The following is a 57671-nucleotide window of genomic DNA, read 5'->3' as shown; positions in this document are numbered from 1 at the left end:
CAGGCTGCGCTGGGCCAGCAGGCTGCTGGCCAGCAGGCCCGTCGCCAGGGTTCCCCAAAGGCCGCCCAGGCGCGCCAGCAGGGACTGCAGCAAGACCCCCACGGCCAGCGCCGCGCCCACCAGCACCAGTTCGGCCGCGATGCCGGCGGCCTTGCGTCCCGCCACCGGCCGCCCCGCCTGGTTCCAGGCGCGGTCCAGCCGGCCGATCAGGGCGCCGATCCACACCACCGGATGGCGGATGCGGGCATACAGGGCGTCGGGATAGCCCGCCAGGGCCTCCAGCGCCAGCGCGGCCAGGGCCAGCCAGGGCAGGGTGGGGTAAAGGGTGGGGAAGATGCTCATGATGTCTGGGGTTTAGCATGATGACGCCCGAAATCCAGATCCGTCCGAACCAAATTTGGCATGGCGGCGACCTGACCCAGGCGGCGGCCCTGTTTCCCGACGCGCCCGGCCCCTGGGTCGATCTCAGCACCGGCATCAACCCCCGGCCCTATCCCTTGCCCGCCATCCCGTCCGCCGCCTGGACGGCCCTACCCACACGCGGTGGCCTGGGGGCGCTGCTGGCGGCGGCGGCCATGGCTTATGGCGCGCCGGGGCCGGACAGCCTGGTTGCGGCGGCGGGATCGGAGCTGCTGATCCAGATCCTGCCGCGCCTGCGCGCCACCGGGGACGTGGCCATCGTCGGCCCCACCTATGGCGACCACGCCCGCGCCTGGGCCGCCGCCGGCCATGCCGTGCGTCCGGTGGCGGCACCGGGTGACGCGGTCGGGACCGCCGACGTGGTGGTGCTGTGCAGTCCCAACAATCCCGACGGCCGCACCTGGGACAGGGATGAGCTGTTGGATTGGGCGGCGCGGCTGGCGGCGCGCGGGGGCTGGCTGGTGGTGGACGAGGCCTATGCCGACCTGGATCCCGCCCGCAGCCTGTGCCCCCATGCTGGCGCGCCGGGGCTGGTCGTCCTGCGATCCTTCGGCAAGTTCTTCGGCCTGGGTGGTGTTCGCCTGGGTTTCGTCCTGGCGCCGCCGGCGCTGCTGGACGCGGCGCGCCTGGCGCTGGGGTCCTGGGCCGTCAGCGGCCCCGCCCTGGCGGTGGGCGCGGCGGCACTGGCCGACTTGGACTGGCAGGCCGCCACGCGGCGCCGGCTGGCGGCGGCGGCGGATGCGCTGGACGGTGTGCTGCGGGCCGGTGGCCTGCGCGTCATCGGCGGCACGGCGCTGTATCGGCTGGTGGATGCCGGTGACGCCGCCGCCCTTTGGCGGCATCTGGCCTATGCCGGCCTGTGGACGCGGCCCTTTCCGGAACATGCCGGCTGCCAGGGCTGGCTGCGCCTGGGCCTTACGGCCGACGTGGGCGCGCTGGACCGTCTCGCCGGGGCGTTGGCATCCTTTGCCCAGCCGTGAGGGGACCAAATGCCCGGCCTGTCAGGGCGGTTGTGTCAGGGCGGTTGGCCTACAAGCCAGTAGTTGCTGGGCAGGGCCGCCGTCTCCGGTGACTGTAGCGGGTTGGGAATGGCGATGCGCCGCCGCCCCTCCAACTCCGCGGTGGCCAGCAATTGGCGGATATAAGGGGCGTTTTTGAAGTAAGTCAGGAAGGAACCGTCCTGATAGGCCAGCGTCAGTCCCCGCTCCACGACGCGCGCCAGGGCCGTGTCTTCCTTCCGGGTGAAGAAATACATGTCAAAGGGGTACACCAGGACCAGGGACTTCTCCACCGCCAGCTCGGGGAACGCGGCCTGGCGTGAGGCCAGTTCACCATAGATTTCATAGGCGCTGCGCGGCAGGTAATCCACCCGGCCGTGTTGCAGCACCGAATAGAGCAGTTCGTACCTCAAGGCCTCCACCGGCAAGCCGGCGGCGCGCATGATGTCCACGTCCGGCCAGCCCATCCCCTGGACGGCGGTCAATTGGCGCAAATCCTCCAGCGTGCGGACGGCCGAGAACCGGTCCTGGTCCACCTTGCGGATGATGAACAGCCGATGCCCCAGAAGGCCCTGGGTCAGCGGCATGCGGATGGGGTTCAACTCCCCCTCCATCTCCGCCGTGGTGCCCGCCCAGATCAGGTTGACTTCCGCGCCGGCACGCAGCGCCGCGATGGCGCGGGAATGGCCCATCACCTTCTCGCTGGGCCGCAGCTCATAACGCACGCCCATCTTGTCCAGGGCCAGGCGCAGCAGTCCCAGGGGATAGAGGCTGCGCGTGTCCTCCCCCTCATCGCTATAGCGGGGGTAGACGATGCGCAGGGGCGCTTCCCCGTCGGGCGCGACATCGGCGGCCTGGGCGCGCCCCGGGACGACCAGGGCGGCCAGAACCACGACACAAATCATCCCGACCGCACGCAGCACCGGGGCGAGGCGGCTGGTTCCGCGCATGGTTCCTCCCTCCGACGACGGTCACCAGCGCCGTCCGGATGGGCTCATGTTCGATCCAGCCGTCCCCTTTGACAATGGGACATGGAAAGTTCATGCGGGTGGGTTTACTTGGCGGCCCGAATGACTATGGCCGACTGTGGATGGGTCCGTCGGCCCCGCCTTACCGCACGATGATGTCGGCCCACCGCGCATCGGCGGCCTTGACCAGATCGGCCGGGGCGAGCGCCAGTTGCAGGCCCCGGCGGCCGCCGTTCACAATGATTTCAGCCAATGCTTCCGCCGACCGGTCCAGGAAGGTGGGCAGGGTACGCCGCTGGCCCAGGGGACTGATGCCGCCCACGACATAGCCGCTGCTGCGCTCCGCCACCGCCTGGGGCGCCAGGTCCGACTTCTTGGCCTTGGCCGCCGCCGCCAGCGCCTTCAGATCCAGGCGCGCGCCGGCCGGGATGATGGCGCAGGCCAGACCCCCCGGCCCCCCCTCCAACTGGCAGACCAGGGTTTTGTAGACCAGGGCGGGATCCAGGCCCAGCGCCTCCGCCGCGGCCAGGCCGATGGCGGCGGCGTTGGGGTCGTAATCATATTCCAACAGGCGATAGGCCACGCCTGCCGCCTCCACCGCGCGCACCGCCGGTGTTCCCTTGGTCGCCATGGTTTCTCATCCCCCTTCAGTTGGGGGGCAGCGTATCAAATCCCCGCACCGTCGATGAAATTGTAAATGTCGAAGGATGCCAGGCCCTTGGCGATGTCGGCCACCGCCCTTTGCGCCTGGGGCAGCCGGCCGCCCAGGGTGATGAAGCCGTGCACCATGTCGGGATAGACGGTGTGCAGCACGGGCACGCCGCTGCCGGCCAGGCGGGCGGCATACTCCCGCCCCTCATCCTGCAACACGTCCAGGCCGGCGGTCAGAATGACGGCGGGCGGCAAGCCCGCTAGGCTGTCGGCCAGAAGGGGCGACAGGCGCCAATCATCGCGGTCGGCGCCGTTCACATAGTTATCCACGTACCACAGATATTGCTCCCGGCTCATGAGATAGCCGTTGGCGCGGCGGTGGTGGGACGGGCGGTCGGCGTTGAGATCCGTGCAGGGGTAGATCAGCACCTGGGTCTTCAGGTGCGGCCCGCCCTCGTCCCGCGCCTTCAGCGCCAGCACGGCGGCCAGGTTGCCACCGGCGCTGTCGCCAGCCACGCCGATGGCCAGCGGGTCGATGGCCAGGCGCTCCGCGCTGGCGGCCAGCCAGGTCAGGGCGGCCCAGGCGTCGTCCAGGGCGGCGGGGTAGGGATGTTCCGGCGCCAGGCGGTAGTCCACCGCCACCACGGTGTGTCCGGAGGCCGCCGCCACCTGGCGGCACAGGGTGTCATGGCTTTCCAGATTGCCGATGGTCCAGCCGCCGCCGTGCAGGAACAGCAGCGCCGGAACCGGCCGCCAGCCGAAATTGGCGCGATAGAGGCGCACCCGCAGGGGCCCGGCCGGTCCGCCGATGATCTGATCCATGACCGAGGCCAGGGCCGGCGGCTCCGGCGCCAGGGGGCGGCGGCTTTCCACATAGCCGGAACGCAAGGCGTCCAGCGGGATGTCGCGGTACCGGGGCGGCCCGATCTCCCCCAGCAGGTCGGCCAGGGCCGGGGGCACGTCGTCCGGCACGAAGAAACCGCTATCAGGCGGGGGGTGGGCGGGGCTGGCGGCCATGACATCCTCACGAGAATTACCGCGTGAAGCGCAGTATGACCGTTTATATATACTCCAGTCAACGTGTTATATCTGATATACAACACAACAGAATTGTTCTATTGGATGCGCCGGGTCGCCAGGCCCAGGGCATTCAGGATCAGCAGCCCCAGCAGCCCGCCCACGAACAGGGTGATCCCGATCCATTCCCAGCCGTGCCAGAAAAAACCGCCGCCCGTCCCGGCGAGGGTGGAGCCCATATAATAAGCGAACAGGTAAAGGGCGGAGGCCTGGCCCCGGTATTGGCGGGCGCGCAGGCCAATCCAGCCGGATGCCACCGAATGCACGCCGAAGAAGGCGAAGGTGAACAGGCCCAGACCCAGCGCCAGCGTGTCCAGCCGCGCGATGTCCATGATGCCCAGGCCCGCCAGCATCAGCACGGCCGACGCCACCAGCACCCGCCCGGGGCCGAAGCGGCTGGACAGCCCGCCGAACAGGGGCGAACTGATGATGCCGAAGACATAAACCAGGAACAGCACGGCCACCGTGGCGGGAGGAGCGCTCAAGGGCGGTGCCTGCAGGCGGAAGCCGACATAGTTGAACACGGTGACGAAGGCGCCCATGGCCAGGAAGCCGGTGGCGAACAGGGCGACCAGTCCGCTGTCCGACAGGTGCAGGCGCCAGGCGGCGGCCAGGCCGCTCCACAGGTCCCCCTCTCGCTGGCGGAAATGGCGTGACGGTGGCAGGGCCATGGCCACGGTGAGGGCGGCCAGGATGCCCACCGCGCCCACCAGGCCCACCGCCACCCGCCAGTTGGAAATGTCGGTGATCAGCACGGTCAGGATGCGGCCGGCCATGCCGCCCATGGCGGTGCCGCCGATGTACAGGCCCATGGTGAGGCCGGCGGATTTCGGGTTCACCTCTTCCGCCACATAGGCCATGGCGACGGCGGGCAGTCCGCCCAGCGCCAGACCGGCCAGGGCCCGCAGCATCAGGAACAGGGGCCAACTGGGCGCCAGCGCGCTGGCCAGGCCCAGGCCGCCGGAGAGCGCCAACGATGCCACCATGATGCCCTTGCGCCCCGAGCGGTCAGAGATGGCGCCGGCCACCAGCAGGGCCACGGCCAGCGCCGCCGTGGTGACGGACAGCGACAGGCTGGCGCCCGGCGGGCTGATGCCGTAGGCGCGCACGAAATCCGGCAGCAGCGGCTGCACGCAATAGAGCGTGGCGAAGGTGGAAAATCCCGCCACGAACAGGATGGCCGTCATCCGGCGGTAGGCGGGGGTACCGACCTCAAGATAGGGCAGGTCTTTACCAATTGGGGACGCCGTTGACGGGGTTGAGGGCAAATCGCTGGGCATGCCGTGTCCTTCGCGGACGGAGTGGCGGGGGGGGCCTGCTGCACGGCAATACCCCTGCCAAGGCCTTGCCGCGTCCCGCCTTTCTGCCAAGAACCGGATATAGCTGGAAGGGTTGATGCTGCATAGCGCCATCCCGATGGTTGCGCTACCAATGATACCGGCCGCATAAGGCAGTCAATTAATATATAAAATTTTGTACTTCAATTAATGGAAGTTGATTTAATAACGGAAAGGTTAATATCGATTAATAAACGCTCGACATTGTCGGCATAAATTCATCACATATCCAAAAGAATATATTGCCAATACCTCTATGTGAACCAGTTTATCCGAATAAATCCGTTTTGGTCCAAAAGCCCGAGTTGGGGATGAAATGAAGAACTTAACGAACTTCAAAAATGAGTTGGCTCGCACACCGTCACGGTTTGTGCTGGCCTTTCTGGGAACCCTCGTTGGCTTGACCGCTACTACCGGCGCACGGGCCCAATCGATGAACTACGGGTCGCTGGAAGATTTGTTCGGCGAGGCGGTGACGACGTCTGCGACTGGCAAGCCGCAGCGCGCCAGCGAGGCGCCGGCGCCCATGACCATCATCAGCGCGGACGAGATCGCCCGCTCGGGTGCCCGCACCATCCCCGACATCCTGAACCGGGTGGCTGGTGTGGATGTGGAGACGTGGGGTGTCAGTGGCGCCGATGTCGGCGTGGATGGCTACAATCAGGGCCACAATCCGCGCCTGCTGGTGCTGGTCAACGGCCGCCAGGTCTACCTGGACCACTATGGCGTCACCGTTTGGTCCGCCATCCCGGTGCAACTGGCGGAAATCCGCCAGATCGAGGTGGTGAAGGGCCCGCAGGCCGCGCTGTTCGGCTTCAACGCCGTCTCCGGCGTCGTCAACATCATCACCTACAACCCCCTGTACGACAGTGTCGGGTCTGCCCAGGTGACGGTGGGCACGCAAGGCCAGAAGGAGGTCAGCGTCGTCAAAAGCGTGAAGCTGGGCGACAAGGTCGGTGTGCGCCTGTCCGCCGGTGGCTGGAACATGGACGAATACGGGACATCCTCAGACACGCAGGTCCGCCATCTGCGGGACAACCAGTCCCTGCGCCGCACAGCGTCTTTGGACAGCCTGGCCCAGATCACACCCAACGTTCAAGCCGGCTTCGAGGGTACCTGGGCCCGTGCCGACCTGTTCGAGGTGGGGGCGTTGCAGGAACCGCACCAGGGCATTTACCAGACCCACTCCTACAAGGGCACGGTCAAGGCCGACACCGATTGGGGCCTGATCGAGGCCACGGCCTATAACAACCATCTGGATTTCACGCTGCACTATGTCACCGGCGGCGCGCCTGGCACCTACGCCACCACCACCAACACCACCGTGGTGCAGGTGCAGGATCTGGTGAAGCTGGCACCCACCCTGACCACGCGCGTGGCGATGGAGTACCGCGACAACAGCATCGATTCCACGCCGGTCAATAACGCCACCACGGGTTACCAGGATTTCGCCCTGTCCAACATGTACGATTGGCAGATCGACGACACCCTGTCGCTGACGGTTGCCGGACGGTGGGACCATACCGTGCTGAACCATGACGGGGTCACGCCCGTGCCGTTCACGCAGGCCGACTACGACCGCAGCTTCGACAGCTTCTCATACAATGTCGGCGTGGTCTGGCGGCCGACGGCGGACGATACCGTGACGCTGACCGCCGGTCGGGGCATCCAGTCCCCCACGCTGATCGAACTGGGCAACAACGCGTCCAGCCAGCCTGTTCCCGGTTCCTTGCAGATCACGGGCAATCCCCGGCTCAACCCGACCGTCGTGACCAATTACGAGGTGGGATACCAGCGGGCGGTGGCGGCCATCGGCGGCACGGCCAAGGTGTCGGTCCTGTATCAGAAGACCCAGGACTTCAAGGCCATCAACTTCCAGAACATCCACGTCATCAACGGCTATCCTACCATCCTCCTGGGTGACAATCTCGGGCGCAGTTCCGAGTGGGGCACCGAGGTCGAGCTGCGCGGCAAGATCGGCGCCGTGCGGTGGAGCGCATCGTGGGATTGGTTGAACCCCACCGATGACTTTACCTTCGCCCCCGGCACGGTTACGGCCAACTTCCAGAAGTCCACGCCCAAGAACACAGTAAGGGGTAACGTCGGCTATGACTTCGGCCGGTGGACCACCGATCTGTTCCTGATATGGCGGTCCGACTATCAGGCCTTCATCACCTACGCTGGGAATCAACTTTACAACGTCAGCCCCGGCCTGACGGCCCAGGCGGCCATTTCCTACAAGGTCAGCGACGATTTCTCCCTGACGCTGGCGGGCAGCAACCTGCTGCAGGACCAGACCCAGCTGTCCGTGGCGCCCAAGGCCGAACGGCGTGTCTGGGGTACGGCCACGTACAAGTTCTAAGGGGGGAAGTCCAATGAACAGCATGATCCTGAAGACCGCCTTGCTGGCCGCCGCCCTGTCGGCGTCCGGCCTGGCGGGTGCCGCGGAGATGGACGCCAAGCAGGTGACCATCGCGGCCAAGGCCCTGGGCTTCCTGACCACCAAGGCGCCCGCCGGCGCCAAGGTGGTGGTGACCGCCGGCGCCGCCCCCGTGGCGGCGGTGCAGGCTGCCCTGCCCGGGGCATTCGTCGCGGCCGGTGACGCCGCACCCGGCGCCTACGCCGTGTTCGTGTCCTCCGCCGCCGAGGGCAAGAAGGCGCTGGCCAAGGGCACCGTCACCGTGGGCAACGACGTCGCCTGCGTCGATGCCGGCGGCTGCGTCATCGCGGTCGAGACCACGCCCAAGGTCACCATCTACGTCAGCAAGGCGGCGGCAAGCGCCGCCGGCGTCGAGTTCGACCCGAACTTCAAGATGATGGTTACCGAGAAGTAGGGACCCGGGGCAGGTGCCCCGGGGAGGGCGGGGAGGGCGGTTGGGTTGGGCCGTCCATCCCGCCGTCGCCCTGGGTAGCCGCGCCGGCGGGAATTCAAGAACGATGGGCGCAAGCCCGGCCCAGGGACTGGTGGCCAAGATTGGTGGAAGGACAATGGTGATGCGGTTCGATGATCTTCCCATGGCGTTGAAGCTGTTCGCGGCCCCCGCCATCGGACTGGTGGCGCTGGTGGTGATGGCCGTCGCCTCGCACCAGGTGGTGGGCGGCATCACCGCCACCGCCAAGGATGTGGGCGAGGTCCGTTTTGAGGCCACCGCTGAGTTGCTGAGCGCCTCCGGCGAGCTGAACGGCGCCGCCAAGGATCTCTATTACGCCCTGGCGGCCGCCACCGCCGGCGGCGACGCCAAGGCCTCCGTCGCCCTGCTGGACGGCGTGGTCCAGCGCATGGGCAAGGCGAAGGAGGCGGTGGGACGCGCCAAGGACCGCCTGCCCGACGGCAAGACCAAGGCGGAGCTGGCCACCGTGGGCCAGGACATCGACAAGCTGGGCCAGCCGGTGGGCTTCGTGAAGGACATGCTGGGCATCGACGCCCAGTCGGCCGTGTCCTTCCTGGAACCGCTGCGCGCCAGCTTGCAGGGCGTGCAGGATCGCCTGAACGCCGCCGCCGCGCATGAGCGGACCACCGCCGCCACCGCCATCAAGGACATGGACGCCAACGCCGCCTCCACCCAGACCCTGGCGACCGTCATCGTGCTGGCGGTGGTGCTGGGCGTGGCCGCCATCACCTTCGTCATCGTTCGTATGCTGAAGGGGTCGATCGATCGCATCTCCGGCGCGACCGAGGCCCTGGCCGCCGGCGACATTGCCGTGAACATCGAGGCGCTGGCCCGCAAGGATGAGCTGGGCGCCATCGTCGGCGCGCTGGCCGTCTTCCGCGCCAACTTGGCCGACCGCGACCGCCTGGCCCGGGAACAGGCCGAGGCGGAGAAGCGGGCGGAGGCGGAGAAGCGCCAGGCGTCGCTGCGCATCGCCGACAGCCTGGAAAGCTCCGTCCACAGCCTGGTGGAACGCCTGAACGCCGCCGTGCAGCAACTGGCCGGCAACGCCCGCGGCCTCAGCGACCAGGCCCAGGTGGGGCAGGATCGCGCCAGCGTGGTCGACCGCGCCGTGACCGAGGCCAACAGCAACGTGCAGGCCGTGGCCAGCGCGGCGGAGGAACTGTCCGTCTCCTTCGGGGAGATCAGCGGCCAGGTCACCCGTGCGGCCACCATGGCCACCAACGCCCGCGTCCGGGTGGAGGAAAGCACCCAGCAGATGGAACGGCTGCAGAACCAGGGCGACCGCATCGGCTCCGTCGTGCGCCTGATCAGCGAGATCGCCAGCCAGACCAATCTCTTGGCCCTGAACGCCACCATCGAGGCGGCGCGGGCCGGCGAAGCCGGCAAGGGCTTCGCCGTCGTGGCCAGCGAGGTCAAGAGCCTGGCGACCCAGACCGCGAAAGCCACCGAGGAGATCGGCGGCCAGATCACCAGCATGCAGGGCGCCACGCGCGAGGCGGTCGCCGCCATCGCCGCCATCCAGCAGACGGTGAACGAGATCACCACCATCTCCTCCGCCATCGCCGCCGCCGTGGAACAGCAGGAGGCCGCGACCCGCGAGATCGCCCGCAACGTCCAGATGGCGTCCCAGGGCACCGCCGTGGTGGCGGAGAATGTGGCAGGATTGCAGGCCATCGCCGACAGCACCCACCGCTCCAGCGATGAGGTCCTGTCCTCCTCCCAGGTGTTGGGGTCGGAGACGTCGGCGCTGAACGCCAGCGTGTCGAAAGCCATCGCCTCCCTGCGCGCCGCGTAAGGGGCGTGCCGCCTAAAGGAAGACCCGCCCGGCGGCGCAATTCGCTGGCGGGCGACCGGTAACGCCCTGTATTCCTGGATATCCCCGTACACGGGGGATCCTGGAATCGCAGGGCGGAACCATGTGCGGCATCGCGGGGCTTTGGGTATTCGGGGGGGCGGACGGCACCCGGCTGGCACGCCAGGCCGGTGTCATGATCGACCGCTTGGCCCATCGCGGGCCCGACGACCGGGGCGTCTGGCAGGATGATGCCGCCGGCGTGGCCCTGGCCAACCGCCGCCTGGCCATCATCGACCTGTCGCCCCTGGGCCACCAGCCCATGACCTCGGTCGACGGCCGGGTCACCGTCGCCTTCAATGGCGAGATTTACAATTACCAGGATTTGCGCCAGCAGCTGGTGGGCGAGGGCGTGGTCTTCCGCGGCCAGTCCGATACCGAGGTGCTGGTGGAGGCCATATCCCGCTGGGGTGCCAACCGCGCGCTGGCCGCCTGCAACGGCATGTTCGGCCTGGCCATCTGGCTGGCGGAGGAGCGCCGGCTGTTGCTGGTGCGCGACCGGCTGGGGGAAAAGCCGCTGTACTGGTCACTGGCCAACGGCGTGCTGCTGTTCGCCTCCGAACTCAAGGCCATCAAGGCCGAGTTGGGCTATCGCGCCGTGCCGGATGAGGCGGCGCTGGCCGACTATTTCCGCCACGGCTTCATCCCGGCGCCGCGCACCGCCTTCACCGGCATCCGCCAGCTGCCGCCCGGCACCTGCATGACCGTGTCGGCCGACGGCGGGTCCGAGACGCGGGCCTACTGGTCCGTGGCCGATGCCGCCCGTCGCGCCCTGGCCGCCCCCCTGACGCTGGCGGATCCGGAGGTCTTGCGCCTGACGGGCGATCTGCTGACCGACGCCGTGCGCCGGCGCATGGTGTCGGACGTGCCGCTGGGCGTCTTCCTGTCCGGCGGCATCGACAGCGCCCTGGTGGCTGCCCTGATGCAGGGGCAGAGCGCGACACCCATCCGCAGCTTCACCATCGGGTTCGAGCAGGCGGAATTCGACGAGTCGGCCGCGGCCGAGGCCACGGCCCGGGCCCTGGGCACCGACCACACCACCCTGCGGGTGGGTGCGGCCGACGCGCTGGACCTGGTGCCCCACCTGGCCGGCATGTATGACGAGCCTTTCGCCGACATCTCCGCCATTCCCACGGCCCTGCTGTGCCGTCTGGCGCGCAAACAGGTGACGGTGGCCCTGTCCGGCGATGGCGGGGATGAGGCCTTCGGCGGCTATTCCCGCCACCTCTGGGCGGGGTCCATCGACCGCTGGCGGCAAAAGCCGGGCTGGCTGCGCCATGGCCTGGCCCGCCTGGACGCCGCCGTGCCCGACGCCTGGATCGATGGCGTGGCCCATCTGTTGCGGCCGCATCTGCGCCAGCCGTCGGACAAGGTGGGCAAGTTCCTGGGCGCCGTGGCGGCGGCGGATGAGGACCAGGCCTACATCGCCATGCTGGGCATGAAGGCCGACGCCATCCTGCGCCCCGGCCTGGCGCTGGAGGCGGCCGCCCCTACCGCCCTGCCGACGGGGGCGGACCCGACATTGCGCCTGCAACTGCGCGACCTCGCCCGCTACCTGTCCGACGGCGTGCTGGTCAAGGTGGACCGCGCCAGCATGGCCGCCGGCCTGGAGGCGCGGGCCCCCTTGCTGGACCCACGCGTGGTGGAATGGGGCCTGCGCCTGCCGCTGAACCAGCGTCTGCGTGACGGGCGGGGCAAATGGATGCTGCGCCGGCTGCTGGCCGATCGTCTTCCGCAGGGTGTCGTCACTGCGCCCAAGACCGGCTTCGGCGCCCCGTTGGGCGCCTGGCTGCGCGGTCCCTTGCGCGACTGGGGATCGGACCTGATGAACCAGGCCACTGGCGACGCCCTGATCCAGGCGCCGGTGGCGGCTGCCCTGTGGCGCCAGCACCTATCCGGCGGCCACGACCATGCCGGGCGCCTCTGGACCGTGCTATCCTACCTGTCCTGGAAGGCCACGGTGGCTCAGGCCGACTGAAGCTCCTTGGCCACCTCAACCATCAGCGTGCGCAGCCAACGGTGGGCCGGATCGTGGCGGTAGCGCACGTGCCAGGCCATGTCGATGGGAAAGGTGCCCAGGTCCACCGGCGCCGGCAGGATGCGCAGGCGCGGGTCCTGTGCCAGGCGGCGGCAGATCAGGCTGGGTAGCGTCGCGCAGTAATCCGTGACGGCGATCATCTCCGGCACTGCCAGGAAATGGGTCACCGACACGGCGACCTCGCGCCGCAATCCCCGCTGCTGCAAGGCCTGGAACAGGCCGGCCCGCATGCGGCCGGGCGGCAGCACGTTCACATGCTTCATGCGTTCATACTGGTCGCGGGTCAGGGTGTCGCCCACATCGGGATGACCCGCCCGCACCACGCAGGCCAGGCTTTCATCCATCAGGTGTTGCACGATCAAATTGTCCGGCGGGTCGACCAGCCGTCCCAGCGCCATGGCCGTGGTGCCGGAGATGACGCCCGTGTCGGCCAGGTCGTTGCCGTAGGGGACCAGGCGCAGCTTGATGCCCGGGGCCACGTCGCGTAGCCGGGCGACGACGGCGGGCATCAGCGCGAACTCGACATAGCTGTTGGGCGCGATGGTCAGCAGGCGGTCCGCCTGCGCCGGGTCGAATTCCTGCTGGCCCAGGATGGCGTCGTCGATCCGGGCCAGCGCCTCCGCGATTGCCGGGGCCAGGTCCAGGGCCACCGGCGTCGGCTGGATGCCATAGCGTTCGCGCACGAACAGCGGGTCGCGCATCACCAGGCGCAGCCGCGCCAGCGCGTTCGACAGCGCCGGTTGCGTGATGCCTAGGCGCGCCGCCGCGCGGGTCACGTTCCGCTCCTCCATCAGGGTGATGAAGACGGGCAGTAGGTTCAGGTCGTAGCGCATGAGTTATAATCTCATGTGAATATCTAAAATAACAGAAATAAAGTTCTGGAATATGTCGCCCCGGCGCATGGTTGGGTCATCGCGAATGACGCGAACCCAATCAAACAGCCAGTCAAATGGAGAGTGAAATGAGCAAAGGCACCGTGCTTGTCGTCGGCTCCAACGCCACGCGCATCGAAATCCAGGGCGGTGGCTGGGGCGCCACCGGCCAGTATCTGAATGAGACGGTCGTCCCGGCCCTGGCCTTGATCGAGGCGGGTTACGACGTGGTTCTGGCCACGCCCGACGGTACCAAGCCGACCATCGACCCGAACTCGGACAGCGCCAAGCACTTCGGCGGGGATGATGCCGCCTACCAGCGCGCCCGGACCTTCTATGCCAACGATCCCGCGATGAACCAGGTGCACACCCTGCGCGCGGTGGTGGAGGGTGGGCTGGACGCTTATGCCGGCGTGTTCGTGCCCGGCGGCCAGGCGCCCGGCGTCGATCTTATGCAGGATGCCGACCTGGGCGCCATTCTGCGCCACTTCCACCAGGCCGCCAAGCCCACGGCCCTGCTGTGCCATGGCCCCATCGCCGTGACCGCCGCCCTGCCGCATGCCCGTGAGTTTCGCGCCGCCCTGATCGCCGGTGATACGGCCACGGCCAAGAAATGGGCTGAAGGCTGGCAGTATGCCGGGTACAAGATGACCGTCTTCTCCAACACCGAGGAGAAGGTCGTCGAGGAGCATGTCCTGCACGCCAAGCTGTACTTCAACGTGGCCGACGCGCTGCAGACAGCGGGGGGCGAGGTCATCACCACCCCGGTGAATTTCCAGCCCCACGTGGTCGTCGATCGTGAACTCATCACCGGCCAGAACCCGGGCTCCGACCTGCCGCTCGCCACGGCCCTGGTCCAGGCACTCGACCGCGCCGTCGCGGCGTGAAACGCGTCAAACGGCGGGGCCCTCACGGTCCCGCCGCCTCTCTCCAAAAGGAAGCAAGCCTCATGACCGTCAAGATCACCGCCGTCCTTATCGCCCGGCCGGGCAAGCTGGAAGAACTGAAGGCCCTGCTGGCCGGCATGGTGGCGCCCTCGCGGGGCGAGCCGGGCAACCTGCGCTGGGACATCTGGCAGGACCAGGCCGACGCCAACCGTTTCGTGCTGGATGAGCTGTATGTGGATAACGACGCCATCGCGGCCCATCGCGCCACGGCCCACTTCCAGAACTACCTGTCGAGGATCAACGACGTGGCCGAGCGTACGGCCATGGTGCTGAACCCGGTCGAGGTCGCCTGACGGTTCAGTTCGCCTGATAGGCTTTGAACCACTCCACGAACCGCGCCACGCCCTCTTCCACCGGCGTGGCGGGGGCATAGGCGATGTCGCGGGCCAAATCGTCGATGTCCGCCCAGGTGGCGGGCACGTCGCCGGGCTGGATGGGCAGCAGGCGGATGTCCGCCGTCATGCCCAGCTTTTCCTCCAGCAGGCGGACATAGCGCATCAGCTCCACCGGGCGGTCGCTGCCGACGTTGTACAGGCGATAGGGGGCGACACCGCTGCTGGCGGGATCGGGCTGGGCGCCGGTCCAGGCGGCGTCGATGGCCGGCGGGCGGTCCAGCAAGGCCTGGATGGCCGACACCACGTCATCGATGTAGGTGAAGTCGCGTTGCATGCGCCCCTCGCCATAAACCTCGATGGGCCGGCCCTCGACGATGGCCTGCGCGAATTTGTACAGCGCCATGTCCGGGCGGCCCCAGGGGCCGTAGACGGTGAACAGCCGCAGGCCGGTCACGGGGATGCGGAACAGGTGGCTGTAGGAATGGGCCATCAGCTCATTGGCGCGCTTGGTGGCGGCATAGAGCGTCATGGGGTGGTCAGCCCCCCCGTGTGGGCTGAAGGGCATGGCGGTGCTGGCGCCATAGACCGAGCTGGTGGAGGCGTAGATCAGGTGGGCGCAGGCGATCGCCCGGCACCCTTCCAGCACATTGGCGAAACCCACCAGGTTGCTGTCCACATAGGCGGCCGGATGCTCCAGGCTGTACCGCACGCCGGCCTGGGCCGCCAGGTGCACCACCCGGCCGAAGCGGTGGGTGTGGAACAGATCCGCCACGGCGGCCCGATCCGCCAAGTCGACGCGCGCCTCGGTGAAGCCGGGGAAGGGTCGCAGGCGGGCCAGCCGCGCCTCCTTCAAGGCTACGTCGTAATAGGGGGTCAGGTTGTCCAGCCCCACCACCGCCACGCCCCGTTGCAACAGGGCCAGCGCCACGTGGTTGCCGATGAACCCGGCGCTGCCGGTGACCAGGACGGGGGACATCGTGGGTGATTTCCTGCGGCAAGATCTTGGAAGCGTTGGCGGACGGCCCTGCCTACCACGTCCGGGTGCATAGTGCGACAGTCGCTTGATGCCGCACCCCAAGGGTTAGGTCGGATTCGGCACGGACTTTGCGTTAATGGCATGTGTATGAAGTCATAGGTGCCACCATGGAAGACATCACCTACTACGATGCTGAGGAAATCCGCCGCAAACTGGAGCGCGCGGCCGATGAACTGGACGCCGCCGGCGATCCCATTTTGGCTCGCAGATTGCGAGAAATTGTCGATTTGGATCGCGCCGGCGATGGCGTGCCGGCCGTGCGTCTGCGCGACAACGGCCGTGCCCGGGGCTGGACGCCGGTCGTGTTGACCGGCGGCGCCTCCCCCAGGAAGTAAGGCGCCCTCAGCTGGCCAGCGGCGTGCGCTCCAGCACCGCGCGGCGGATGGCCACGGCCACCTCGTGCAGGGCCTGGTCCTGGTCGGGCCACAGCGTGACCGGCCGGCCGTCGCGCGGCACCGCCAGCAGGTGGCGCAGCGGCGTGGACAGCCAGTCGCAGGCCCGCAGGATGACGGGAATCACGCGCGCGCGCCCCGTCCGGTGGCGGTCCACCGCGTGCTGCATCTCCCCATCATGGCAGGCGGGGGATGCCAGGAAATCCGGGCTGACCAGCAGCAGCACCACGTCGGCCTCGGCCAGGGCCGTGCCGATGCCGTCCTCCAGCGCGTCGCCGGCCAGTAGGCGCCGGTCGTGCCAGAGGGCCACGCCCTGTCGCTTCAGGGGCGCCAGGTGCACCTCCAGCCGGTCGCGCAGGGCTTCGTCGATGTGGGAATAGGACATGAACACGCGCACCACGGCAGGCCTCCGCCGATACCAGAACCAAGGATTTTCAGGGCGCTGGCTCATGCGGTCCCACCGCGACGGGGCCGCCGGCCAGCGCGGCGCGCCGTTCCCCCACCCCTGATACTGTTCCGCTTTTGTTCTGGTGTCAACGCGGGCGGGCCGGTGCAAAAGGGGGCTCACCTTTGGCCAGGGCGCTGTGCCTTCAAAAGAAAACGGCCGGGGAACGCCCCCCGGCCGTTTCCATACTCAGCACCGCTGACGCGCTGTCAGGCGACCTCGGCGATCTCCCGCAGGCGGCGTGAACTGGCGGCCGCCTTGTGGTCCTTGGCCAGCAGGGTGTAGACCGCCGGCAGGACGAACAGGGTGAACAGCGTGCCGATGGACATGCCGGTCACCACCACCAGCCCGATGGAGAAGCGGCTGGCGGCGCCGGCGCCCGACGCGATCAGCAGCGGCAGCAGGCCCACCACCATGGCGGCGGTGGTCATCAGGATGGGGCGCAGGCGCACGCGGGCGGCGTGCAGGATGGCCTCCCGCCGGCCCAGCCCTTCCTTTACCTGCATCTCGTTGGCGAATTCCACCAGCAGGATGCCGTGCTTGGAGATCAGGCCGATCAGGGTCACCAGGCCCACCTGGGTGTAGATGTTGATCGAGGTGATGCCGATGAACAGCGGGATCAGCGCGCCGCAGATGGACATGGGCACGCTGACCATGATGACCAGCGGGTCGCGCAGGCTTTCGAACTGCGCCGCCAGCACCAGGAAGATGACGATCAGCGCGAAGCCGAAGGTCATGGCCAACTGGTTGCCTTCCTCGACGAACTGCCGGGTCTGGCTGAGATAGCTGTGGCTGTAGCCGGCCGGCAGCTGCTTCACCTGGTCTTCCAGGAAGGCCACCGCCTCGCCCATGGACACGCCCGGCATGGGCACGGCCTGGAAGGTGGCGGAGTTCATCTGGTTGTAGTGGGTCAGGGCGTTGGGATCCGTGCCCTCTTCCAGGCGCAGGAAGGTGGACAGCGGCACCTGGTCGCCGGTGACGGAGGTGACGTAGAAGCGCGTCAGCTTGTCCGGCGTCAGGCGGTCGATGCGCGGCACCTGGGGGATGACCTCGTACGACCGGCCCTGCAGGTTGAAGCGGTTGACGTAGTTCTCACCCACCATCAGCGCCAGGGTGTCGCCGATGCTGGCCATGGTGACGCCCATCTCGTTGGCCTTGGACCGGTCGATGTGGATGCGCACCACGGGGGTGTTGTAGTCAAGGTCGCTGTCCACCACCAGGAACTTGTGGCTGGCGACGGCGGCGGCCTTGATCTTGTCCATCGCCTCATAGAGGGCGGGGAAGCCCTGGGTGCCGTTCAGCACCATCTGCACCGGCAGGCCGCCGGTGGTGCCGGGCAGGGGCGGCAGGTTGAACACCAGGGCCTTTTCGCCAGGCACCTGGTTGAAGGCCGCCTGCAACGCCGCCAGCGATTGCTGGATGGGCCGGTCACGCTCCCCCCACGGCTTCAGCAGCACGCCGGCGATGCCCTGGCTGGTGCCGGAGGTGCCGCTGATGAGGAAGCGCTCCCGTCCTTCGGGCAGGGTGCCGCCGGCGGCGTCCAGCTGCTGGGCATAATGCTGGGTGTAGTCGATGTTGGCGTATTGCGGGCCCTTGAACATGCTGAACAGGATGCCCTGGTCCTCTTCCGGGGCCAGTTCCGACCGGCCATGCAGGTACAGATAGGGGATGCTGGCCAGCACGACCACGGCGAACAGCAGGATGACAGGACGATAATCCAGTGCCCGGGTCAGCCGCCGCTCATAGAAGTTGGCCAGGCCGTTGAAAGCGCGGTCGACGAAGCGCGAGAACGCGGTGTGGTCGCCACCCTTGGGCAACAGCACCGACGCCATCATGGGTGACAGGGTCAGCGCCACCACACCCGAAATGACCACCGCACCCGCCAGGGTGAAGGCGAATTCGCGGAACAGGGCGCCGGTGACGCCGCCCAGCAGGCCGATGGGGGCGTAGACCGCCGCCAGGGTGATGGTCATGGCAATGACGGGCCCGGCGATTTCGCGAGCACCCACCAGGGCCGCCTGCACCGGCGTCTTGCCCTCCTCCAGGTGGCGGTAGACGTTCTCCACAACCACAATGGCGTCGTCGACCACCAGGCCGATGGCCAGCACCATGGCCAGCAGGGTCAGCAGGTTGAGGCTGAACCCCGCCGCCAGCATCAGGGTGAAGGCGCCGATCAGCGACAGCGGGATGGTGACCACGGGGATCAGCACCGACCGCAGGGATCCGAGGAACAGGAAGATGATGACGATGACGATGGCGATGGCTTCGATCAGCGTGTGTTCCACCTCGCTGATCGAGGCGTTGATGAAGTTGGTGGCGTCATAGGCCACCTTCATCTCGATGGCGGGCGGCAGGTTGCGCTGAATCTCCGGCAGGATCTTCTCGCGCACGTTCTGCACCATCTGCAGCGGATTGCCCGTGGGCGTCACCTGCACACCGATGAACACGGCGTTCAGTCCGCTGAACATGACGGCGCTGTTGGTGTTCTGGGCGCCCAGCGAGATGGAGGCGACGTCCTCCAGCCGCACCACGGCCCCGCCCGACGCCTTCACCACCATGCGGCGGAAATCCTCCACGCTGGTCAGGTCGGTGTCGGCGGTGACGTTGGACACGGTGAACAGGCCCTTCACCTGGCCTGGGGCGGACTGCACGTTGTTGTTGCGCAGGGCGTTGGCCACGTCATCGGCGGAGACGCCGCGCGCCGCCATGCGGGCCGGATCCAGCCACAGGCGCATGGCGAAGGTCTGGCCGCCCAGGATGTCGGCCGAGGCGACGCCGTCGACCGTGGCGATCAGCGGCTGCACCACGCGGGTGAGGTAGTCGGAGATGGCCGAGCCCGGCAGCTCCTTGGACGCGAAGCTCAGGTACATCACCGCCGTGGTGTCGCCCGTGGACTTGGCGATGACCGGGTCGTTCGCCTCTTTCGGGATCAGGTACTTGACCTGCTGCACCTTGGCGATGACGTCGGTCATGGCCTGGCTGGGGTCATAGTTCAGCTTGACGTAGACCGTGACCGTGCTCTGCCCCTGGACAGAGTTGCTGGTCATGTAGTCGATGCCGTCGGCGCTGGCCACCGCCTGCTCGATGGGGGTGGTGATGAACCCCTGCATCAGGTCGGCGGTGGCGCCGGGATAAACGGTGGTGATGCTGATGGTGGTGGACGACAGCTTGGGATACTGCCGGATGGGCAGGGTCGACAGCGACCGCAGGCCCAGCAGCAGGATCAGCAGGCTGACCACCAGCGCCAGCACCGGCCGTTTGATGAAGAGATCGGTGAATTTCATGGTCGGGGGGTCCCCTGGGACCGGCCGCGCCCGGGAAGAGCGGCGGCCGGTCCCGATTTTCAGGTCGATATGGGGTATCAGGGACGCGGCGTCTGCGCCGGGGCGGGCGGCGGGCCCTGCTCCGACAGGCTCACGGGCGCGCCGTTCTGCAGCTTGTTCTGGCCCACGGCCACCACCCGGTCGCCCGGGGTGACGCCGCTCAGCACCACGACCTTGCCGTCGGCGCGGTCACCGGTCTTCACGAAAACGCGGTCCACGTGAAGGGCCGGCTTGCCATCCTCGCCATTCACGGGCTTGCCGTCCTTGTCCAGCGTGGGACGCACCACATAGACGCTATTACCGTAGAGCGAGTAGTCGACGGCCGTTTCTGGCAAGGTGACCTGGTTGGGCGTGGCGGGCAGCACGACGGTGACGTTGCCGAACATGCCGGGCTGCAGGGCGTGGTCCTTGTTGGGGATGGTGGCTTGCAGCTTCACGGTGCGGGTGTCGCTGCTGATCTGGGGGTCGATGGCGGTGACGGTGCCCTGGAACACGCGGCCAGGGTAGGCGTCCACGGCGACGCGCACGGTCTGGCCCACGGCCACGCGGCCGCGTTCGCCCTCCGCCAGGGTGAAGTTGGCGTACAGCTCATCCAGATCGGTCAAGGTCACGACGGCGTCGCCAGCCTTGACGTACTGGCCCACGTCCACCTGGCGCACGCCCAGCACGCCGTCGAACGGCGCCCGCACCAGCAACTGGGCGATCAGGGCGTTGGTCTTGGCAATGTTGGCGTTGGCCTGGTCCAGGGCGGCCGCCTGCTGGTCCACCGTCTGCTGCGAGGTCGCCTGCTTGGCCACCAGGGCGCGATAGCGGGCCAGGTCCAGTTCGGCCACCTTGGCCTGGGCCTTGTAGTTGGCCAGGTCGCCCTGCTGCGGCTTGTCGTTCAGCTGCAGCAGGGGCGTGCCCGCGGTGACCGTGGCGCCGGACTGGAACAGGATCTTGGTCACCGACCCGCCGACCTCGGGCGTCACGGTGACCTGGTGGACGGCCTGCAGCGTGCCCACGGCGGGCAGCAGTTGCGGCACGTCCTCCGTCTTGGCCACGGCGGTGGCGACCGGCGGCGGCGGCGGCGTCATCTTTTTCAGGATTTGGCCGATCATCGCGGGCTTCACGCTGCGGTCAAAGTACACGAACAGGCCGCCGATGATGGCCAGCGCGATGACGGTGATGACCATGAACAGGGCGATGCGCGGCGGCCGCTGGCGGCCGTCCTGTCCCCGGTAGTCGGTGCGCGACAGTCCCGTCGGCGGCGCACCCGGTTTCGGCACGGTGGTCACGGTCGATTGGGATTCCATGGTCTTGGTCTCGCTCGGCGCAAAATGCCCAGGTTCCGGCGGGACGATCCCGCCGGATGGGCGATGGTGTCGGTCTCGAAATCGCACACGCGCGGCAACGCGCCGCCACGGCATGAACCGGGCGATGGCTGTCCACCGGATGCGAAGGGCAATCCCTTCCACGCCGTCCCACCCCCAAGGAAATCCCGGGGGCTGGCGGCTACAGCCGGCAGCGGTGCGCTTTCCTAAACGATGGCCTGTCCCCGGCGATCCGATGCCCCCGCACCCGATCCGTCCGATCCCATGGGCCGTCATTATTGCAGCGGACTATGGGCAGGGCGCCACGCCACTGCCAGTGAGCGGTGTCACAACACGGCACTCGCTTTTCGCAAAATCTGGAAAAATGCGGCGATTGCTATACCTGGCTGAATTATCGGCGGCTCTGGGTATGCTTTATCCATTGGCGGCTTAATTATCCGCCTGGCGGGCTTTTCCGTCTCGCGGAATCAGGCGGTGCGCAGCCCGTCGTCGTCCTCGTTCCCCCACTGGCTCAGCGCCAGCAGGCAGTGGGCGGGCAGGACGGACAGCACATCGATGCGCCGCCGCAAATCCTGGAAGATGGCGTCCACCAGTACCTCAGGCGCGTCGGCATCCGGATACAGGGCGGGGTCCGGGTCGGGCAGGGCCCAGTGCGCCGTCACCGGCTGGCCCGGCCAGGCGCCGGCCATGCCCGTCGCCGCAAGCTCGCTGACGGTGATGACGATGTCCACCGGCGGGGCGCCCGGCGTCATGAAGCGCTCCAGCGGCTTGGGTGCCAGGCCGCCGGTGGCTACACCTTCCGCCCGCAGGCGGGCCAGGGCGTAGGGGTTGGGCCGATCCACAGGCGTCAGGCCCGCGCTATGGGCATCGAATCGGTGGCCCGCATGATGACGCAGCAGCGCCTCCGCCATCAAGCTGCGGCCGGCGTTGACCCGCCCGACGAACAGCACGCCCAGGCGCCGGTTCACCATGCCGTAGCGGGTGCCGTTCAGGGGCTGGGGCAAGATCATGTCCGGCGTCTGGCTGTCGGGCGGCATCATGGGACCTGTCCGGTGCGGTGCGGGAAGGCCGGGGAAGGGCCGGTTTCAGCCGGCCGCCGCCCAGCCCTCCTCACTGTGCATCGCCGTCAGCGCCTCGGCCGTCAGGCGGGCCAGCCTCTGCTCCGGCAGGGAACAGAAGATGCGCACCCGGCGCTCGATCATGCCGAACAGCAGGTTGAACAGGGCGCGCTGCTCCACCTCCGATCCCTTGAACCCCTGCGGGTCGGGGAAGCCCCAGTGGGCGATCATCGGGTGGCCGGGCCAGTGGGGCGCCTCCGCCTTGGCGCTCATGTCACAGGTGTGGAAGATGAAGTCCATGGGCGCCACGTCGGGGCCCGCGAATTCGTTCCACGACTTGGGGTGCAGGCCCTCGGTGGGAATGCGGGCCTTGGTCAGCAGGTCCAGGGCAATGGGGTTGCATTCCGGCAGCGGGTCGGACCCGGCGCTGAACACCTCGAACCGGCCGCCGGCCCAATGGCGCATCAGCGCCTCGGCCATGATGCTGCGGGCGGAGTTGAACTGGCATAGAAACAGAACGCGGTAGACCTTCGCCATGTCGCTTCATTCCCCCTGAGTGCCGCGCCCCATGGGTTTGGGGACCGCAGCCGCGTGCCGCCCGCCCCCCGGGCCGGCACGTTTAACCGCATGCTAATCCCAGCGTATGCCAGTCTTGTGACGCTGGTGTTGCAGCCCGGCGAAAAGGGATAGGTTTGGCCCTGACCTCAGGAACCTCAGGCGCGGTAGCAGACCCGCAGGCCGCCCCAGAGCCGCCCGCGCACCCAGATGGGGGCGGAGGCGTCCTTCATCAGGGCGAAGACGCCGCCGCCCATGTCGCGGCGGTAGGTCTGCAGCAGGAACGGCGCGGTGCCGCGGCTGACGGCGGTGGCCGTCTTGTCGGCGTAAACGCGGCGGTTGCGGCCATTGGCGGCGTTCCACACCGGGTCGGGTCCGTGGGCCTTGCGGAACTGCGGATTATGGCAGGGGATCAGGCGGTTGTGGTCGGTGGGCGCGCAGAAGACCATGCGCGGATCCATGGCCAGGACGGGGTCGTGCAGGGGGGTGACGGCCGCGTCCAGGAAGGGGATGTAGCGCGTCATGAACTGCGGCGGATTGCTGCCGGCGATGGGCTTCAGATTGGTGTCGAACAGGTCGTCCATGGTCAGCTCCCCCGCCGCCAGGGCCTGTTCCATGCGGGCGGCGATCTGCGCCGCCACCTCGCGCGCCCGGTCGATGAAGGGCGTATCCTCCGTCGCGTAGCCGGAGGTGGCGGTCAGCATCATGATCGCCTCCGCCCGTTCCAGCGTGCGGTCCAGGTGGGTGGTCGCGGTCTTCAGCGCCGTGCCGGACGATGCCGCGTCACGGTGCAGCGCGTCCACCGTCTCCTGGAAGCCGTCGCAGCGCCGGGCGATATCGCCGGTGGCGCCGGCGATGGCGGTGGCGTTCTCCTCCACTTGAGCCACGGCCGTGCCCACGGTTTCCACCGCCTGGCCGATGGTGGCGGTGCTGCGGCCCACGCGCTCGGCCTGTTCCGACCCTGCCGCCATGCGGGCCGTCAGGCGGCGCACCTGCTCGGTCAGGGCCTTCAGCGTGGCGTCGATCTCGGCGGTGGCCTCGGCCGTCTGGCGGGCCAGGGCCTTGACCTCGGTGGCGACGACGGCGAAGCCCTTGCCGGCCTCCCCGGCGCGTGCCGCCTCGATGGTGGCGTTCAGCGCCAGCAGGTTGGTCTGGGCCGCGATGCGGTTGATGTCGCTGGACACCCGGGCCACGCGGCCCATGGCGCCCTCCAGCCCGCCCAGCTCATTCGCGCTGGCGTTCACCGCCGCCACCAGGTCGCCGATGGCGGCCAGAGACTGGCGGATTTCCCCGGCCGAGGCGTCGATGTCCCGCCGCGCGCCGGCCGCCACGCCCTGCGTCGCCTGGGCCATGCCGGCGATGTCGCGGTTGCTGGCGACGATGTCGCGCGTCGCCGCCTGGATGCCGGCCAGCTGCTTGCCCTGGTTGTCGATGGCGCTGTCCACCTGATGGATGCTGCCGACCACGTCGGCGATGTCGACGCTCAGGTGCCCGACCTCGGTCGCGATATCGGCGATCAGCGTGCCGGCGTCGGCGCGCAGCGGTGTTGATTGGTGGGTGTCCACGGCCATGTCCTCTCCCCAGGATCGGGATGGGCATTCTGGGGCCCATCCCGTAAAGAAAGCGCAAACGACCCCTGTCCAAACAGGGTGGTCCTTTAGGATAGGGTCAACGCCGCGCTCCCGCCCTCATCCTTTGGTTGACCGCATTGTGAGGTGGGGAAGGGAATTTTTCCCCAAGATTGGCTTGTAATACTGGACTATTCGACCAGATATGCAGTCGCAGCGATCCAGGGCAGTGTATTTTCGCATTTGCGGAAGGGCGTGGAACCGCCATTCTCCCCGGCTTAAAGCGATGTTTTCCGGTGTGTCAGGAAAGAGGGTATAGCGAGGATGAGCGCGTTTCTGTCCGGCAAGGTCACCCATGTCCACCATTGGACTGACAACCTGTTCAGCTTCCGGCTGACCCGCGATCCGTCCTTCCGCTTCCGCAACGGCGAATTCACCATGGTGGGCCTGGAAGTCGACGGCCGCCCGCTGATGCGCGCCTATTCCATGGCCAGCACCAATTATGAAGAGCATCTGGAATTCTTCAGCATCAAGGTGCCGAACGGTCCGCTGACCTCCCGTCTGCAACACATCCAGGAAGGGGATGAGGTGCTGTACGGCCGCAAGGCCACCGGCACCCTGCTGCTGGACAACCTGCTGCCCGGCCGCACCCTGTACATGCTGGGCTCCGGCACCGGCCTCGCCCCGTTCATGAGCCTGATGAAGGACCCGGACGTCTACGAGCGCTTCGAGAAGGTGGTGGTCACCCACACCGTGCGCCGCGTGGCTGAACTGGCCTACTACGACGACATCACCAAGCACCTGCCGAATGACGAGTTCATCGGCGAGATGCTGCGCGACAAGCTGGTCTACTACCCGACCGTGACGCGTGAGCCCTTCCGCACCGAAGGCCGCCTGACCGACCTGATCAAAAACGGCAAGTTCTTCGCCGACATCGGCGAGAAGCCGTTCGATCCGGCCCAGGACCGCGTCATGATCTGCGGCGGACCCGGCGTGCTGAAGGATCTGCAGGATCTGTGCGAAGAGGCCGGCATGAGCGAAGGCAGCTCGAACGAGCCCGGCCACTACGTCATCGAGAAGGCTTTTGTAGAGCGCTGATCCAGCGATCCACTGTCGGTATGGTTCACGGCCGCGCCTCCCGCGATGGGGGCGCGGCTGTTTGCTTTTCAGGGCCTTCCGAAAGACCGTTTATGCTATAGCTGGATTCAAGCGCGACTAATGTGGTCACGCTTTTTTGGAACGTGCGTGCTTCGGATTTTCCGAATAAGCTCAGGGCAGGACCGCAATGATAACTTCGGTCGAGGTTCTTGGATATCGAGCGATAAGGTACTTAAAGACCAATGTTTCTTCGTTTCAGGTTCTGGTTGGCTCTAACGGAACCGGGAAGAGTACTTTTTTTGATGTATTTCAATTGGTACGTGACATTCTAAATGTTGGTCTCGATAGGTCTATTTTTGGTGATGCTCGCTTTCTAGTGGCTCAGCGAGCATCTGATCCCCAGGATCTGACTTGGCTTAGAAAGGGGGGGGCTCTTGAGATTGCAATTACACTCCAACTTCCTGAGTCTGTTAAGTCTAAATTGAAAGGCGAGTATGTCGCGGCTCGATATGAAGTCGCTATAAAAACTGATGGTTCGCTTTCGTTCGATGGAGAAACGCTCTTCCTACTTCGGCACGAAGAATCCAAAAGCGGGGACCGTCAACGGTCACTATTTCCATGCCCGGAACCTGCGCCTAGACATATTGCATTGCAAGCAAAGAAGCGGGCGCCCGCTGGATGGAGACGGGTCATCAGTAAGATTGCTGAGAGTGGGAATGATCATTTCAGATCCGAGACATCCGACTGGAATAACTTATTCCGCTTAGGGCCTACAAAGTCAGCTTTATCAAATCTACCAGAAGATGAAGATCGTTTTCCTGCTTCCACTTGGGTTAAGCGATTCCTGATGGAGTCGGTGCATCGACTTGCTTTAAATGCAGAAGCGATGCGAATGCCATCTCCAGCAGGTTCGCCTCGGGATTTTTTACCTGATGGTTCGAATTTGCCGTGGGTAGTGCATGAGCTTGAGCAAAAATACCCGGACCGCCTTGGTGATTGGGTTGAGCATTTAAAGACGGCAATAGATGATATTGAGACCATTCGAACAATTGAAAGACCTGAGGATCGCTCGCGATATCTTGAGGTTGGTTATGGAAGTGGTCTCAAAGCACCATCTTGGCTGTTGTCGGATGGCACGTTACGGATGATGGCTCTTACGCTTCTAGCGTACACTCCAACCAGGCCAAATTTGGTTCTAATTGAGGAGCCAGAAAATGGAATACATCCACGAGCAATTCAGTCGGTAATACAGTCTCTATCGTCGGTATATGATGCACAAGTGTTTTGCGCGACGCATTCTCCTCTGGCGCTCAGCCTTGTAGATGTTGATCAGTTGCTATGTTTTGCTAAAGGCCAAGATGGAGCTGTGGATGTCGTAAGAGGAGACGAACATCCACGACTTAAGGAATGGAAATCGGCTCTACACCTGGGTGATCTCTTCGCGACAGGGGTGCTCGGATGAGAGATTGTCTATTTTTTGTCGCTGACTCGAATATAGAATTTGCTATTCGAGGATTGTTCGAAAGGCGAGGCGTATTTAATATTATTGGGTGTTCGCCATTCTCTTTTGACCCTAAGCAGGATCTAGCGGTGGCAAGAGGCCAGAACGATCCTGGACTATATGCTCGTGCCAAGGACCTTATACAGCCGTTCCATGGCACACATGGGCGAATCATTATTATTATGGACGAAGATTGGGATGGCACACCTGGTCAAGTGAAAATTGAAGAACAATTAAATTCCCATATTGAAGCTGCTGGTTGGGGGGCCGAAAATGGAAAAGCAATTGTAGTCACTCCGGAAGCAGATAATTGGATTTGGTCTGACTCACCTCACACCGCTGCTGCTTTAGGTTGGGAATCATTTGAACAAATCCGTAATTGGCTTAACAGTCAAGGTATGTGGCCCGAAAATATGCCAAAACCTCCTCGGCCGAAAGAGGCTTTGGAAAGAGTTCTTCGGTTGAAATGTAAGCCGCGCTCATCGTCTCTTTATAGAAGTGTTGCGGGAAAATCTTCAGTGAAGCGTTGCCTCGACCCTAGTGTTGAGTTGATATTCTCTACTCTTCGAGAATGGTTCCCGTTGAAGAATTGAGGCTGCTTCTATCTAAACAGGCATGGGCCGCCAGTCGTCCTCACCGATGACGATGTAGCGGGTGACGGCCCGGCCATCCCAGTGATAGCGCAAGGTGCGGGCCTGCAGGATGGGCGGGGTGATCAGGTCGGGGTAGTAGAGGGCCGCGGCAAGACCCGTGGGCCAGCGCACACTGGGGTACAGCACGCCATCGCTGCCCTGGGCCTTCAGTCGCTTGCCCAGCGCCTGGCCCGCCGCCCAATCGTCCGGCGCCAGGCAGTCCCGGAAGGCCGCGCCGCGCACGTCGTGGAGGCTGCCGGCCACGCGGGCGGTCAGCTCGCGGAACTGGGCGTCGGCCGCCGGCTCATCCGTCATGCGCATGAAGCGGCCGAAGTGATGGACGGTCTCCATCAGCGCTACCTCGAACCGGTCGCCGCAGTACCACACGCCAAAGGCGCCATCGGAAAAGCGGCTGGGCCGGTCGGTGGAGGTGTGGGTGAAGGCGCCCATGGCCAGGCTGGCCCCGGGGCCCGACAGCCGGCGCCCCGCCGGCACCAGGGACAGGTCGCCCACCTCGTCCCGCACGCGGGGATTGGTCTTGGCCTCAGCGCTGGCGATCAGGTCCCAGTCGGCCGGGTCGGCGATGTCCTCGAACAGCCAGACGGGCGGGTAGATGGTGCGGACGATGCGATAGGCCGGCCGCCAATCCAGGGTCGTGACCGGCGGGTCCGCGGGCGGCGTCACCACCCGCCGCGCTCCGCATCCAGGTAGTTGCGCACGGCGGTCAGGTCGGACGGGGCACCGGCCAGCATGCGCTGCAGCGCCGACTTGCCGTGGAAGGCGGCGTTGGGCTTGGCCACCCAGGCATAGGCGCGCTCCGGCTCCATGAACAGATAGCGCAGGGCCTTGTGGATGCCCATCAGGTCGCCCAGGCGCCACAGCAGGTCCGACGGCAGGCTGCCGATGTCGCCCCGCTTCCAGCGGTAGAAGGTGGACGGGCTGGGCTGGCCCAACAGCACGCGGGCCTGGCCGTCATCCACCCCCCACAGGCGGAACAGGTTGAAGACGGCGCGCAGCATGGCCGCCCCCTCCGCCTGGGTGACGGCGCCGGGGACGGCCGTATCGGGCACGCTGGCGGGCAGGGCCTGGGCCATGGCGAACTCCCTCATGTCAACTGACAGTCAATATAGCGCTAACTGTCAGTTGACACAAGGTGGCGCAGGCCTTAGTCGCGGTAGCTCAGCCACACTTTGTCGGCCACCCGCTTGGCCAGGGCGCGGGCCTCGTCGGCGGTGGCACCCTCGGCCAGGGCCACGCCCATGCGGCGATAGGGCCGGGTGGTGGGCTTGTTGAAAATGCGCACCTCCACATCATGCTCGGCCGTGCCCAGGGCCAGGGCGTCGGCCAGGCCTTCCACGCCGAAATGGCTGGAATCCTGGCTGGCCAGGATGACCGCGGAGGCGGTGGGGCCACGCAGGGTGATGCGGGGAATGGGCAGGCCCAGGATGGCGCGGGCGTGCAGGTCGAATTCCGACAGGTTCTGCGACATCAGCGTCACCATGCCGGTGTCGTGCGGACGGGGCGACAGCTCGCTGAACACCACGTCGTCGCCGGCCACGAAGAACTCCACCCCGAACAGGCCATAGCCGCCCAGGTTGTCCACCACCTTCTCCGCCATGTCGCGGGCGTCGGCCAGGGCCTTCGCGTCCATGGGCACGGGCTGCCACGATTCCTGGTAGTCGCCGCGTTCCTGCCGGTGGCCGATGGGTTCGCAGAACACCACGCCGTCGCGTGTGCGCACGGTCAGCAGGGTGATCTCATAGTCGAAGGCGATGAACTCCTCGACAATCACCTTGCGCCGGTCGCCGCGCATGTTGGCGACCGCGTAATTCCAGGCGGCCTCCAGCTCATCCGCGCTGCGCACCGTGCTCTGCCCCTTGCCGGACGAGGACATGACCGGCTTGATCACGCAAGGCAGGCCGGTGTGCGCCGCGCCCGCCCGAACCTCATCCAGGCTTTCGGCGTAGCGGTAACGCGAGGTGCGCAGGCCCAGCTCGGTGGCCGCCACCTCGCGGATGCGGTCGCGGTTCATGGTCATGTAGGTGGCGCGGGCGCTGGGTACCACGGTGTGGCCCGCCGCCTCCATCTCCTGCAGCACCTCGGTGCGGATGGCCTCCACCTCCGGCACGATATAGTCCGGCTTGTGGCGCAGGATGGCGGCCTTCAAGGCTTCGCCGTCCAGCATGGAGAACACCTCGGACTCGTCGGCCACCTGCATGGCCGGCGCGCCGGCATAGGCGTCGCAGGCCACGACGTGGGCGCCGTAGCGCTTGGCGGAGATGACGAACTCCCGGCCCAGCTCGCCCGAGCCCAGCAGCAGGATTTTGGCGGTCGCGGTCATGATGGCGGCGGTCCCGGCTTAGAAGTATTGGGAAAGGTTGCGGCGGATGCGGGCCAGCACCCCGTCCGGGTCGCGGGCCGGCACATAGGTCTCGCCCGTGATCATCTCATAGGCCTGGATATAGATGGCCGCCGCCTGCAGCACCACGTCGCCCGGGATCTCCGGCACGTCGTCGGTGTAGGGGTCGCAGCGCGCCACCACCCAGCTGCGCACGAAGTCCTTGTCGAAGCTCTCCGGCCGCTCCCCCGCCTCGAACTTGGCGGGGTAGGTCTCGGCGAACCAATAGCGGCTGCTGTCCGGCGTGTGGATCTCGTCCGCCAGGATGATGTTGCCGTCCTGGTCCAGGCCGAACTCGTACTTCGTGTCCACCAGGATCAGGCCGCGCTTGGCCGCCAATTCCCGGCCCCGTGCGAACAGGGCCAGCGCCTTGGCCGACAGCTCTTCCCACTGGGCGGCGGTCAGCAGCGTGCGCTCCACGATCTCCGCCGGGGTCAGCGGCTCGTCATGGCCGCCGTCGAAGGCCTTGCTGGTGGGGGTGATGATGGTTGCGGGCAGCTTCTGGTTGGGGCGCAGTCCGTTCGGCAGGGTCACGCCGTACATCGTGCGCTCCCCCTTCTTGTACATGGACAGGATGGAGGTGCTGGTGGTGCCGGCCAGGTAGTCGCGCACCACCACCTCCACCGGCAGGATGTCCAGGCGCTTGGCCACCACCACGTTGGGGTCGGGATAGTCGATCACATGGTTGGGGCACAGGTCGCGCGTGGCCTCGAACCAATAGCGCGCGGTCTGGGTCAGCACGGCGCCCTTGTGCGGCACCGCCGTCAGGATGCGGTCGAAGGCGCTGAGGCGATCGGACGCGATGATGATGCGCCGGCCGTCCGCCAGGTCGTAGTTGTCGCGCACCTTTCCCCGGTAGTGCTTGGGCAGTTCCGGGATGGTCGCGTCATCGAGGACGTTGGCGGGGGCGAGATCGGAAGGGGTGAGGTCCACCGGGCACCTGACGGGTTGCGGCGCGCCCCTCTCGGCGTGGATGCCGGGGCGCGGGGTTGGAATCGCGCGCGATCCTAGTGCGGCCGCATCCGTTTGACCACTGCGCGGACGGCGGGGGCGCATCCCGCCGCAGGGTCATCTCGGGCCGGGCCGAACCCTGCCGGGGCGGCTGCGACCCGGCCGTCCGCCTGCGACCTTCTGTCTTTTGCTGCACCTGCGCTTTCCCGTTGACGCACCCGGGTAGGCGGGTTAGAACCGAGTTACGTTATACTATAACATAACGAAAACTGGCAGTTCGGGTCCTGTCTCCAGCCCACCAGCCGTCCTTGCCGGCCGCGCCCCTCTTGGGGTGCGGCAACGGGGGCGGTTGGCCTGGGCCCAAGGGGGCGGCATGAAGGGAACAGGGGTCGCCAAATCCGGCATGGTCTGGTTTGGGTGGCCTTCATGAAAGGTGGGAAGGTATGGCTTTCAAGGTGGGGCGCGCCGGCGTGATGGGCGCCATTCTGTTGGGTTCGGTCAGCACGGTGGCCTTGGCGGCGGACAATCCAGCGGGTGACGCGGCGGCCGAGCCGGCCGGCGCCGCCGGCCAGCTGGGCAACAGTTCCGCCAGCGGCCCGGTGCCGGAGATCGTCATCACCGCCAAGCGCCTGCTGGACGCGCGCAACAGCATCCAGCCCGACCTGGGCGCCTCCACCTACAAGCTGGACGAAAGCGCGCTGGAGGCGCAGCCCGGCGGCGTGAACAACGGCCTGAACCAGGTGATCCTGCAGGCGCCGGGCGTGGCGCAGGACAGCTTCGGCCAGCTGCACATCCGGGGTGAGCACGCCAACGTCCAGTACCGCATCAACGGCGTCATCCTGCCGGAAGGCATCAGCGGCTTTGGCCAGACGCTCAGCCCCCGCTTCGCCCACAGCGTCAGCCTGGTGACCGGCGCCCTGCCGGCGCAGTACGGCCTGCGCACCGCCGGCATCATCGACATCCAGACCAAGTCCGGCGCCTTCGACAACGGCGGCGACATCAGCGTCTACGGCGGCAGCTACGACACGCTGCAGACCAGCTTCGACATCTCCGGCTCCTCCGGAAACCTGAACTATTTCGCCTCCGGCGACTTCAAGACCAGCGGCGTGGGCATCGAATCCCCCGACGGCAGCGGCAAGCCCAACCATGACCGGACGGAAAACGGCCGCGGCTTCGTCTTCCTTCAGGACATCCTCGACCCCGACACCCAGGTCAGCCTGATGGCGGGGACGGAGCGCGGGCAGTTCCAGATCCCCACCCGCTCCGGCCAGTCGCCCGGCCTGGGCTACAATTTCAACGGCCAGACCGACTACCCCAGCGACAAGATCGACGAGAACCAGCGGGAAATCACCCACTACGCCGCCGCCACCTATCTGAAGGCGCTGGATACGGTGACCATCCAGTCCTCGGTCTACGGCCGCTATTCCAGCCTGTGGTTCAAGCCCGACCCGGTGCCCGACCTGCTGTACAACGGCATCTCACAGGAAGCCTACCGCCGCTCCATCGCCGGCGGCTGGCAGACGGACGGCAGTTGGGTGGTGAACGACCAGCACACCCTGCGCGCCGGCCTGCTGCTGCAGGTCGAACGCTCCTCCGGCATCACCAATTCGCAGGTGTTCGCGGTGGATGACGCCGGCAACCAGATCGGCGGCAGCCCGACCACGGTGCGCGACACCTTCGGCAAGACCGGCTACAGCGAGAGCGTTTACCTGCAGGACGAATGGAAGTTCGCGCCGGACTGGACGCTGAACTTCGGCGGCCGTTTCGATAGTTTCCAGCAGTTCGACAGCGAAAGCCAGTTCAGCCCGCGCGTGAACCTGGTGTGGCAGGCGACGCCGGGCACGACGGTGCACGCGGGCTATTCCCGCTACTTCACCCCGCCGCCGTTTGAGCTGGTGTCCAACACGGCGGTTGCCAAGTACGCGGGCACCAGCGCCGCCGCCGCCAGCGGCGTGAACGACGCGCCCAAGGCCGAGCGCGCCAACTATTTTGACATCGGTGTCGAGCAGAAGCTGACCGACGCGCTGACCGTGGGCCTGGACGGCTATTACAAGAAGTCCAAGAACATGCTGGATGAGGGGCAGTTCGGCGCCCCCATCATCCTGACGCCCTTCAACTATGACGAAGGCACGCAGAAGGGTGTCGAGCTGTCGCTGACCTACGCGGTTGACAACTTCCAGTCCTACGCCAACTTCGCGGTGTCGAAGGCGGAGGGCAGGAAGATCGTCTCCAGTCAGTTCAGCTTCAGCCAGGATGATCTGGACTACATCTCCAACCACTTCATCCCGGTGGACCACGACCAGCGCTTCACCGCCTCGGCCGGCGCCAGCTACCGCATCGACCGGACGCTGCTGACCACCGACCTGATCTACGGCTCAGGTTTGCGCGCAGACGGTGCCACGCCCAATGGCGCCGCCCTGCCGGGCTATGTCCAGGTCAACCTGGGCGTGGTGCAGACCCTGGACCTGCCCACGGTGGGCCTGATGGACCTGCGCTTCGACGTCATCAACCTGTTCGATGAAAAGTATGAGATCCGCGACGGAACAGGGGTCGGCGTGGGCGCCCCGCAATATGGCCCGCGCCGTGGCTTCTACTTCGGCGTGACCAAGACCTTCTGACGCCGCACGCGCCGTCGCTGGCGTTCCACCGTCGCGCCAGATGGCGGGCCTGGGAAGAACAGCCTTCCCGGGCCCGCTTTATTTTAAACATTATCAAATTATATGATGTGGCGATGCCAGTGGCGGGCATCCCGCGAACCTTGTATCAAGGCGCCTGGCGGTTGAACGCCCGCGGGAACCCGGTGACCGGCGGGCCGCAGGGCGGGCCCGCGCGGGAATAGGGCATCGGGCATGAGCATCAGCGTCTTCGAACTGTTCAAGGTGGGCGTCGGTCCCTCCAGCTCCCACACCATGGGGCCCATGACGGCGGCCTGCCGCTTCGTCCGGCGCGTGGCCGAGGGTGGGCGCCTGGCCGCCGTGGCGCGGGTCGAGGTCCAGCTCTACGGCTCCCTGGCGCTGACGGGCCGGGGCCATGCTACCGACACCGCCGCCATCATCGGCCTGACGGGCCAGATGCCGGCCGACGCCGACCCCGACGCCTGCGCCGCCCTGGTCGCCCGCGTGCTGACCAGCCGGCGCCTGCCGCTGAACGGCGTGGGTGGCCATGAGATCGACTTCGACGCCGATCGCGACATCCGCTGGGAAGGGGGCAGCCAGCTGCCCTTCCACCCCAACGCCGTCACCTTCGTGGCCTTCGACGCGGCGGGCGCGGAGCTGACGCGCGGCACCTATTATTCCGTCGGCGGCGGCTTCGTACTGGATGAGGATGAGGCGCGGGCCAACGCCCCCGCCAACCCCGGCCCGGCCGTGCCCTATGATTTCGCCAACGCCGACCAGCTGCTGGACAAGGCGGCCAAGGCCGGCCTGACCATCGCCGAGCTGATGCGCGAGAATGAGCGCGCCGGCCGCACGGATGCGGAGATCGACCAGGGACTGGACCGTATCCTGGCCACCATGGACGCCTGCATCGATCGCGGCATGCGCGAGACCGGCATCCTGCCCGGCGGCCTGGATGTGCCGCGCCGCGCCGCCAAGATCCACGCCCAGCTGTTGCAGCGGCAGGAACGCATGCTGCGCGACCCGCTGTCGGTCATGGATTGGGTGAACCTGTGGGCCCTGGCGGTGAATGAGGAGAACGCGGCCGGCGGCAAGGTCGTGACCTCCCCCACCAACGGGGCGGCCGGCATCATCCCGGCGGTGCTGCGCTATTACGAGCGCTTCCACGATCCCGACCGCCGCCGCCTGCACATCTTCCTGCTGACCGCCGCCGCCATCGGCGGCCTGTACAAGCGCAACGCCAGCATCTCCGCGGCCGAGGTCGGCTGCCAGGGCGAGGTGGGGGTGGCCTGCTCCATGGCTGCCGCCGGCCTGACCGCCGCCATGGGCGGCACCAACGCCCAGATCGAGAACGCGGCCGAGATCGGCATGGAGCACAACCTGGGCCTGACCTGCGACCCCATCAAGGGCCTGGTGCAGATCCCCTGCATCGAGCGCAACGCCATGGGCGCCATCAAGGCCATCGATGCCGCCCGCCTGGCCCTGATGGGCGACGGCACCCACAAGGTCAGCCTGGACCGGGTGATCGAAACCATGCGGCGCACCGGCGCCGACATGAAGGACCTGTACAAGGAAACGTCCCTGGGCGGCCTGGCGGTCAACCTGCCGGAGTGCTGAAAGGCCAAAAGCAGGCGGCAGTCTGGGGTGGCTGCCTATGAGGTTTCATTTATTGGCCTGTAACTTCACTCCATTTGACACGCCCGGCGTCCAGCATGTTCCCTTCGTGGAATTCTAGAACGAAATATTTGGTGCCGGCCGCTATCCGATTCAGCACAGATGCCAGATAGGCGCCGTCCCCCCACGGCTTCAGCCGGAATGCTTGCAGATGATCGAAATGCAGGTTCATGCCGGCCCGCCAAAACGACTCTCCGTACGAATTGCTGACGACAACAGTGGCGGGCAGGCCGTGCTGGTCAGTAGCCAAGTGCCAGTTGAAGTCGTAGGCCAGGGGGTAATCGGGGTTGAAATGGCTATCCACGTCCAACCATTCGAACGTACCCCGGGCCGGATCGCGCCAGGGTTCTTTGATGCCCACGGAATCTTCATACACATAGGTGAAAAGCGGAAGCTGCTGTGATTCACCACCAGCCCAGTGCAGCGGCTCCACAGTTAACGGCGCCGTCCACCGCAAGTTAGAATCGCCTTCAAGATTGGCCAACCGGTTGACGATGGCACGCGCCACTTCCCCCCCGGCCACATCCGTCCAATGGAAGTCGGTACGGTGGAAGGCTTGTACCCCCTTCGCACGCAGGCCCAGCAGGATCGGCTCCGCGTCGATATGATCGGAGCCCAACCGCACGGTCAATCCCGCGCGCAGGCGGGTGAAGGCGGAGGGCTGTGGGTAGTGGGGAGCGTCGCTGCCCAGGGATTCAGGGTAAATGACGTCCTTTTGCGGCACGGTGACCACCAGCAGCCGCATGCCACGCTTGGCCAAATAATCCCGCAGCGTCGCGAAACGATCGGCCGTCTCTGCGATCTGTGTGTCGGACATCTGGGCATTCCAGCTTTTCTGCGTGTCGATGACATCGCGGTAATTCAGCCAGCCATCGGGGCCCAAGTGCAGGCGCTCGGAATAGCCCAGGCGATAATTCTCTTCCGTCCTAAGGCGGATCAAGGTGTTGCGAAAGCCGAAATTGTCATTGAACCAGGCGGCGACGCCGCGCGTCAGCAGCAGCGGCGTCGCCAAGGCTTGTCTGCTCATCTCCGGGAGGCGGTTCAGGACGCGATTTTCTAGGACCGGAGGCTCCGAGACAATCGGATGAATCATCTGTGCCATGGGCACGAATAACAGAGCGACCCAGAGGATGACGAAGGTCCGTCGCATCGCGTCGTCTCCTCAGAACTGAAAGTAGATGAAGGGGCTGAACCCGCCGGCGGCAATGGCCGAGGCCGACAGGATAAGAAGCGCCAACGATGCGACGCCCCGCACCGCGGTGTCGTAGCCACCCTGAGGTTGGGTTGGCCAAAGTTTATTCAGCCGACGCAAGGAAAAGACCGCAGCTAGGGTGAAGGCGGCGATCTTGTCCCCAGTCAGATAGAAGGCCTCCGTTCGGAACGGGATGCCTTGGGGGGACAGCCCCCCCATCAGCGACAGGACATTCATGGCCTGGTCCAGCGTTTCCGCTCGGAAGAAAACCCATCCGACCACAACCAGCAGAAAGGTGACCAGGGTCCGTACGGCCACAACCGGTGCGGCGGTCGAGGGCTTGTTCCACCCTGTTACGCGTTCGATGGACAGCAGGGCGCCGTGATAAAGCCCCCAGATCAAGAACTGAAGGGCGGCGCCATGCCATAGTCCGCACAGCGCGAACACTGCCACCAAATTCAGCAAGGTGCGGAAGCGCCCCGCTCGGTTGCCGCCCAGGGGGATATAGATGTAGTCACGGAACCAGCGGGACAGGGTCATGTGCCAGCGGCGCCAGAATTCCGTAATGCTTTGGGAGGAATAGGGGCGGTCAAAGTTTTCGGGGAAATGGAAACCCGCGATGCGTGCGATGCCGATGGCCATGCTGGAATAACCAGCGAAGTCGAAATAAATTTGAAACGTGTAAGCCAGCATGGCAATCCAGGCCAGGCTGGTTGTGAGGTGCGTCTGATCGGTGGAGAGGATTTGAGTGGCCACTTCGGCCAGGGGATCGGCGATCAGGGTTTTCATCGCCAGGCCGGTTGAGAATCGGAAGATTCCTTCAAAGACATTGTCGATCGCGAACCGGCGAGCACCCAACTCGGCCTTGACCTCGACATAACGGACGATGGGGCCGGCGATCAGTTGCGGGAAGAAGGCCTTGAAGGTGGCGAATTCGATTAGGGAGCGTGAGGCCGGTACGACGCGACGATAAACATCGACCACGTAGGAGATGGCCTGAAATGAAAAGAAGGAAATGCCCAGAGGAATCATGCCCACGGCGACGCTGTGGGCGCGAGATTCAACATGGATTCCGAATAGAATGAGAAATGAGCCGAATATAAAATCAAGGTACTTATAATATAGGAGGCCAGAAACATCCGTGATAATGGCGAATATTGCATAGATCAGGGCGGATCGCCCTTTGGCGTGGGCGATGATTAGGCCCATGCCCCAATTGAATACAATATAGAAAACTAGAATGTCGAGACGCGCGCCTGGGCCAGTCGCATAAAATATCAAACTACAACTCAGGATCGCAAAATTCTTCCAGGCGATGGGCGCGATCGAATAGATGAGAAGGAACAGGGGTAGAAAAAGGAAAAGGAATGCCGGACTGCTAAAGACCATAATATCCGCAACTTTTTGCAATCACATAATTGCCAACCTTATGGTTGGGCGCTTGGGAAAAGTCAATTGAGGTCGCAGGTTTAGTGGCGTTCCTGCAACGAAGGATGATGCGGCGTGGGGGCGCCGGAGCCTTGGGGGGACGGAAGGGACCTGGATGTCAGGCCCCTTCCACATACCCCGGCGGATGGCTGCTGGCATAGCGCCGGGCCAGCACGGCGCAGACCATCAGCTGGATCTGGTGGAACAGCATCAGGGGCAGGACGATCATGCCCACGGCATGGCCGGCGAACAGCACGTTGGCCATGGGAATGCCGCTGACCAGGCTTTTCTTCGACCCGCAGAACACCACCGCGATCTCGTCGGCCCGCGACAGGTGCAGGCGGCGGCTGATGAATGTGGTCAGCACCAGGATCAGGGCCAGCAGGCCGCCATCGACCAGCACCACCTTCAACAGGCTGGCCACGTCCAGCTGGTGCCAGATGCCCTCGTTCACCGCGTGGCTGAAGGCGCCATAGACCACCAGCAGGATGCTGGCGCGGTCCACCGGGCCCAGCACCTTCTTGTTGCGCGCCACCCAGCCCCCGATGCGGGAACGCAGCAGTTGGCCCAGGACGAAGGGCAGCAGCAGCTGCACGAAGACCGAGGTCAGCGCGTTGGCTGAAAAGCCCGCGCCCGCCTTGGCCAGCAGCAGCCCCACCAGCAGGGGCGTGATCACCATGCCCATCAGGTTGCTGGCCGAGGCGCTGCAGATGGCCGCCGCCACGTTGCCGCCAGCGATGGAGGTGAAGGCGATGGACGACTGCACCGTGGACGGCAGGGTGCAGAGGAACAGCACGCCCAAGTATAGGTCGGGTGTCAGGATGTCCAGGTTCACCAGCGGCTTCAGCGCCAGCCCCACCAGGGGGAATAGGGCGAAGGTGCACAGCGTCACCAGCAGGTGCAGCCGCCACTGCGTCAGCCCGCCGATCACCGCCTCGCGCGACAGCCGGGCGCCATAGAGGAAGAACAGCAGGAAGACGGCGACGTCCGTGGCCCCATTGGCCACGCCGATCATGGCGCCCTTGGCGGGCAGGAACGAGGCCAGCACCACCGTCCCCACCAGCAGCAGGGTGAAGGTGTCGGGCTTCAGGCGCGCCAGCCACAGCAGGACCGTGGAAGGCTTCCGGGAAGACGGCATGGACGGGTCGGGGGCGGTTGCGGCGGGGACGGACATGGGCTGACAACCTTGTACGGGCGACGGGTCGGGGGCAAGGGGCGGAACAGGATGACGCACCATCATAAAGTGCTGGACGGCCCATCTTGAAGACTGCTTACAATTGTTATTGTGATCATGTTTATGAATGAGCGTATCGCCGCCGGGGATGGGCATGCTGGACACCACGTTGTTGCGCACCTTCATGGAGGTGGCGCGCGCCCAAGGGTTTACCGAGGCCGGCCGCCGGCTGGGCCTGCGCCAGTCCACCGTCAGCCAGCAGATCGGCCGGCTGGAGGAGGCGGTGGGCCGCCGCCTGTTCGTGCGCGACACCCACACCGTGCGCCTGACCGCGGATGGCGAGGCGCTGGTGGAATTCGCCCGCGGCATGCTGGAGCTGGAGGAACGGGCGCGGCAGCACTTCGCCGGCGCCGACCTGCGCGGCCGGGTGAGGCTGGGCGCGGGGGAGGACTTCGTCATCTCCCACCTGTCCGACGTGCTGGCCGCCTTCGTGCGCCGCCATCCCGCCGTGGACCTGGAACTGACCGTGGGCCTCAGTGGCTTCCTGTATCAGAAGCTGGACGCGGGTGAGCTGGACCTGGTGCTGGCCAAGCGCCGCCCGGGCGACACGCTGGGCCGGCCGCTGTGGCGCGACCGCTTCGTCTGGGCGGGGCGGGAGGGGGAGGTGCCGGATCCCGCCAAGCCGGTACCCCTGGTCCTCTACACCCCACCCAGCATCAGCCGCTCCGTCGCCCTGGAAAGCTTGGAACGCCACGGCCGCCCCTGGCGCATCGCCTGCGTCAGCGGCAGCCTCAGCGGCCTGCGCGCCGCCGCCTTGGCCGGCCTGGGCGTCACCGTCCAGCCCCGCGCCATGCTGCCCAGCGGCATGGCGGAGGTGCCGCACCTGCCGCCCCTGGTGGATGTCGAGTTCGTTCTGGCCGGCCCCGGCGCCACGGGGCGCGGCCCGGCGGCGGCCCTGGCCCAGGCCATCATGGACAGCGCGGTGAGGTTGCAGGGGGCGGCATGATCAGCTGGGCCCCAGCCACCCCCGGTAATGTACGATCAGTCCCGCCAGCGGATGGCTGAGGCGGACGTCGAAGTGGAAGCGGTCGCCGTTCGGCGTGGGCGCCACCGTCTCGGTGGCGTCGCTGCGCGGCGCCAGCCACAGGGGCAGCGGCAGGCCGAACAGGGTCCAGCGGCGCAGGACCAGGGTGACGCCGTCGGCATCGGCCACCAGGGCCATGGCGAAGGCGGCGGGGCCGAAGCTCTCCACCACCAGATGCTCGTCGCGGCCCCGGCCCAGGCTTTGCCGGCTGGCGAAGCGGCGGCCCGCGAAGTCGCGTGCCCACAGTTCGCCATCCTCTGCGGTGCGGCTCAGGGTGACGGTGACGGGCACGTCGGTGCCGCCGGGCGGGAAGCCGACCAGCCAGGCCGCCAGCCGGGCCAGCGGCCCCCGGCCCCGGGTGACGGCGGCGCGGCCGCGCCAGGTGGCGGGTGCGTCGGCGGGCAGGGTATGAAGGGCGCGCCAGGCGGCAGGCTGCCGGTCCCAGGCCTCAACCCCCATCACCTGGGCGAACAAGGGCGCCTCCGATCCGGGGATATCGCGCACACCGGTGCGGATGGCGCGGGGGGCGAACAGGGACTGGTAGTCCGCCAACTCCAGGTCGGTGACGGCGGCGCGTGCACCGGGCGGTGGCGGTGAGCCCGCCAGCCAGCGGCGCACCAGGGCGGCGGCCGGCATGGCGGGGATGTAGGGGCCGTCATCGCCCTCCGCCACCATGTGCCAGGATCGCGTCGCCGATTGGCCTCGCGCGTCCCGTCCCGTGACCTCGACGACCATGCCGCCGCGATGCTCCCCCCAGCGGAGGATGCCGGCGCCCCAGTGGAACAGGGGCGCCAGGGGCAGCAGGCTGGGCAGCATCCTCAGCCGCACCAGCCAGGCCAGGCCGGTCATGAGCCGGTGCACGCTTTCCGGCCGCGTGCCCGCCCCCACCCAGATGTCGCGCAAGCCCGGCCACAGGGGCGGCAGCACCCGCAGGTCCGGCACCTCCACCAGGGCGAAGCGGGTGTTGCGCAGGGGCAGGATGCCCGGCGGGGCGATGGTGTGGCGCCGCACCTCCGTCATGGCCTGGCCCCGGGTCCAGGCGCCGCCGCGCATCAGGGGCAGGGGCCGGCCGGCATAGCTGGCGATGGCGCGCAGCACGTTGGCGCCCACCACGGCGTAGGGGGAGGGGGCGACGCCCGCCACGATGCCCGTCACCGCCGTCCAGCCCGGCGTCAGGTGGCGTACCGCCACCGCCGTCAGCACGGGGAAGCTGCTGACCCCCGGCAGGACGGGGATGCCCCGGGCGTGCGCGGCCCCATCAAAGGCCTGGATGCCCATGACGAAGTCGGCGCCGTCCGCCAGGTCCAGATAGGGCAGGCCCAGGTCCAGGCAGGACTGGACCACGCGGTAGGGGGTGTCGCCATAGACCTGGAAGGGGCCGGTGGCATCGATTACCAGGTCGGGCGCCGCGGCCGCCAACTGGGCCGCCAGATCGCCGTCGCGGTCAAAGGCCAGGGGCGACAGCCGGGTGGCGCCGCGCGCCCGCGCCAGGGCCGCGCAAAAAGCGGCGGCCTTGCCCGCCGACCGGCCGGCGATGACCAGAATCAGGCCCGGCTCATCCGCCAACAGCGTGGCGATTCGGCCGCCGAAGGTGCCGTAGCCGCCGATGATCAGGACCCGCAGGCCGGGTTTGGACATCCGTGCACTTCCTTCGCAGTGGCTGCCGACGGCGCCCGTCATCAAGGCACAGTCTGGGGCGGATGACAAACGGCGGCGGGGCGGCGGGACGGTGTCCCGCGGCGGTGGCCATGCCGCGCTTCCCTTTTCCTAGGCTTTGCGCAATCGTGGGGGTGGCGACCCGGCGTCAGGGCGGGCGCCTCATGGGGAATGGGGACCGGATGACGATGATGGATCGCCGCGCCGTGCTGGCGGGGGCCATGGCGACCTTGGGCGGCGGCCTGGCCGCCGGCCCGGTACGGGCGCGCAGTCGCGCCGCCGACGCCGCCTCCAACACATCCTCTGGCAAGCCCGTCACGGAGCCGTCAATGCGTGCGCCCCTCATCAATTTCCTGGGCGGCTTCTCCAACCCCAACATCGAGGTGGACGCCACGCTGGACCCGCAGTCGGCGGCGGCCCGGCTGCCCGACACGCCGCAGGCCAAGGTGGACGCCCGCGCCCTGGCCGATGTGCGCCAATCGGGTCTCACCGCCGTGAACCTGACCCTTGGTTATGTCTCCGGCCCCCTGGACCCGTTCGAGTTCACGGTGCGCGACATCGGCCGCTGGGACCGGCTGATCCGTCAGCATCCCGGGGCGCTGCGCAAGGTGTACACCGCCGCCGACATCGTTGCGGCGCAGACCCAGGGCCAGCTGGGCGTCATCTACGGTTTCCAGAACGCGGTGCAGCTGGGCGACGACCTCGACCGGGTGGACCTGTTCGCCGACCTCGGCGTGCGCATCATCCAGCTGACCTACAACCCCGCCAACCCGCTGGGCGCCGGCTCGATGGCGCCCAACACCGGCCTGACCGATTTCGGCCGCCAGGCGGTGGAGCGGCTACAGGCCGCCCGGGTCATGGTCGACCTGTCGCATAGTGGGGAGAAGACCTGCCTGGACGCTCTGGCCGTGGCCAAAGGCCCCATCACCATCAGCCACACCGGTTGCCGCGCCGTGTGCGACCTGCCGCGCAACAAGACGGATGCGGAGCTGCGCGGCGTGGCCCAGGGCGGCGGCGTGGTCGGCATCTATTTCATGCCCTTCCTGACGCCGGACGGCCACGCCAAGGCCGACGACGTGGTGCGCCATATCGAGCACGCCCTGGCCGTCTGCGGCGAGGATCATGTGGCCATCGGCACCGATGGTGATGTCACCGGCATCGATGACCTGGACCGTTACCGCGCCGTGCTGCGCGAGGAGATCCAGCGGCGCCGCGCCGCCGGCATCAGCGCCACCGGCGAGGCGGAGGACACCTACCCCTTCGTGGTCGATCTGCGGGGCCCCGGCCAGTTCACCCACCTGGCCGACCTGTTGTCCAAACGCGGCCACACGCCCGCCCGCATCGACAAGATCCTGGGCGGCAACGTCCTGCGCTTCGCGCGCGACGTATGGGGGGCGTGAGGTGCCACACGTCGGCGCCGTCGCCCTTCCTCCCCACGGCACAGTGATTTTCACGCGATGGGGCTTGTGTTCTGTATCGAGTGCTCTAATTTAACTGGAGCGAGCGATACAGAACCGCCCCGCATGGGCGTTGGGCGGTTCTTTCCGGATTTGGGGAGAGACCGCCATGGCGCGGCCGCGTGAGTTTGATGAGGGGGTGGCCCTGCAGGCCGCCGTCGACGGGTTCTGGTCGCAGGGCTATGGCGCGGCCAGCACCCGGGATCTGGCGGCGCGCATGGGGCTGACCACGGCCAGCTTCTACAACGCCTTCGGCGACAAGCGCGGCCTGTTCATGAAGGCGCTGGACCAGTATCTGAGCGGAACGCTGAGCCAGCGCATCGCCCGGCTGGACCAGCTGCCGCCGCGCCAGGCGGTGGCCGGCTACCTGGCCGATGTCGTGGAACGCTCCCTGGGTGATCCGCAGCGGCGGGGGTGCATGCTGATCAACGCCGCTCTGGACGTCACGGCCCAGGACCCGGACATCCGCGCCGAGGTGGCTGGCGGCCTGGGTGAAATCCGCGCCTTTTTCCTGCGCCACCTGCAGGCGGGCCAGGCCGACGGCACCATATCCTCCGCCCAGCCGGCGGAAGACTTGTCCCACCTGTTCCTGAGCGTGGTGGTGGCCATGCGCGTCATGGCGCGCCTGCACGCCGACCGTGACCAGCTGGAGGGCATGGCCCGACCGGCCCTGGCCCTGCTGGGCCCCTGACATCCGCCCGACCCCGTGAGGTATCCGATGATCGAGCTGTACTACTGGCCCACCCCCAACGGCCACAAGATCACCCTGTTCCTGGAAGAGGCGGGGCTGGACTACACCATCCACCCGGTGGACATCAGCGCCGGCGACCAGTTCAAGCCGGACTTCCTGGCCTTCTCCCCCAACAACCGCATGCCGGCCATCATCGACACCGCGCCGGCTGATGGGGGTGAGCCCATCACCGTGTTCGAGAGCGGTGCCATCCTGCTGTACCTGGCGGAAAAGACCGGCCGCTTCATTCCCGCCGACGCGCGCGGCCGCAAGACGGTGACGGAATGGCTGTTCTGGCAGATGGGCGGCCTAGGCCCCATGGCGGGGCAGAACCATCACTTCGTGCAGTACGCGCCGGAACGCATCCCCTACGCCATGACCCGCTATGTCAACGAGACCAACCGCCTGTACGGCGTGCTGAACCGCCGCCTGGCGGGCCGCACCTTCGTGGCGGGCGATGACTATTCCATCGCCGACATGGCGATCTATCCCTGGATCGTGCCGTGGCAGCGGCAGCAGCAGAACCTGGACGACTTCCCCGACCTGAAGCGCTGGTTCGAGGCCGTGGCCGCCCGCCCCGCCACCGTCCGCGCCTACGCCAAGGGGGAGCCCCTGCGCAGCCGCCCCACGGTGACGGAGGAGGGGAAGAAGATCCTGTTCGGCCAGACATCGACGAACGCACCCACCATCAAATAAGGCCAGCACCGTAAAGCCGGCCGCAGCATAGGCAGTTCATCCCATGTCCACCTTCACCACCGGGGACGGCACCGTCCCCCGGCACGCCCCCGGCTTGTCCGCCGCCTCCTGGATGGCCGCCATCGCCGGCCTCAGCGGCAGCCTGGTCGCCGTCGGCCTGGCGCGCTTCGCCTACACGCCCCTGATCCCGCCGCTGATCGACGCCCGCTGGTTCGCGGCCGGTGACGTGGTGACCCTGGGGGCGGCCAACTTCGCCGGCTACCTGGCGGGTGCGCTGCTGGGCCGGCCCCTGGCCGCGGTCCTGACCAGCCGCTGGGTCCTGCGCCTGATGATGCTGGCCGTTACCGTGGCGTTCTTCGCCTGCGCCTTCCCGGTGTCGCTCGCCTGGTTCTTCGTCTGGCGCTTCCTGTCCGGCCTGGCCGGCGGCGCCATCATGGTGCTGGTGGCGACAAGCATCCTGCCGCATATCCTGCCGGCCAGGCGCGGCCTGGTCAGCGGCATCATCTTCGTCGGCCTGGGGCTGGGTATCGCCGCGTCGGGCACCGTGGTGCCGGCGCTGCTGCGCCTTGGCCTGGTGCAGACCTGGGTGGGTCTCGGCGGCCTGTCGCTGCTGTTGACGGCCCTCAGCTGGTTCGGCTGGCCGGCCAGGGACCTGCCGGCCCCCGTCGCGACAGCGGGTGAGGTGGCGGGTGGGCGCACCGGCGGGATCCTGCGCGTGCTCTACGCCGAATACGCCATGAACGCCCTGGGCTTGGTGCCGGTCATGGTGCTGCTGGTCGACTACGTCGCGCGCGGCCTGGGCCGGGGGGCGGATGTCGGCGCGTTCTACTGGGTGTTGTATGGCGTCGCCGCCATCGCCGGACCCCTGGTCAGCGGCCCCATGGCCGACCGCCTGGGCGCGGGGCTGGCCTATCGATTGTCCCTGGCCCTGCAGGCGGGGGCGGTGGCCCTGCTGGCGGTCAGCGGCCATCCCGCCGCCATCGCCGCTGCCACCGTCGTGCTGGGCATTTTCACCGCTGGCATCGTGCCCCTGGTGCTGGGCCGAATCCGCGAACTGCTGCCGCACAGCCACAAGCAGCAGCAGGCGGCGTGGAGCCGCGCCACCACCGCCTTCGCCCTGTTCCAGGCGCTGGCCGGCTATGGCTATTCCTACTTGTTCAACCATAGCGGCCAGGATTACGCCCTGATCTTCCTCTGCGGCGCGGTCGCCCTGGTGGTGGCGCTGGTGGCCGACACGGCGGCGGCGCTGGGTGGGCGAAAATGAAACCAGCGGCATAAGGTTATCCTTATGCCGTAGCCCGCGACTGCGGGCGCCGGACCTTTCCGGGGAGGACAAGCCCAGCCGCCGGATGGCGGCGCCCGGCGCTTGGGGGACGCCTCAAGCCTTCAGGCCCGGGGCAGGGTCACCTCGAACACCGCCCCGCCACTTTCCGGCGCGTCGCCCAGGCGGATGTCGCCGCCGTGTGAGCGCAGCAACGATTGCACGATGTGCAGGCCCATGCCGGTACCGCCGCTGTCCCGCCGGGTGGTGAAGAAGGCGTCGAACACCCGGTCGCGGTTGGCGGGGGAGATGCCGCGGCCGTTGTCGGCCACGGTGACCACCACCGCCCAGTCGCGGAAGGCCACGGTGATGTCCAGCGCGGTGGCGCCGTGGCGGCCGGCGTTGTCCGCCAGGTGGCCGAACAGGATCATCACGTTCTCCGCCGACATGGCGACGGCGGCATCCTCGCCGCCGGCGGTCAGCGCCAGGCCGGGGAACTGGGCCGCCAGCTCGGGCCAGGCGGCGGCCAGGCTGGTGCGGCCCCCGCGCACGGGGTTGTCCGCCTGGGCCAGGTCGCGCAGCCGCTGCACCAGGGCCGTCAGGCGGCGGGTGTCGGCCAGGATGTTGCCCAGGAAGCGCCGGCGCTGTTCAGTGTCCATGGGCCCGGCGTCCATCGCCTCCTCCCCCTCCAGGTCATCGCGCAGCAGCTCGGCCGCCCCCTGGATGCCGGTCAGGGGTGATTTCAGCTCGTGGCTGACATGGGCGGCGAAGGTGGTGATGTAGCGCGACCGGTCGGACAGGCGCTGGGCCATGTCGTGGAAGCTTTGCGACAGCAGGGCGATTTCCCGGGTGCCGTAGTGTGGCGCGTCGGCCGGCCCCTCGTCCAGGCCGCGGGTGCCCAGTTCCCGCGTCTGCCGCACCAGCTGGTGGATGGGCCGGGTGATGGTGCGGGAAAAGACGAAGGCGATGATCAGGATGACGGCCAGGATGCAGCCGCCGGCCAGGGCCACCTTGCGCCGTTCCCCATACAGGTGGCGGAAGATGTTGTTGGGTGTGCGCGAGGCGTAGATGACGCCGGCCACCCGGTCGCCGTCTTGGGCATGGGCGATGACGGGCAGGGCCACGAACACCCGCACGCCTGTCCCCCGGCTGATGGAATAGAGCGGCGGGGGCTCATGCTGCGACCGGCGGATTCGCAGGGCCGCGTGGTATTGGCCGGCCAGCGCGCCCGCCACCTCCGGCACGCCGGCCAGGGACAGGCCCACCTCCTCCGCCCCGGCCAGGATAGTGCCATTGAAATCCAGCACGCGCACGCCGGCCAGCATCTGGTCCTGCGCCCGCTGGGCGATGGCGTAGATTTGGGCGCCGATGGTCTGCAGGGCTGGGTCCACGGCGGCGGTGGCCGGCACGGCCGCCGGCCGGGCGCCCAGCACGTCGTCACTGGTCAGGTCCAGCGCCGGCTCGATGGGATGGAACCGTTCCTCCGGTGCCAGGGATGTGATGGCGGTGGGCGACAGGGCCGGCGGAGGGTCCAGCCGTTCCACCGCGTCGGCGTAGGCGGCGGCCAGCACGCTGGCCTGGGCGATCAGCTCCGCCTCCGTCTGGCGGACCAGCTGGTTCTCATAAAGGCGGAAGAAGAACAGGCCAGCCAGGGGCAGGGCCGCCACCGCCAGCAGCACCGCCACCACGATCATGCCCAGCGACGGGCGCCATTTGGCACGGACGCGCAGGGGTGTCACGGCGCCGTGCCCGTGGTGCAGGGGCCCGTGGTGCAGGGGCCCAGGCGGAAGCCCACGCCGTGCACCGTCTCCACCGCGTCCTCGCAGCCCGCCGCCTGGAACTTGGCGCGGATGTTGCGGACATGGCTGTCGATGGTGCGGTCGGAGACATGGATGTTGTCGGGATAGGCCGCGTCCATCAGCTGGTTGCGGCTGAACACCACCGCCGGCCGTCCGGCCAGGGTCTTCACGATCATGAATTCGCGGGCCGTCAGGCCCAGCTCACGGCCCGCCACCGTGGCCCGGTGGCCCGCGCTGTCCAGCACCAGGGCGCCCCGGGTTATGGGGGGAGGTGCCAGGGGTGGGGCGTCCTCTTGCGGCGTTGCAACCAGGGCCGCGCTGGGGGACGCCCCTTGGGGGGTGCCGCGCGCGCGGCGCAGGATGACGTTGACGCGGGCCACCAGCTCACGCGGGCTGAAGGGCTTGGTGACGTAATCGTCGCCGCCCATCTCCAGCCCCAGCACGCGGTCGATCTCCTCATCCCGGGCGGACAGGAACAGGATGGGCACGTCGGAGGCGCGGCGCAGGCGGCGGCAGACCTCCAGCCCATCCATCTCCGGCATGCCCACGTCCAGAACCACCAGGCTGGGCGGGTTGCGGGTGGCCAGGTCCAGGGCGTCCACGCCGTTCCCCGCCCATTCCGCCGCCATGCCGGCCTTTTCCAGGGCGAAGCACAGGACATCACGGATGTGAGGATCGTCATCGACGACAAGGATGCGGTGCATGATACCCATCATTACTGGCCTTCGTGATCGATACCATCTGGATGGGCGGCCAGATAGTCCCGCAAGCCCTGATCGCGCACGGTCCAGCTGCGCCAGTCGGCGTGGCGGGTCAGGAAGCGCTGCGCCAGACTGCGGCGCAGGGCCTCGACGTTCGCGCCGGAGACATCGCCGGCGTCGGCCCGGCTGTGCAGTGGCAGGGTGATGTAGCGGTCCAGCGCCGGGATGGCCTGCGGCCCCAGGCGGCCCAGATACGTCCAGTCCAGGTCGGGCCCACCGCCTGCCGCCTCCCGGCAATGGTCCACGTTGTAATTGGCGATCAGGGCCGGGATATTGGTCCAGGCGGCGCCGTACAACAGGGCCACGGTCGCGGCCAGATTGGCGCCCACCAGCCAGCGGTTGGACCGGCCCAGCGTCATGCGCGTCAGGATCAGGCCCAGGCCCACCGCCACCAGGGCCATCCACAGGAAAGCGGCCAGGCGCAGCCCGGTCAGGGAATAGGCAGCCACATAGGCGGCCAGGCGCAGCATGGCCGACAACACCAGCAGGATGTTCTGCGCGATCCAGGCGACGATCAGGCGGCGCACGGTGCCGGTCACCGGCGGCCGTTCCAGCGCCACCAGCACGAACAGGGCGGCCAGCAGGGCGGTCAGGACCAGGGGATAGGTCCCTTGGTGGGCGTAGGCCGCGTAGGTCACGCCCTCCGGCAGGTCGTGGCCGGTCCAGAGATAGTAGACGTCCATCGCCGATTGCAGGGCGAACAGGGCGTTGAACAGGGCCAGCGCCCGCACCACCGTGGCCGGTGACAGCAGCAGGGCCAGCACGGGATCGTCCGGCCCCCCATCCCGCCCCGCCAGGGCCGACGCCGGGACATGGCCGGCCAGACCGGCGACCTTGACGAAGGGCCACAGCAGGGCCAGGGCCATCATCCAGAAGACGATGCGGCCGGCGTCGATGTCCCCCAGGAAGGCCAGAGGCAGGCGATCCACCCACAGGCCCAGCACTGGGTTGGCCGTGATGAACAGCAGACAGAAGATCAGGCCGAGACCCAGGGGCAGGACCCAGCGGGCGGCCGCGGCGACGATGGCGCTGCGCCGGAGATGGTTCACTCCCCACTCCAGGGACGCCAGGCTGTCGCGCCCCAGCCGCCAGGGGCCCAGCACCAGCATGGCGCCCACGGACCGTACCCTGCCGTCCAGGCCGGCCGGCCAGCGCCCCGTCAGGTGGAGCAGGCAAGCGGCTATCGCCGGAATAGCCAGCAGCAGCGACAGCGGCGTGACGGCATCGACCAGCAGCGCCAGCACGGCCACCAGCGTGATCGCCGCCGTCGCCCATCGGCCCATGCCGCCCACCGGCGGATTCACCAGCAACGCCCCGCCGAAGAGCAGGACCAGGAAAGCGGGCAGGGCGACGCCCAGCGGTGCGTCGTAGAACAGGGCGGTGGCCAGGGTCGCCAGGCCGGCCAGAACGATGCCGCTGGACGGGTGAGGGGTAGGCAAGCCGGGGCCGCCGCCGCCAGGTGTCGCGCCGGCGGCTGGGACGGGGATGGTGTTGGTCATGGGGCCGGGGTCTTCCTGGTCTTGAAGGGCAGGATGACGGCCGTCGGGCCCCAGGATCCCGGGCGCGGGTTCGCCGCCAGCCACCAGCCGTCGCGCAGGACGCCAACGGGAAGCTGGGCCGGCGGCAGTGGCGCGGATGGGGGGGGCAGGGGTGGGGTTCCGGCGGGTGTCATGCCGCCGTTATGCGATGCGACCGTGCAGCCCTGGGGGCGCCGGTCAGCAGATATCCAGCGTCTTCTGTGCAGATTTTGTGCAGGCGGGCGGCCAGGGCCCGCCGCTTTACTTCGCCTTGATGGTCACCGTCAGGGTGTCGGTGTAGTGGCCGGCGATGGTCTTGGCGTTGCCGGCGATGGTCACGGCCAGGGCGGCCGTCTTGGCGAAGGTGGCCTTGGACCGGGTGACGGAGACGCTGCCGCTGCCGTTGCCGGTGGTGCCGTCGTAGAGAGTGGTGAAGGTGACCGTGTTCTTGCCCGACTGCAGCTTGCCATTGTTGGCGGAGTTGACCGTGATGGTGTAGCCCTTGGCATCGTTGCAGTTTTCAACCACGCTGCCCACCTGGCGCTTGGTCTCCCCGCCCACCACATCCAGGGCGATACCCAGGTCGGTGACATCCACGGTGCAGGCGGTGACGACGGTGGCCTTCAGGCCGATGGTGTTCTTGGCGGTGGCGGCGCGGGCCGGCGCAATGGCGGCGGTCCAGGCCAGGCAGCCCAGGATCAGGGCTGTCAGCAGGCGGGTCATGAAGTGGTCCTCGGTTCCGATGGGCTTAAAGCCCGTTTTGGCGATGGTTAACGCAAGGACCGGGCCAGCTGCGGCAGATGGCCGCGTGCGGTACGGTACGTAAGCAATTAATTAGGGATGATGGTTCGGTCTATCCCTCTGAAAAGGCGAAGATAATGCGTTATGCAACGATGATGCCCGATACTGTTGCTGTCAATTTTGCAAACAGTATTGCATATCGCAGCGGCTTCCCCGGGGGCCGGGCATGAACTGGCGTCTGTGGCAGGACCGGGCCGGCCGCTATTCCTGGCTGATGACGCTGGTGCTGGCGGGCCTGTGCCTGCCCATGGTCCTCATCGGTTATGACGCGGTCATGGGCCAGCTGGGGCCCCGGCCCTACACCGCCTTCATCCACCAGGTGGGGGTGTGGACCTTTCGCTTCCTGCTGCTGTCGCTGCTGGTGACACCGCTGGCGCGCATCGCCCGTTGGCCGGCGCTGGTCACGGTGCGGCGGCGCATCGGCGTGGCCGCCTGCCTCTATGCCGTGGTGCATCTGGGCGGCTATGCCGCCGACCAATCGCCGGACCTTCTGCACATCGCGTCGGAGATCGCGCGGCGCATCTATCTCACCATCGGGTTCGTGGCGCTGCTGGGCCTGGTGGCGCTGGGCGTCACCTCCACTGACGGTATGATCAAGCGGCTGGGCGGCCCGCGTTGGCGCCGGCTGCACGCTTTGGTCTACCCCATCGCCATCCTGGGCCTGATCCACTATTTCCTGCAGGAAAAGGCCGACGTGACGGTGCCGACCCTGATGGCCGGCTGGCTGGCCTGGCTGTTGGCCTATCGCCTGCTGAACCGCGTGCTGCCCGATGGGCAGGCCCGCTCCATCCCCGTCCTGCTGGGCCTCAGCGTCCTGGTGGCCGTGGCCACGGCGGGGGCGGAGGCACTGGGCTTCTGGGCCGTGCGCCACCTGCCGCCGGATCTGATCCTGGAGGCCAACCTCAGTTTTGACCTGGATGTCGGCATCCGCCCGGCTTGGTATGTGCTGGCCGGCGGTCTGGGTCTGACCCTGGCGTCCGTGGCGGGCGACCTGAAGCAGCGCGCGCGCCGACTGGCGCGGGCGTAGGCCTCAGCCTTTCAGCCCGCGGCTTTCCGCCAGGGTGACGAAGTTCACCAAGTTGGCGTCGCGCCAGTGCTTGGTGCGGCGCAACTCATTCTGCGCCTTGGCCAGCAGGGTGGTGATCAGGGCCATCTCGGCGCCGGTCATGGGCGTGGCGTCGCGCAGGCGGTCGGTGGCCGTCTGCACCAGCCCCTGGTCCAGCAGGGTCATGCTTTCGCGCAAATCGGCGCCCACGGCCTGTGACAGCTCCGCCGCGCGCACGGCCTGGCCCAGCCGCTCCCGGCTGTCGCCCGCCTCGGTGCGGGAGAAGGCGGCGCGGTAGGCGTTCGTCAGGTCCTCCACCAGCCGCTCGCGGAAATCGCTGTAGCGGGTGCCCCAATGCAGGCTGCGCGTCAGGGTGTTGCGCCAGCGCATGGTGTAGCCCAGCGCCCAGGCCAGCGCGGCATGGTCCAGCGCCATCCGGCCTTTGGCATGGGCCGTGACCGACACGCGCATGGACAGGTAGGGGTACAGCGCGCCCTCCACCTTCTTGATCATGGTGTCCAGGTTGCCGTGGGCCAGGCTGGCCTCGCGGCCGTCGCGCAGCAGGTCGAATTCGTCGAACAGGGTCAGCAGGTCATCCAGGTAGACCAGCTCCCGCTCCAGCAGTTCCCGGCGTTCCGAGGCGACGACCAGGGGGCGGCGGGCCACCTCGCCGGCGCCGGCCAGGGCGCCCAGCTCATCGGCCAGGACCTGGCAGGTGCGGGCCAGGTGGCGCACCAGGGCCGACAGCAGCACCGGCTGCCAGTCGGTGGGGCCCTGCACCAGATAGCCGCTCATCTGCCGATAGGCGCGGTGGCGGTTCAACAGCACCAGGGGCATCAGCAGGGTCAGCTGGTTGGCCTGGGCCGCCGGCACGCCCGGCGCCTGGAAGGACAGCACGGCGGCGGCCCCGTCGGCCCCGCCATTGTCGTCATCGCCATTCAGGCCCATGACCAGACGGGAATAGGGACCGCCATTCTCCAGCAGCGTGTACAGCAGCGACAGGTCGGCCAGCATCAGGGGGCGGGGCACCACCCCAAGGTTCTTACGCGTCGCCTCCGTCCGGCGCCAAGCGTTCATCGCCTCCAGCAAATCCCTGGTGGCGGCCTTGTCCTGCAGGGTTTGTGACAGCCGCGCGGCGGCGGCCACACGCAGTTCCTCACGCAGGGCCAGGGCCTTGGGCGTGCGCAGCACCACGAACAGCGGTTGTTCCTGGGCCAGGGCCGACAGGGTCTCATCCACCGAGCGGCTCAGCGGCGCCAGCGGCTTGGCGGCCAGGGCGGACCACAGGCCGCCCACGTCCAGCGGGTGGATGCTGCCGGGGCAGTGGAATTCCTCCCGCAGCAGCCAGGGGTCGCTGGTCAGGAAGGGTTCGAACAGCTGGGTAAACTGGCGCCGGGCATGGGCCTGGCGCTGGGCGTTCAGCTTCTGGATCAGGGCGCGGCGCACCATGGCCCGGCTCTGGTCCGGGCTGGAGTCGACCTCTTCGAACAGTTTGCGCGCGGCCTCGGGCGACAGCCGGTCCACCAGGTCGGTCAGCGTGCGGGCACGATCCTCTTCCGCCGGGGTCATGTCCTGCCCCGAAGGCCGCCGCGGCAAGCCGTGCTCAACCCCATGCTTCCAACCTCATAGCCCATGCGCCAACAGCATCCAGTATGGCCTGCGGATATTTCCGGCAGGTAAACGAACCCGACGCAAGGTAATACGCCCCGGCCCCCGGGGCCGGCAATTATCTTAAAGGTTTGACCCTTCCAAAAGGTTTGGGGCGGTGTTTATGCCTGCGGCATTGCGCGACGCCGCACCGTCCGGGCAGATTTGACCCTGAGTGCAGGATAGGAGCAGGGCATGGCCGGCGCGGACTCGGATTTCGACGCGATCGTTGTGGGGGCGGGGGCGGTGGGTCTGGCCTGCGGCCGCGCCCTGGCCCTGCGCGGCCTGACCGTCGCGGTGCTGGAGGCGGAGGACGCCATCGGCCAGGGCGTGTCGTCCCGTAATTCCGAGGTGGCGCATGGGGGGCTCTACTACCCCACGGGCTCGCTGCGGGCGCGGTTCTGCGTCGCCGGGCGGCGGATGCTGTACCCCTTCCTGGACGCCCACGGCGTCACCTATGACAAGTGCGGCAAGCTGGTGGTGGCGACGGAAGAGGCGGAGTTGCCCCGGCTGGAGGGCATTCTGAACCAGGCCCGGATCAACGACGTGGAAGGCATGTGCTGGTTGAGCGCGGCGGAGGTCCACGCGCTGGAGCCGGACTTGCGCGCCGTGGCCGCCCTGGTCTCGCCCGAGAGCGGCATCTTCGACAGCCACGGCTACATGGTGGCGCTGCGCGGGGAGATCGAGGGGCGGGACGGCGCCGTCGTCACCGGCACGCCGGTGTTGGGGGCGACACCACTGGAAGGCGGCGGTTTCGCCGTGCGCACGGGTGGGCGCGACCCCACCACCGTCACCACCCGTCTGCTGGTGACGGCGCCGGGCCTGTCGGCCCAGGATGTGGCGGCCCGTATTGAGGGCTTCCCGGCCGACCTGATCCCCCGGGCGCACTACGGCAAGGGCAGCTATTTCGCGCTCAATGGCCGGGCTCCGTTCAAGCGCCTGGTCTATCCGCCGCCGATACCCGGCGCCTTGGGCGTGCACTATCGCCGCGACCTGGGCGGGCAGGCGCGCTTCGGCCCCGACCTGGAATATGTCGAGGCGCCGGACTATCGCGTGGATCCCAGCCGCGCCGACGGCTTCTACCGCTACATCCGCCGTTTCTGGCCGGGCCTGCCGGATGGCGCCCTGGTGCCGGACTACGCCGGCGTGCGGCCCAAGATCCACGGTCCCGGGGAGGCGCAGCCCGACTTCCGCCTGGACGGGCAGCCGGTCCACGGCCTGCCGGGCCTGGTGGCCCTGTTCGGCATCGAGAGCCCGGGGCTGACCTCCTCGCTCGCCATCGGCGAGGCGGTGGCCGATTTGCTGGACGCATGAGTAAGGGAAGACCGGACCGTCAGCGCGCCCCGGGCGCGGTTGCTCCCTGGGCGCGGTTGCCCATGAGTGCCAGACCGCCCAGCGCCAACACGGCGGCGATGCCGCTGGCGATGGCCAGGCCCAGGAAAGCGCTGAAGATGTCGCCGAAGCGATGAGACAGGGTGGTGACGACGAAGGCGCTCAGGAACTGCCCGACGAAGAAGGACGCCTGCCACAGGCCGGTGGCCCGGCCGCGGATCTCGAACGCCAGGCCGCGCAGGGCCCAGGTCAGCAGGGTGGGCAGGATGAGGCCGCAGCCGAACTGGGCCAGCGCCACGGAGGCCAGCAGCCACCCAGGGCCGGTTGCCAACGCCATGCCGCTGAAGCCCGCGCCGCAGAGGGCGAAGGCCATCAGCAACAGCACGGTCACGGGCAGGCCGGAGAGGCGTTGGAAGGCCAGGGTGCCCACCGGCACCGCCAGGCTGGCCGCCGCCGTCATTCCGCCGATGGCGGCGGGGTCGGTGATGCCCCGGCCAGTGAGCGCCAGGGACAGGTCCACCTGCACGGTATAGAACAGCACGGCGGCAAAGGCGGTGATGGCGCAGATGCCGCCCAGGCGCCCCCATGGGAAGGCCACCTTCCGGTGCGCCTCGGGATGCTGGAGGAGGTCCGCCGTCTCCTCCGGCTCCCAGGTGAAGAAGTGGATGCCGGCCAGCAGAAGCAGGCTGCTGGCATACACGGCGAAAGGGGCCCGCCAGCTGATGCTGCCCAGCGCGCCGCCGATGACGAATAGCGCCACGGCGGAGATGGAGGCGACGGCGGTCTGCAGCGCCAGCCATTTCTCCCGCTGGTGCCCCTTGAAGTAGTCGCCGATCAAGGTGGTGGTCAGGGTCATGACGGCGGCCTCGGTTACCCCCACCACCACGCGGCTGGCCAGGATGGCGCGGAAATCATCAAGGACCAGCGGGGCGACGCCACAGACGGCGTACAGCAGCATTGACAGCATCAGCAGCCGGCGGCGGCCGAAGCGGTCGGCCAGCCAGCCGGCGGGGGCGGAGAACAGGGCCACGCACAGGGCCGGTGTCGTCAGGATCATGGGCACCCAGTAATCGGCCTGGGGCATGTCCTTGAAATGCGCCAGCATTTGCGGCAACACCGGTGCCAGCACGACGACGCCCATCACCGACATCGTGCTGGGCAGTAGCAGCGCCAGGCCCTGCGGCAGGCCGGCCGTCCGACTTTTGGAAGCCACGTCACATACCCTCCCTGGGGACGGGCGCGGGCGCCGGTCCGTTATCCTCCTGTCATGTCCGGGGCGGGCTTTTTCCGCCGGCCTCCGAACCATGACGCCCCTAAACTAGAAGGCGGGGACAGGGCGGTAAAATCGGGCTTTCCGATATCACGCATCGGCGGCACCGGCAGATCGCTATCGGCGGACCAGGACGACGCCCAGGATCAGCAGCGCCGCGCCGGCAGCCGGGCGGGAGAGCACGGTGGCAAGGGGTGAATCACCCTTTATCTTGTTGCGTCATCTTTATCCCACCCAATACCTGGACAGAATCCGTTGAATCTTCTACCCCTAGGGACAGTATTTCATTCCCTAGGGGCGAGAGGAGCGGCACGGTGGGTTTCAAGGGGGCGATTGGGGTGGCGCGGCGTGTTCTGGGCCGGCTGGGGGCCGTCGTCGCGGCGCTGGGGGCGGTGGCCGTCGGCTTGGGGGCGGCCCATCCGGCGCAGGCGGGCTACGCCTCCCTGGTGGTCGACGGCGGCACGGGCGAGGTGCTGAACGCCGTGAACCCGGATGAGCAGAACCATCCGGCGTCGCTGACCAAGATGATGACGCTCTACCTCACCTTCGAGGCCATCCACCAGGGGCGCCTGCATTGGGAGGATGAGTTGCCGGTGTCGCGCAACGCCGCCAACAAGGAACCGACCAAGCTGGGGCTGGAGGTTGGGCAGACGGTCAGCGTCAAGGACTGCGTCCTGGGCATGATCGTCATTTCCGCCAACGACGGCGCCACCGTGGTGGGCGAGGCCCTGGCCGGCGGCAGCGAACAGGTGTTCGCCCGCATGATGACGGACAAGGCCCACCAGCTGGGCATGACCAACACCGTGTTCCGCAATGCTTCCGGCCTGCCTGATCGCGAGCAGGTGACGACGGCGCGCGACATGTCGCGCCTGGCCATGGCCCTGCACCGCGACTTCCCCCAGGACTATCACTACTTCGCCACGCGCGAGTTCGATTTCGAGGGACGCCACCTCACCGGCCACAACCGCCTCATGTACCGTTACCCCGGCATGGACGGCATGAAGACCGGCTTCACCAACGCCTCCGGTTCCAACCTGGTATCCTCCGCCGTGCATGACGGGCGCCGCCTGTTCGGCGTGGTGTTCGGCGGCAGCAGCGCCAAGACCCGCGACAAGCTGATGGAAACCCTGCTGGACAACGCCTTCGCCAACCGCGACACCGACCCCAAGCTGGTGGCGCTGGCCGCCGGCCGCCCCCTGACCCGCGTTGCCCGCGCCCGGGGCACCGGCCGCGTCGCCCACGCCGGCCGGGCCCGCACCGTGCACGTCGCCGTGGCCCCGGTGCAGCGGCGCGGCCACGCCGCCGCGCGCCAGCGCGTGGCCTCGGGTCACGCCGGCCGGCATGGGACGGCCCATGCGGCATCCAAGGGCCATGCCCACGCCAAGGGAGTGACGGTGGCGGGCAAGGCCGCCAAGGGCAAGGTGGCCGGCAAGGCGCACGGGCATCATCACAAGGTTGCCGCCGATTGATCTAAAAATAAGATCGATATCAACAGAACAATCTGTTGGATGGTTTTGTGTGAAATGGCGATGTTTGGGGGCGCGGTCCAATGGGGTCGCGCCCCTTTCGCATCAAGGCACCGCCACCATGGTCCACACCGCCCATACCGCCGCCGCACACGCCGTCCGCTGGCCCACGCTGGCTTCCGCCACCCGCCTGGTCCCGGGCCTGGTCTACTGCCTCATCCCGGCGGCGGCCGGCCTTGCCCTGCACCGCGTGCCCGCCCTGGGATTGTTCAGCCCCATGATCCTGGCCGTGGTGGTGGGTATCGCGCTGCGCAGCGCGATCGGCCTGCCCAGGGTGACGCAGGCGGGGGTGACCTTCGTGCTGAAGCGCCTGTTGCGCATCGCCGTGGCCATGCTGGGCCTGCAGT

Annotated in this window: 49 protein-coding genes (2 of these 49 cut by a window edge); 22 read left to right on the top strand and 27 right to left on the bottom strand. The window is 67.4% G+C overall.

The features are described 5' to 3' along the window. On the bottom strand, positions 1-342 hold the beginning of the coding sequence (gene cbiB, locus FBZ89_RS00680) for an adenosylcobinamide-phosphate synthase CbiB (RefSeq protein WP_145748114.1). 648 nt of this gene lie to the left of the window's left edge; only the first 342 of its 990 coding nucleotides appear in the window; its start codon is at positions 340-342; the stop codon falls past the left edge of the window. 17 nt (positions 343-359) lie between these two features. On the opposite strand from cbiB, the gene cobD reads away from it, so the two are divergent. Next, positions 360-1400, top strand: coding sequence for a threonine-phosphate decarboxylase CobD (gene cobD / locus FBZ89_RS00675; RefSeq protein ID WP_145748113.1), 1041 nt, complete (start codon positions 360-362; stop codon positions 1398-1400). 35 nt (positions 1401-1435) lie between these two features. On the opposite strand, the gene FBZ89_RS00670 is transcribed toward cobD, so the two are convergent. The 4 genes from FBZ89_RS00670 to FBZ89_RS00655 all read right to left on the bottom strand — a co-directional run bounded on the left by FBZ89_RS00670 (position 1436) and on the right by FBZ89_RS00655 (position 5394). Continuing rightward, complete coding sequence (locus FBZ89_RS00670) at positions 1436-2368, bottom strand: type 2 periplasmic-binding domain-containing protein (RefSeq protein ID WP_145748112.1); 933 nt, start codon at positions 2366-2368, stop codon at positions 1436-1438. A 160-nt stretch (positions 2369-2528) separates the two neighbouring features. After that, positions 2529-3017 (bottom strand): Cys-tRNA(Pro) deacylase, encoded by a 489-nt coding sequence (gene ybaK, locus FBZ89_RS00665; protein WP_145748111.1) that lies wholly within the window; start codon positions 3015-3017, stop codon positions 2529-2531. 35 nt (positions 3018-3052) lie between these two features. Next, complete coding sequence (locus tag FBZ89_RS00660) at positions 3053-4054, bottom strand: alpha/beta hydrolase (protein WP_145748110.1); 1002 nt, start codon at positions 4052-4054, stop codon at positions 3053-3055. Between the two features lie 98 nt (positions 4055-4152). Then, positions 4153-5394, bottom strand: a complete 1242-nt coding sequence (locus FBZ89_RS00655; protein ID WP_145748109.1) for an MFS transporter — start codon at positions 5392-5394, stop codon at positions 4153-4155. Positions 5395-5851: 457 nt separating this feature from the next. On the opposite strand from FBZ89_RS00655, the gene FBZ89_RS00650 reads away from it, so the two are divergent. The 4 genes from FBZ89_RS00650 (at position 5852) to asnB (ending at position 12175) form a co-directional block, all read left to right on the top strand. Continuing rightward, positions 5852-7813 (top strand): TonB-dependent receptor plug domain-containing protein, encoded by a 1962-nt coding sequence (locus FBZ89_RS00650; protein WP_246171965.1) that lies wholly within the window; start codon positions 5852-5854, stop codon positions 7811-7813. Positions 7814-7826: 13 nt separating this feature from the next. Then, the gene (locus FBZ89_RS00645) at positions 7827-8285 is read left to right on the top strand and encodes a hypothetical protein (protein WP_145748107.1); all 459 of its coding nucleotides are present in this window, start codon (positions 7827-7829) and stop codon (positions 8283-8285) included. 160 nt (positions 8286-8445) lie between these two features. Next, positions 8446-10140 (top strand): methyl-accepting chemotaxis protein, encoded by a 1695-nt coding sequence (locus tag FBZ89_RS00640; protein WP_145748106.1) that lies wholly within the window; start codon positions 8446-8448, stop codon positions 10138-10140. A gap of 121 nt (positions 10141-10261) precedes the next feature. After that, positions 10262-12175 carry an asparagine synthase (glutamine-hydrolyzing) gene (gene asnB / locus FBZ89_RS00635; protein ID WP_145748105.1) on the top strand — a complete coding sequence of 638 codons (1914 nt, stop codon included), beginning with the start codon at positions 10262-10264 and terminating at the stop codon, positions 12173-12175. On the opposite strand, the gene FBZ89_RS00630 is transcribed toward asnB, so the two are convergent. Beyond that, positions 12163-13068, bottom strand: a complete 906-nt coding sequence (locus tag FBZ89_RS00630) for a LysR family transcriptional regulator (protein ID WP_145748104.1) — start codon at positions 13066-13068, stop codon at positions 12163-12165. The genes asnB and FBZ89_RS00630 overlap by 13 nt on opposite strands. Positions 13069-13196: 128 nt before the next feature. On the opposite strand from FBZ89_RS00630, the gene FBZ89_RS00625 reads away from it, so the two are divergent. Beyond that, positions 13197-13994 carry a type 1 glutamine amidotransferase domain-containing protein gene (locus tag FBZ89_RS00625; protein WP_145748103.1) on the top strand — a complete coding sequence of 266 codons (798 nt, stop codon included), beginning with the start codon at positions 13197-13199 and terminating at the stop codon, positions 13992-13994. 62 nt (positions 13995-14056) lie between these two features. After that, entirely contained in the window at positions 14057-14347 is a 291-nt protein-coding gene (locus FBZ89_RS00620) for a putative quinol monooxygenase (protein ID WP_145748102.1), read from the top strand. Positions 14348-14351: 4 nt separating this feature from the next. On the opposite strand, the gene FBZ89_RS00615 is transcribed toward FBZ89_RS00620, so the two are convergent. Further along, positions 14352-15365: an NAD-dependent epimerase gene (locus tag FBZ89_RS00615; protein ID WP_145748101.1), complete on the bottom strand. Its 1014-nt coding sequence runs from the start codon at positions 15363-15365 to the stop codon at positions 14352-14354. Between the two features lie 167 nt (positions 15366-15532). Between FBZ89_RS00615 and FBZ89_RS00610 the strand changes: the two genes are divergently transcribed. Next, positions 15533-15760, top strand: a complete 228-nt coding sequence (locus FBZ89_RS00610) for a hypothetical protein (RefSeq protein ID WP_040843621.1) — start codon at positions 15533-15535, stop codon at positions 15758-15760. 7 nt (positions 15761-15767) lie between these two features. Here the strand turns inward: FBZ89_RS00610 and FBZ89_RS00605 are convergent, their stop codons facing one another. From FBZ89_RS00605 to FBZ89_RS00580, 6 genes are all read right to left on the bottom strand, one after another. Further along, positions 15768-16217 (bottom strand): toll/interleukin-1 receptor domain-containing protein, encoded by a 450-nt coding sequence (locus tag FBZ89_RS00605; protein WP_186457115.1) that lies wholly within the window; start codon positions 16215-16217, stop codon positions 15768-15770. Between the two features lie 254 nt (positions 16218-16471). Continuing rightward, positions 16472-19546: a multidrug efflux RND transporter permease subunit gene (locus FBZ89_RS00600; protein WP_145748099.1), complete on the bottom strand. Its 3075-nt coding sequence runs from the start codon at positions 19544-19546 to the stop codon at positions 16472-16474. Between the two features lie 77 nt (positions 19547-19623). Further along, the gene (locus FBZ89_RS00595; protein WP_145748098.1) at positions 19624-20880 is read right to left on the bottom strand and encodes an efflux RND transporter periplasmic adaptor subunit; all 1257 of its coding nucleotides are present in this window, start codon (positions 20878-20880) and stop codon (positions 19624-19626) included. A gap of 485 nt (positions 20881-21365) precedes the next feature. Next, the gene (locus FBZ89_RS00590; protein WP_145748097.1) at positions 21366-21938 is read right to left on the bottom strand and encodes an arsenate reductase/protein-tyrosine-phosphatase family protein; all 573 of its coding nucleotides are present in this window, start codon (positions 21936-21938) and stop codon (positions 21366-21368) included. Positions 21939-21983: 45 nt separating this feature from the next. Further along, positions 21984-22493 (bottom strand): arsenate reductase ArsC, encoded by a 510-nt coding sequence (locus FBZ89_RS00585; protein WP_145612860.1) that lies wholly within the window; start codon positions 22491-22493, stop codon positions 21984-21986. 176 nt (positions 22494-22669) lie between these two features. Then, positions 22670-24082: a methyl-accepting chemotaxis protein gene (locus FBZ89_RS00580; RefSeq protein ID WP_145748096.1), complete on the bottom strand. Its 1413-nt coding sequence runs from the start codon at positions 24080-24082 to the stop codon at positions 22670-22672. A 321-nt stretch (positions 24083-24403) separates the two neighbouring features. On the opposite strand from FBZ89_RS00580, the gene FBZ89_RS00575 reads away from it, so the two are divergent. The 3 genes from FBZ89_RS00575 to mads4 all read left to right on the top strand — a co-directional run bounded on the left by FBZ89_RS00575 (position 24404) and on the right by mads4 (position 27271). Beyond that, entirely contained in the window at positions 24404-25177 is a 774-nt protein-coding gene (locus tag FBZ89_RS00575; protein ID WP_040846481.1) for a ferredoxin--NADP reductase, read from the top strand. A 187-nt stretch (positions 25178-25364) separates the two neighbouring features. Further along, positions 25365-26639, top strand: coding sequence for a methylation-associated defense system AAA family ATPase MAD3 (gene mads3 / locus FBZ89_RS00570; RefSeq protein WP_145748095.1), 1275 nt, complete (start codon positions 25365-25367; stop codon positions 26637-26639). Then, positions 26636-27271 carry a methylation-associated defense system protein MAD4 gene (gene mads4 / locus FBZ89_RS00565; RefSeq protein ID WP_145748094.1) on the top strand — a complete coding sequence of 212 codons (636 nt, stop codon included), beginning with the start codon at positions 26636-26638 and terminating at the stop codon, positions 27269-27271. Before mads3 ends, mads4 begins: the two co-directional genes overlap by 4 nt. A gap of 12 nt (positions 27272-27283) precedes the next feature. On the opposite strand, the gene FBZ89_RS00560 is transcribed toward mads4, so the two are convergent. The 4 genes from FBZ89_RS00560 to FBZ89_RS00545 form a co-directional block, all read right to left on the bottom strand. Continuing rightward, positions 27284-27994, bottom strand: a complete 711-nt coding sequence (locus FBZ89_RS00560; RefSeq protein ID WP_246171964.1) for an RES family NAD+ phosphorylase — start codon at positions 27992-27994, stop codon at positions 27284-27286. Further along, complete coding sequence (locus FBZ89_RS00555) at positions 27991-28404, bottom strand: MbcA/ParS/Xre antitoxin family protein (RefSeq protein ID WP_145748092.1); 414 nt, start codon at positions 28402-28404, stop codon at positions 27991-27993. The genes FBZ89_RS00560 and FBZ89_RS00555 overlap by 4 nt, the downstream gene beginning before the upstream one ends. Positions 28405-28475: 71 nt before the next feature. Further along, complete coding sequence (purT, locus tag FBZ89_RS00550; protein WP_145748091.1) at positions 28476-29651, bottom strand: formate-dependent phosphoribosylglycinamide formyltransferase; 1176 nt, start codon at positions 29649-29651, stop codon at positions 28476-28478. Positions 29652-29669: 18 nt separating this feature from the next. Next, on the bottom strand, positions 29670-30641 hold the full coding sequence (locus tag FBZ89_RS00545; RefSeq protein WP_145748090.1) for a phosphoribosylaminoimidazolesuccinocarboxamide synthase: 972 nt from the start codon (positions 30639-30641) through the stop codon (positions 29670-29672). 461 nt (positions 30642-31102) lie between these two features. On the opposite strand from FBZ89_RS00545, the gene FBZ89_RS00540 reads away from it, so the two are divergent. Then, entirely contained in the window at positions 31103-33277 is a 2175-nt protein-coding gene (locus FBZ89_RS00540) for a TonB-dependent receptor (RefSeq protein ID WP_246171963.1), read from the top strand. A gap of 231 nt (positions 33278-33508) precedes the next feature. Further along, on the top strand, positions 33509-34891 hold the full coding sequence (locus tag FBZ89_RS00535; RefSeq protein ID WP_145748089.1) for an L-serine ammonia-lyase: 1383 nt from the start codon (positions 33509-33511) through the stop codon (positions 34889-34891). Positions 34892-34940: 49 nt separating this feature from the next. On the opposite strand, the gene FBZ89_RS00530 is transcribed toward FBZ89_RS00535, so the two are convergent. The 3 genes from FBZ89_RS00530 to FBZ89_RS00520 all read right to left on the bottom strand — a co-directional run bounded on the left by FBZ89_RS00530 (position 34941) and on the right by FBZ89_RS00520 (position 38742). Beyond that, complete coding sequence (locus FBZ89_RS00530) at positions 34941-36098, bottom strand: alginate O-acetyltransferase AlgX-related protein (protein ID WP_145748088.1); 1158 nt, start codon at positions 36096-36098, stop codon at positions 34941-34943. A gap of 12 nt (positions 36099-36110) precedes the next feature. Further along, entirely contained in the window at positions 36111-37550 is a 1440-nt protein-coding gene (locus tag FBZ89_RS00525; RefSeq protein ID WP_145748087.1) for an MBOAT family O-acyltransferase, read from the bottom strand. Between the two features lie 136 nt (positions 37551-37686). After that, positions 37687-38742, bottom strand: a complete 1056-nt coding sequence (locus FBZ89_RS00520) for a bile acid:sodium symporter family protein (RefSeq protein WP_425465947.1) — start codon at positions 38740-38742, stop codon at positions 37687-37689. Between the two features lie 154 nt (positions 38743-38896). Here FBZ89_RS00520 and FBZ89_RS00515 point away from each other — a divergent pair, with 154 nt between their 5' ends. After that, a complete protein-coding gene (locus tag FBZ89_RS00515) occupies positions 38897-39748 on the top strand; it encodes a LysR substrate-binding domain-containing protein (RefSeq protein WP_186457114.1) in 852 nt (283 codons plus the stop codon). Here the strand turns inward: FBZ89_RS00515 and FBZ89_RS31825 are convergent, their stop codons facing one another. Continuing rightward, on the bottom strand, positions 39749-41464 hold the full coding sequence (locus tag FBZ89_RS31825) for a saccharopine dehydrogenase family protein (protein WP_145748086.1): 1716 nt from the start codon (positions 41462-41464) through the stop codon (positions 39749-39751). 200 nt (positions 41465-41664) lie between these two features. On the opposite strand from FBZ89_RS31825, the gene FBZ89_RS00505 reads away from it, so the two are divergent. From FBZ89_RS00505 to FBZ89_RS00490, 4 genes are all read left to right on the top strand, one after another. After that, positions 41665-42882, top strand: a complete 1218-nt coding sequence (locus FBZ89_RS00505; RefSeq protein WP_145748085.1) for a dipeptidase — start codon at positions 41665-41667, stop codon at positions 42880-42882. A gap of 166 nt (positions 42883-43048) precedes the next feature. Then, the gene (locus FBZ89_RS00500) at positions 43049-43630 is read left to right on the top strand and encodes a TetR/AcrR family transcriptional regulator (protein WP_145748084.1); all 582 of its coding nucleotides are present in this window, start codon (positions 43049-43051) and stop codon (positions 43628-43630) included. Positions 43631-43657: 27 nt separating this feature from the next. Next, a complete protein-coding gene (locus FBZ89_RS00495) occupies positions 43658-44365 on the top strand; it encodes a glutathione binding-like protein (protein WP_145748083.1) in 708 nt (235 codons plus the stop codon). A gap of 43 nt (positions 44366-44408) precedes the next feature. Then, entirely contained in the window at positions 44409-45629 is a 1221-nt protein-coding gene (locus FBZ89_RS00490; protein WP_186457113.1) for a YbfB/YjiJ family MFS transporter, read from the top strand. A 122-nt stretch (positions 45630-45751) separates the two neighbouring features. Here FBZ89_RS00490 and FBZ89_RS00485 read toward each other — a convergent pair whose 3' ends face one another. The 4 genes from FBZ89_RS00485 to FBZ89_RS00470 all read right to left on the bottom strand — a co-directional run bounded on the left by FBZ89_RS00485 (position 45752) and on the right by FBZ89_RS00470 (position 50426). Beyond that, complete coding sequence (locus FBZ89_RS00485; RefSeq protein ID WP_211115055.1) at positions 45752-47365, bottom strand: sensor histidine kinase; 1614 nt, start codon at positions 47363-47365, stop codon at positions 45752-45754. Next, a complete protein-coding gene (locus FBZ89_RS00480; RefSeq protein ID WP_211115054.1) occupies positions 47362-48129 on the bottom strand; it encodes a response regulator transcription factor in 768 nt (255 codons plus the stop codon). Before FBZ89_RS00480 ends, FBZ89_RS00485 begins: the two co-directional genes overlap by 4 nt. Positions 48130-48140: 11 nt before the next feature. Next, a complete protein-coding gene (locus tag FBZ89_RS00475; protein ID WP_145748082.1) occupies positions 48141-49685 on the bottom strand; it encodes a DUF4153 domain-containing protein in 1545 nt (514 codons plus the stop codon). 279 nt (positions 49686-49964) lie between these two features. After that, positions 49965-50426, bottom strand: a complete 462-nt coding sequence (locus tag FBZ89_RS00470; protein WP_145748081.1) for a hypothetical protein — start codon at positions 50424-50426, stop codon at positions 49965-49967. A gap of 244 nt (positions 50427-50670) precedes the next feature. Between FBZ89_RS00470 and FBZ89_RS00465 the strand changes: the two genes are divergently transcribed. Then, a complete protein-coding gene (locus tag FBZ89_RS00465) occupies positions 50671-51531 on the top strand; it encodes a protein-methionine-sulfoxide reductase heme-binding subunit MsrQ (protein ID WP_145748080.1) in 861 nt (286 codons plus the stop codon). A gap of 3 nt (positions 51532-51534) precedes the next feature. On the opposite strand, the gene FBZ89_RS00460 is transcribed toward FBZ89_RS00465, so the two are convergent. Further along, positions 51535-53118: a hypothetical protein gene (locus FBZ89_RS00460; RefSeq protein ID WP_145748079.1), complete on the bottom strand. Its 1584-nt coding sequence runs from the start codon at positions 53116-53118 to the stop codon at positions 51535-51537. 273 nt (positions 53119-53391) lie between these two features. Here FBZ89_RS00460 and FBZ89_RS00455 point away from each other — a divergent pair, with 273 nt between their 5' ends. Continuing rightward, the gene (locus tag FBZ89_RS00455) at positions 53392-54510 is read left to right on the top strand and encodes an NAD(P)/FAD-dependent oxidoreductase (protein WP_145748078.1); all 1119 of its coding nucleotides are present in this window, start codon (positions 53392-53394) and stop codon (positions 54508-54510) included. 19 nt (positions 54511-54529) lie between these two features. Here FBZ89_RS00455 and FBZ89_RS00450 read toward each other — a convergent pair whose 3' ends face one another. Next, entirely contained in the window at positions 54530-55741 is a 1212-nt protein-coding gene (locus FBZ89_RS00450) for an MFS transporter (RefSeq protein ID WP_186457112.1), read from the bottom strand. A gap of 395 nt (positions 55742-56136) precedes the next feature. On the opposite strand from FBZ89_RS00450, the gene FBZ89_RS00445 reads away from it, so the two are divergent. Both FBZ89_RS00445 and FBZ89_RS00440 read left to right on the top strand, forming a co-directional pair. Further along, a complete protein-coding gene (locus FBZ89_RS00445) occupies positions 56137-57267 on the top strand; it encodes a D-alanyl-D-alanine carboxypeptidase family protein (protein ID WP_211115053.1) in 1131 nt (376 codons plus the stop codon). Between the two features lie 118 nt (positions 57268-57385). Beyond that, positions 57386-57671: the beginning of a YeiH family protein gene (locus tag FBZ89_RS00440; protein ID WP_145748076.1), read on the top strand. Its footprint extends 749 nt past the window's final position; 286 of the gene's 1035 nt are visible here — the first part of the coding sequence; it begins with the start codon at positions 57386-57388; the stop codon falls past the right edge of the window.

The organism is Nitrospirillum amazonense (genome assembly GCF_007828045.1).
Lineage (GTDB): Bacteria > Pseudomonadota > Alphaproteobacteria > Azospirillales > Azospirillaceae > Nitrospirillum > Nitrospirillum amazonense_C.
The sequence above is the reverse complement of the archived record's forward strand: the minus strand, read 5'-3'. Positions and strand labels throughout refer to the sequence as shown.

Coding starts and splice junctions, on each gene's coding strand:
- cobD (WP_145748113.1), top strand. CDS start 360: ATGATGACGCCCGAAATCCAGATCCGTCCGAACCAAATTTGGCATGGC.
- FBZ89_RS00670 (WP_145748112.1), bottom strand. CDS start 2,368: ATGCGCGGAACCAGCCGCCTCGCCCCGGTGCTGCGTGCGGTCGGGATG.
- ybaK (WP_145748111.1), bottom strand. CDS start 3,017: ATGGCGACCAAGGGAACACCGGCGGTGCGCGCGGTGGAGGCGGCAGGC.
- FBZ89_RS00660 (WP_145748110.1), bottom strand. CDS start 4,054: ATGGCCGCCAGCCCCGCCCACCCCCCGCCTGATAGCGGTTTCTTCGTG.
- FBZ89_RS00655 (WP_145748109.1), bottom strand. CDS start 5,394: ATGCCCAGCGATTTGCCCTCAACCCCGTCAACGGCGTCCCCAATTGGT.
- FBZ89_RS00645 (WP_145748107.1), top strand. CDS start 7,827: ATGAACAGCATGATCCTGAAGACCGCCTTGCTGGCCGCCGCCCTGTCG.
- FBZ89_RS00640 (WP_145748106.1), top strand. CDS start 8,446: ATGCGGTTCGATGATCTTCCCATGGCGTTGAAGCTGTTCGCGGCCCCC.
- asnB (WP_145748105.1), top strand. CDS start 10,262: ATGTGCGGCATCGCGGGGCTTTGGGTATTCGGGGGGGCGGACGGCACC.
- FBZ89_RS00630 (WP_145748104.1), bottom strand. CDS start 13,068: ATGCGCTACGACCTGAACCTACTGCCCGTCTTCATCACCCTGATGGAG.
- FBZ89_RS00625 (WP_145748103.1), top strand. CDS start 13,197: ATGAGCAAAGGCACCGTGCTTGTCGTCGGCTCCAACGCCACGCGCATC.
- FBZ89_RS00620 (WP_145748102.1), top strand. CDS start 14,057: ATGACCGTCAAGATCACCGCCGTCCTTATCGCCCGGCCGGGCAAGCTG.
- FBZ89_RS00615 (WP_145748101.1), bottom strand. CDS start 15,365: ATGTCCCCCGTCCTGGTCACCGGCAGCGCCGGGTTCATCGGCAACCAC.
- FBZ89_RS00610 (WP_040843621.1), top strand. CDS start 15,533: ATGGAAGACATCACCTACTACGATGCTGAGGAAATCCGCCGCAAACTG.
- FBZ89_RS00600 (WP_145748099.1), bottom strand. CDS start 19,546: ATGAAATTCACCGATCTCTTCATCAAACGGCCGGTGCTGGCGCTGGTG.
- FBZ89_RS00595 (WP_145748098.1), bottom strand. CDS start 20,880: ATGGAATCCCAATCGACCGTGACCACCGTGCCGAAACCGGGTGCGCCG.
- FBZ89_RS00590 (WP_145748097.1), bottom strand. CDS start 21,938: ATGATGCCGCCCGACAGCCAGACGCCGGACATGATCTTGCCCCAGCCC.
- FBZ89_RS00585 (WP_145612860.1), bottom strand. CDS start 22,493: ATGGCGAAGGTCTACCGCGTTCTGTTTCTATGCCAGTTCAACTCCGCC.
- FBZ89_RS00580 (WP_145748096.1), bottom strand. CDS start 24,082: ATGGCCGTGGACACCCACCAATCAACACCGCTGCGCGCCGACGCCGGC.
- FBZ89_RS00575 (WP_040846481.1), top strand. CDS start 24,404: ATGAGCGCGTTTCTGTCCGGCAAGGTCACCCATGTCCACCATTGGACT.
- mads3 (WP_145748095.1), top strand. CDS start 25,365: ATGATAACTTCGGTCGAGGTTCTTGGATATCGAGCGATAAGGTACTTA.
- mads4 (WP_145748094.1), top strand. CDS start 26,636: ATGAGAGATTGTCTATTTTTTGTCGCTGACTCGAATATAGAATTTGCT.
- FBZ89_RS00555 (WP_145748092.1), bottom strand. CDS start 28,404: ATGGCCCAGGCCCTGCCCGCCAGCGTGCCCGATACGGCCGTCCCCGGC.
- purT (WP_145748091.1), bottom strand. CDS start 29,651: ATGACCGCGACCGCCAAAATCCTGCTGCTGGGCTCGGGCGAGCTGGGC.
- FBZ89_RS00540 (WP_246171963.1), top strand. CDS start 31,103: ATGGCTTTCAAGGTGGGGCGCGCCGGCGTGATGGGCGCCATTCTGTTG.
- FBZ89_RS00535 (WP_145748089.1), top strand. CDS start 33,509: ATGAGCATCAGCGTCTTCGAACTGTTCAAGGTGGGCGTCGGTCCCTCC.
- FBZ89_RS00530 (WP_145748088.1), bottom strand. CDS start 36,098: ATGCGACGGACCTTCGTCATCCTCTGGGTCGCTCTGTTATTCGTGCCC.
- FBZ89_RS00520 (WP_425465947.1), bottom strand. CDS start 38,742: ATGTCCGTCCCCGCCGCAACCGCCCCCGACCCGTCCATGCCGTCTTCC.
- FBZ89_RS00515 (WP_186457114.1), top strand. CDS start 38,897: ATGCTGGACACCACGTTGTTGCGCACCTTCATGGAGGTGGCGCGCGCC.
- FBZ89_RS31825 (WP_145748086.1), bottom strand. CDS start 41,464: ATGTCCAAACCCGGCCTGCGGGTCCTGATCATCGGCGGCTACGGCACC.
- FBZ89_RS00505 (WP_145748085.1), top strand. CDS start 41,665: ATGACGATGATGGATCGCCGCGCCGTGCTGGCGGGGGCCATGGCGACC.
- FBZ89_RS00500 (WP_145748084.1), top strand. CDS start 43,049: ATGGCGCGGCCGCGTGAGTTTGATGAGGGGGTGGCCCTGCAGGCCGCC.
- FBZ89_RS00495 (WP_145748083.1), top strand. CDS start 43,658: ATGATCGAGCTGTACTACTGGCCCACCCCCAACGGCCACAAGATCACC.
- FBZ89_RS00490 (WP_186457113.1), top strand. CDS start 44,409: ATGTCCACCTTCACCACCGGGGACGGCACCGTCCCCCGGCACGCCCCC.
- FBZ89_RS00480 (WP_211115054.1), bottom strand. CDS start 48,129: ATGCACCGCATCCTTGTCGTCGATGACGATCCTCACATCCGTGATGTC.
- FBZ89_RS00475 (WP_145748082.1), bottom strand. CDS start 49,685: ATGACCAACACCATCCCCGTCCCAGCCGCCGGCGCGACACCTGGCGGC.
- FBZ89_RS00470 (WP_145748081.1), bottom strand. CDS start 50,426: ATGACCCGCCTGCTGACAGCCCTGATCCTGGGCTGCCTGGCCTGGACC.
- FBZ89_RS00465 (WP_145748080.1), top strand. CDS start 50,671: ATGAACTGGCGTCTGTGGCAGGACCGGGCCGGCCGCTATTCCTGGCTG.
- FBZ89_RS00460 (WP_145748079.1), bottom strand. CDS start 53,118: ATGACCCCGGCGGAAGAGGATCGTGCCCGCACGCTGACCGACCTGGTG.
- FBZ89_RS00455 (WP_145748078.1), top strand. CDS start 53,392: ATGGCCGGCGCGGACTCGGATTTCGACGCGATCGTTGTGGGGGCGGGG.